At 70.6% G+C, this 55,220-nt stretch carries 55 protein-coding genes and 1 riboswitch (1 of these 56 running past the window's edge); of the genes, 30 read left to right on the top strand and 25 right to left on the bottom strand.

Features of this window, described 5'->3' with window-relative positions:
• The 4 genes in view from EV193_RS01455 to EV193_RS34670 are tightly spaced (at most 24 nt apart) and all read right to left on the bottom strand, a layout consistent with a single transcriptional unit that may run on beyond the window.
• Window positions 1-325, bottom strand: the start of a protein-coding gene (locus EV193_RS01455) for a radical SAM protein (protein WP_130342106.1). The gene continues 599 nt to the left of window position 1, outside the view; only the first 325 of its 924 coding nucleotides appear in the window; its start codon is at window positions 323-325; its stop codon lies off the left edge, out of view.
• 24 nt (window positions 326-349) lie between these two features.
• Window positions 350-838, bottom strand: a complete 489-nt coding sequence (locus EV193_RS01450; RefSeq protein WP_130342105.1) for a hypothetical protein — start codon at window positions 836-838, stop codon at window positions 350-352.
• On the bottom strand, window positions 831-1,427 hold the full coding sequence (locus EV193_RS01445; protein WP_165401170.1) for a nucleoside/nucleotide kinase family protein: 597 nt from the start codon (window positions 1,425-1,427) through the stop codon (window positions 831-833). Before EV193_RS01445 ends, EV193_RS01450 begins: the two co-directional genes overlap by 8 nt.
• Window positions 1,424-1,645, bottom strand: coding sequence for an AAA family ATPase (locus EV193_RS34670; RefSeq protein ID WP_165401169.1), 222 nt, complete (start codon window positions 1,643-1,645; stop codon window positions 1,424-1,426). The genes EV193_RS01445 and EV193_RS34670 overlap by 4 nt, the downstream gene beginning before the upstream one ends.
• Window positions 1,646-2,025: 380 nt before the next feature.
• Here EV193_RS34670 and EV193_RS01435 point away from each other — a divergent pair, with 380 nt between their 5' ends.
• The 4 genes from EV193_RS01435 to EV193_RS01420 are packed head-to-tail and all read left to right on the top strand — an operon-like array spanning window position 2,026 to window position 7,602.
• Complete coding sequence (locus EV193_RS01435; protein ID WP_130342103.1) at window positions 2,026-2,997, top strand: GlxA family transcriptional regulator; 972 nt, start codon at window positions 2,026-2,028, stop codon at window positions 2,995-2,997.
• A 2-nt stretch (window positions 2,998-2,999) separates the two neighbouring features.
• On the top strand, window positions 3,000-3,632 hold the full coding sequence (locus EV193_RS01430; protein ID WP_130342102.1) for a DJ-1/PfpI family protein: 633 nt from the start codon (window positions 3,000-3,002) through the stop codon (window positions 3,630-3,632).
• A gap of 41 nt (window positions 3,633-3,673) precedes the next feature.
• Window positions 3,674-5,077: a 3' terminal RNA ribose 2'-O-methyltransferase Hen1 gene (locus EV193_RS01425; protein ID WP_130342101.1), complete on the top strand. Its 1,404-nt coding sequence runs from the start codon at window positions 3,674-3,676 to the stop codon at window positions 5,075-5,077.
• 2 nt (window positions 5,078-5,079) lie between these two features.
• Complete coding sequence (locus EV193_RS01420) at window positions 5,080-7,602, top strand: polynucleotide kinase-phosphatase (protein ID WP_130342100.1); 2,523 nt, start codon at window positions 5,080-5,082, stop codon at window positions 7,600-7,602.
• Here EV193_RS01420 and pdxR read toward each other — a convergent pair.
• Window positions 7,592-8,992 (bottom strand): MocR-like pyridoxine biosynthesis transcription factor PdxR, encoded by a 1,401-nt coding sequence (gene pdxR / locus EV193_RS01415; protein ID WP_130342099.1) that lies wholly within the window; start codon window positions 8,990-8,992, stop codon window positions 7,592-7,594. The two genes, EV193_RS01420 and pdxR, sit on opposite strands and share 11 nt — an antisense overlap.
• Before the next feature lie 46 nt (window positions 8,993-9,038).
• Here pdxR and EV193_RS01410 point away from each other — a divergent pair, with 46 nt between their 5' ends.
• A complete protein-coding gene (locus EV193_RS01410) occupies window positions 9,039-9,980 on the top strand; it encodes a DMT family transporter (protein ID WP_130342098.1) in 942 nt (313 codons plus the stop codon).
• On the opposite strand, the gene EV193_RS01405 is transcribed toward EV193_RS01410, so the two are convergent.
• Window positions 9,944-11,086: an alkaline phosphatase PhoX gene (locus EV193_RS01405; protein WP_130342097.1), complete on the bottom strand. Its 1,143-nt coding sequence runs from the start codon at window positions 11,084-11,086 to the stop codon at window positions 9,944-9,946. The genes EV193_RS01410 and EV193_RS01405 overlap by 37 nt on opposite strands.
• Window positions 11,087-11,249: 163 nt before the next feature.
• On the opposite strand from EV193_RS01405, the gene EV193_RS01400 reads away from it, so the two are divergent.
• On the top strand, window positions 11,250-11,690 hold the full coding sequence (locus tag EV193_RS01400) for a hypothetical protein (RefSeq protein WP_130342096.1): 441 nt from the start codon (window positions 11,250-11,252) through the stop codon (window positions 11,688-11,690).
• Here the strand turns inward: EV193_RS01400 and EV193_RS01395 are convergent.
• Window positions 11,654-12,100 (bottom strand): hypothetical protein, encoded by a 447-nt coding sequence (locus EV193_RS01395; RefSeq protein ID WP_130342095.1) that lies wholly within the window; start codon window positions 12,098-12,100, stop codon window positions 11,654-11,656. The genes EV193_RS01400 and EV193_RS01395 overlap by 37 nt on opposite strands.
• Before the next feature lie 89 nt (window positions 12,101-12,189).
• Between EV193_RS01395 and EV193_RS01390 the strand changes: the two genes are divergently transcribed.
• On the top strand, window positions 12,190-12,732 hold the full coding sequence (locus EV193_RS01390; protein WP_207222450.1) for a GNAT family N-acetyltransferase: 543 nt from the start codon (window positions 12,190-12,192) through the stop codon (window positions 12,730-12,732).
• Here EV193_RS01390 and mgrA read toward each other — a convergent pair whose 3' ends face one another.
• The 5 genes from mgrA to ychF form a co-directional block, all read right to left on the bottom strand.
• On the bottom strand, window positions 12,733-13,767 hold the full coding sequence (gene mgrA, locus EV193_RS01385; RefSeq protein WP_130342094.1) for an L-glyceraldehyde 3-phosphate reductase: 1,035 nt from the start codon (window positions 13,765-13,767) through the stop codon (window positions 12,733-12,735).
• Window positions 13,764-14,342, bottom strand: a complete 579-nt coding sequence (locus EV193_RS01380) for a YdcF family protein (RefSeq protein WP_242613080.1) — start codon at window positions 14,340-14,342, stop codon at window positions 13,764-13,766. The genes mgrA and EV193_RS01380 overlap by 4 nt, the downstream gene beginning before the upstream one ends.
• Complete coding sequence (locus EV193_RS01375; RefSeq protein WP_130342093.1) at window positions 14,339-15,112, bottom strand: endonuclease/exonuclease/phosphatase family protein; 774 nt, start codon at window positions 15,110-15,112, stop codon at window positions 14,339-14,341. Before EV193_RS01375 ends, EV193_RS01380 begins: the two co-directional genes overlap by 4 nt.
• Window positions 15,113-15,192: 80 nt before the next feature.
• On the bottom strand, window positions 15,193-15,540 hold the full coding sequence (locus EV193_RS01370; RefSeq protein ID WP_165401168.1) for a hypothetical protein: 348 nt from the start codon (window positions 15,538-15,540) through the stop codon (window positions 15,193-15,195).
• Window positions 15,541-15,549: 9 nt separating this feature from the next.
• On the bottom strand, window positions 15,550-16,629 hold the full coding sequence (gene ychF / locus EV193_RS01365) for a redox-regulated ATPase YchF (protein ID WP_130342091.1): 1,080 nt from the start codon (window positions 16,627-16,629) through the stop codon (window positions 15,550-15,552).
• A 214-nt stretch (window positions 16,630-16,843) separates the two neighbouring features.
• On the opposite strand from ychF, the gene EV193_RS01360 reads away from it, so the two are divergent.
• From EV193_RS01360 to EV193_RS01345, 4 genes are all read left to right on the top strand, one after another.
• Window positions 16,844-20,080, top strand: a complete 3,237-nt coding sequence (locus EV193_RS01360; RefSeq protein ID WP_130342090.1) for a S8 family serine peptidase — start codon at window positions 16,844-16,846, stop codon at window positions 20,078-20,080.
• Window positions 20,081-20,422: 342 nt separating this feature from the next.
• Complete coding sequence (locus tag EV193_RS01355; RefSeq protein WP_130342835.1) at window positions 20,423-21,922, top strand: AlkA N-terminal domain-containing protein; 1,500 nt, start codon at window positions 20,423-20,425, stop codon at window positions 21,920-21,922.
• Window positions 21,919-22,419 carry a methylated-DNA--[protein]-cysteine S-methyltransferase gene (locus EV193_RS01350; protein ID WP_130342089.1) on the top strand — a complete coding sequence of 167 codons (501 nt, stop codon included), beginning with the start codon at window positions 21,919-21,921 and terminating at the stop codon, window positions 22,417-22,419. The genes EV193_RS01355 and EV193_RS01350 overlap by 4 nt, the downstream gene beginning before the upstream one ends.
• Window positions 22,420-22,450: 31 nt before the next feature.
• Window positions 22,451-22,948: a GNAT family N-acetyltransferase gene (locus EV193_RS01345; RefSeq protein ID WP_130342088.1), complete on the top strand. Its 498-nt coding sequence runs from the start codon at window positions 22,451-22,453 to the stop codon at window positions 22,946-22,948.
• Window positions 22,949-22,961: 13 nt separating this feature from the next.
• On the opposite strand, the gene EV193_RS01340 is transcribed toward EV193_RS01345, so the two are convergent.
• Complete coding sequence (locus EV193_RS01340) at window positions 22,962-25,946, bottom strand: AAA family ATPase (RefSeq protein ID WP_130342087.1); 2,985 nt, start codon at window positions 25,944-25,946, stop codon at window positions 22,962-22,964.
• Entirely contained in the window at window positions 25,946-27,088 is a 1,143-nt protein-coding gene (locus EV193_RS01335; RefSeq protein ID WP_130342086.1) for a metallophosphoesterase family protein, read from the bottom strand. Before EV193_RS01335 ends, EV193_RS01340 begins: the two co-directional genes overlap by 1 nt.
• Window positions 27,089-27,241: 153 nt before the next feature.
• Here EV193_RS01335 and rmuC point away from each other — a divergent pair, with 153 nt between their 5' ends.
• Window positions 27,242-28,183: a DNA recombination protein RmuC gene (rmuC, locus tag EV193_RS01330; protein WP_130342085.1), complete on the top strand. Its 942-nt coding sequence runs from the start codon at window positions 27,242-27,244 to the stop codon at window positions 28,181-28,183.
• A 137-nt stretch (window positions 28,184-28,320) separates the two neighbouring features.
• A complete protein-coding gene (locus EV193_RS01325; protein ID WP_130342084.1) occupies window positions 28,321-29,100 on the top strand; it encodes a DUF6542 domain-containing protein in 780 nt (259 codons plus the stop codon).
• Window positions 29,101-29,141: 41 nt separating this feature from the next.
• On the opposite strand, the gene EV193_RS01320 is transcribed toward EV193_RS01325, so the two are convergent.
• Window positions 29,142-30,152: a 4-hydroxy-3-methylbut-2-enyl diphosphate reductase gene (locus tag EV193_RS01320; RefSeq protein ID WP_130342083.1), complete on the bottom strand. Its 1,011-nt coding sequence runs from the start codon at window positions 30,150-30,152 to the stop codon at window positions 29,142-29,144.
• A 121-nt stretch (window positions 30,153-30,273) separates the two neighbouring features.
• On the opposite strand from EV193_RS01320, the gene EV193_RS01315 reads away from it, so the two are divergent.
• From EV193_RS01315 to EV193_RS01300, 4 genes are read left to right on the top strand one after another with little or no spacing between them, the layout of a single operon-like run.
• Entirely contained in the window at window positions 30,274-30,993 is a 720-nt protein-coding gene (locus tag EV193_RS01315; RefSeq protein ID WP_130342082.1) for a lipid droplet-associated protein, read from the top strand.
• On the top strand, window positions 30,990-32,309 hold the full coding sequence (gene xseA, locus EV193_RS01310) for an exodeoxyribonuclease VII large subunit (RefSeq protein ID WP_130342081.1): 1,320 nt from the start codon (window positions 30,990-30,992) through the stop codon (window positions 32,307-32,309). Before EV193_RS01315 ends, xseA begins: the two co-directional genes overlap by 4 nt.
• A gap of 16 nt (window positions 32,310-32,325) precedes the next feature.
• Complete coding sequence (locus tag EV193_RS01305) at window positions 32,326-32,715, top strand: sugar ABC transporter substrate-binding protein (protein WP_130342080.1); 390 nt, start codon at window positions 32,326-32,328, stop codon at window positions 32,713-32,715.
• The gene (locus EV193_RS01300) at window positions 32,712-32,963 is read left to right on the top strand and encodes an exodeoxyribonuclease VII small subunit (protein WP_130342079.1); all 252 of its coding nucleotides are present in this window, start codon (window positions 32,712-32,714) and stop codon (window positions 32,961-32,963) included. The genes EV193_RS01305 and EV193_RS01300 overlap by 4 nt, the downstream gene beginning before the upstream one ends.
• A 41-nt stretch (window positions 32,964-33,004) precedes the next feature.
• Here the strand turns inward: EV193_RS01300 and EV193_RS01295 are convergent, their stop codons facing one another.
• Window positions 33,005-33,628, bottom strand: coding sequence for a DUF4245 domain-containing protein (locus EV193_RS01295; protein WP_165401167.1), 624 nt, complete (start codon window positions 33,626-33,628; stop codon window positions 33,005-33,007).
• Window positions 33,629-33,766: 138 nt separating this feature from the next.
• On the opposite strand from EV193_RS01295, the gene glpX reads away from it, so the two are divergent.
• The 3 genes from glpX to EV193_RS01280 all read left to right on the top strand — a co-directional run bounded on the left by glpX (window position 33,767) and on the right by EV193_RS01280 (window position 36,611).
• Entirely contained in the window at window positions 33,767-34,855 is a 1,089-nt protein-coding gene (gene glpX, locus EV193_RS01290) for a class II fructose-bisphosphatase (RefSeq protein ID WP_130342077.1), read from the top strand.
• A gap of 154 nt (window positions 34,856-35,009) precedes the next feature.
• A complete protein-coding gene (locus tag EV193_RS01285) occupies window positions 35,010-35,795 on the top strand; it encodes a S1 family peptidase (protein WP_130342076.1) in 786 nt (261 codons plus the stop codon).
• Between the two features lie 201 nt (window positions 35,796-35,996).
• Complete coding sequence (locus tag EV193_RS01280; protein ID WP_130342075.1) at window positions 35,997-36,611, top strand: L,D-transpeptidase; 615 nt, start codon at window positions 35,997-35,999, stop codon at window positions 36,609-36,611.
• Window positions 36,612-36,613: 2 nt separating this feature from the next.
• Here the strand turns inward: EV193_RS01280 and EV193_RS01275 are convergent, their stop codons facing one another.
• On the bottom strand, window positions 36,614-38,050 hold the full coding sequence (locus EV193_RS01275) for an MFS transporter (RefSeq protein WP_130342074.1): 1,437 nt from the start codon (window positions 38,048-38,050) through the stop codon (window positions 36,614-36,616).
• Between the two features lie 102 nt (window positions 38,051-38,152).
• Between EV193_RS01275 and EV193_RS01270 the strand changes: the two genes are divergently transcribed.
• Entirely contained in the window at window positions 38,153-38,884 is a 732-nt protein-coding gene (locus EV193_RS01270) for a TetR/AcrR family transcriptional regulator (RefSeq protein WP_130342073.1), read from the top strand.
• Here the strand turns inward: EV193_RS01270 and EV193_RS01265 are convergent.
• Window positions 38,873-39,430, bottom strand: coding sequence for an NADPH-dependent FMN reductase (locus tag EV193_RS01265; protein WP_130342072.1), 558 nt, complete (start codon window positions 39,428-39,430; stop codon window positions 38,873-38,875). The two genes, EV193_RS01270 and EV193_RS01265, sit on opposite strands and share 12 nt — an antisense overlap.
• Before the next feature lie 96 nt (window positions 39,431-39,526).
• Here EV193_RS01265 and EV193_RS01260 point away from each other — a divergent pair, with 96 nt between their 5' ends.
• On the top strand, window positions 39,527-40,021 hold the full coding sequence (locus EV193_RS01260; RefSeq protein ID WP_130342071.1) for a MarR family winged helix-turn-helix transcriptional regulator: 495 nt from the start codon (window positions 39,527-39,529) through the stop codon (window positions 40,019-40,021).
• On the opposite strand, the gene EV193_RS01255 is transcribed toward EV193_RS01260, so the two are convergent.
• Entirely contained in the window at window positions 39,975-40,967 is a 993-nt protein-coding gene (locus tag EV193_RS01255; RefSeq protein ID WP_130342070.1) for an NAD(P)/FAD-dependent oxidoreductase, read from the bottom strand. The genes EV193_RS01260 and EV193_RS01255 overlap by 47 nt on opposite strands.
• 110 nt (window positions 40,968-41,077) lie before the next feature.
• Here EV193_RS01255 and EV193_RS01250 point away from each other — a divergent pair, with 110 nt between their 5' ends.
• The gene (locus EV193_RS01250) at window positions 41,078-42,475 is read left to right on the top strand and encodes a class II fumarate hydratase (RefSeq protein ID WP_130342069.1); all 1,398 of its coding nucleotides are present in this window, start codon (window positions 41,078-41,080) and stop codon (window positions 42,473-42,475) included.
• A gap of 197 nt (window positions 42,476-42,672) precedes the next feature.
• On the opposite strand, the gene EV193_RS01245 is transcribed toward EV193_RS01250, so the two are convergent.
• Together EV193_RS01245 and EV193_RS01240 are read right to left on the bottom strand one after the other, a co-directional pair.
• Entirely contained in the window at window positions 42,673-43,308 is a 636-nt protein-coding gene (locus EV193_RS01245; RefSeq protein ID WP_130342068.1) for a VOC family protein, read from the bottom strand.
• Between the two features lie 76 nt (window positions 43,309-43,384).
• On the bottom strand, window positions 43,385-43,684 hold the full coding sequence (locus EV193_RS01240) for a 4a-hydroxytetrahydrobiopterin dehydratase (protein WP_130342067.1): 300 nt from the start codon (window positions 43,682-43,684) through the stop codon (window positions 43,385-43,387).
• Between the two features lie 49 nt (window positions 43,685-43,733).
• A riboswitch (TPP riboswitch) is annotated at window positions 43,734-43,847 on the top strand.
• 230 nt (window positions 43,848-44,077) lie between these two features.
• Here EV193_RS01240 and EV193_RS01235 point away from each other — a divergent pair.
• From EV193_RS01235 to EV193_RS01220, 4 genes are all read left to right on the top strand, one after another.
• The gene (locus tag EV193_RS01235; protein WP_130342066.1) at window positions 44,078-45,085 is read left to right on the top strand and encodes a thiamine ABC transporter substrate-binding protein; all 1,008 of its coding nucleotides are present in this window, start codon (window positions 44,078-44,080) and stop codon (window positions 45,083-45,085) included.
• Window positions 45,061-46,662, top strand: a complete 1,602-nt coding sequence (locus EV193_RS01230; protein ID WP_130342065.1) for an ABC transporter permease — start codon at window positions 45,061-45,063, stop codon at window positions 46,660-46,662. Before EV193_RS01235 ends, EV193_RS01230 begins: the two co-directional genes overlap by 25 nt.
• Window positions 46,662-47,687 (top strand): ABC transporter ATP-binding protein, encoded by a 1,026-nt coding sequence (locus EV193_RS01225; RefSeq protein WP_130342064.1) that lies wholly within the window; start codon window positions 46,662-46,664, stop codon window positions 47,685-47,687. The genes EV193_RS01230 and EV193_RS01225 overlap by 1 nt, the downstream gene beginning before the upstream one ends.
• A gap of 96 nt (window positions 47,688-47,783) precedes the next feature.
• Window positions 47,784-48,365: an ATP-dependent Clp protease proteolytic subunit gene (locus tag EV193_RS01220; protein ID WP_130342063.1), complete on the top strand. Its 582-nt coding sequence runs from the start codon at window positions 47,784-47,786 to the stop codon at window positions 48,363-48,365.
• Here EV193_RS01220 and EV193_RS01215 read toward each other — a convergent pair.
• The 3 genes from EV193_RS01215 to EV193_RS01205 are packed head-to-tail and all read right to left on the bottom strand — an operon-like array spanning window position 48,362 to window position 51,353.
• On the bottom strand, window positions 48,362-49,225 hold the full coding sequence (locus EV193_RS01215; RefSeq protein WP_130342062.1) for an ABC transporter permease subunit: 864 nt from the start codon (window positions 49,223-49,225) through the stop codon (window positions 48,362-48,364). The genes EV193_RS01220 and EV193_RS01215 overlap by 4 nt on opposite strands.
• Complete coding sequence (locus EV193_RS01210; RefSeq protein WP_130342061.1) at window positions 49,222-50,265, bottom strand: ABC transporter ATP-binding protein; 1,044 nt, start codon at window positions 50,263-50,265, stop codon at window positions 49,222-49,224. The genes EV193_RS01215 and EV193_RS01210 overlap by 4 nt, the downstream gene beginning before the upstream one ends.
• 2 nt (window positions 50,266-50,267) lie before the next feature.
• On the bottom strand, window positions 50,268-51,353 hold the full coding sequence (locus EV193_RS01205) for a LolA family protein (protein ID WP_130342060.1): 1,086 nt from the start codon (window positions 51,351-51,353) through the stop codon (window positions 50,268-50,270).
• Window positions 51,354-51,490: 137 nt separating this feature from the next.
• On the opposite strand from EV193_RS01205, the gene EV193_RS01200 reads away from it, so the two are divergent.
• From EV193_RS01200 to EV193_RS01190, 3 genes are read left to right on the top strand one after another with little or no spacing between them, the layout of a single operon-like run.
• Entirely contained in the window at window positions 51,491-52,231 is a 741-nt protein-coding gene (locus tag EV193_RS01200) for a response regulator transcription factor (protein WP_130342059.1), read from the top strand.
• Window positions 52,232-52,236: 5 nt separating this feature from the next.
• The gene (locus EV193_RS01195) at window positions 52,237-53,565 is read left to right on the top strand and encodes a sensor histidine kinase (protein ID WP_130342058.1); all 1,329 of its coding nucleotides are present in this window, start codon (window positions 52,237-52,239) and stop codon (window positions 53,563-53,565) included.
• 24 nt (window positions 53,566-53,589) lie between these two features.
• Window positions 53,590-53,982: a (deoxy)nucleoside triphosphate pyrophosphohydrolase gene (locus EV193_RS01190; protein ID WP_130342057.1), complete on the top strand. Its 393-nt coding sequence runs from the start codon at window positions 53,590-53,592 to the stop codon at window positions 53,980-53,982.
• A 194-nt stretch (window positions 53,983-54,176) separates the two neighbouring features.
• Here EV193_RS01190 and trpS read toward each other — a convergent pair whose 3' ends face one another.
• A complete protein-coding gene (gene trpS / locus EV193_RS01185; protein WP_130342056.1) occupies window positions 54,177-55,139 on the bottom strand; it encodes a tryptophan--tRNA ligase in 963 nt (320 codons plus the stop codon).
• Window positions 55,140-55,220: the final 81 nt, after the last annotated feature.

Raw genomic sequence — 55,220 nt, 5'->3', positions numbered from 1 at the left:
TGGTGGACAGGACGATGCGCTCAAACTTGCCCTGGGCGTGCTCAACGACCTTCCAGAAGTGCTTGTAGGCCATCGGTTCGCCGCCAGAAAAGATGATGCGCCGCATACCGCTTAGCTTGTCGACCATCTCGAGCAGCTCTTCCAGGCTGCGTGACCGGATGCCTGGCGGCTCCGAGCAGTACACGCACTTGAAGTTGCAGTTACGGGTCAACTGAAACGTCAGGCTCAGCGGAATCTCCATCCGACTGACGAGCTCGTCCGTGGTGATGTCGTCCGTGGTGAAAATCTGCCGGTCGTCATCGAACCGCACAACATCGGTCAGCATGGCCGTCCTCCCAGTGTGTCGTGGTCAAACTCCTAGGTACGTCAGCAGGGCCGGGCAGATTTGTTCGGCGTGGGAGGGTGCAGCCGTCTCCCACTCTCCGTACACGACAGCCAGCAGGAAGACGGCCACTTCCGCCTTGTGCCTGCCGACTTGCCGGAAGCTGGTCATGCGGGCGGTGAGATCGGTTGTGCTGCCGGCAGTGCGCCACAAGGAGCGGGCATCACCGTGGTACTCCTGGCATACCTGATCGGCGGCGGCTTTGATGGCGCGAGCCATCGCCCCGGCAAAGGGATGGATGGCCGGCGCACGCCGCAACGCCGCCTCGATGTCCTCGACTGACCGCTGCTGCAAGACATACGGGTGCAGATCCAGGCGAGTTGCCAACCTGGCCACACCGCGCCAGGCGAGTTCGCCGGAAATCGTCTGATTCAAGATGGTGCCGATCAAGAAGAGGAACGCGCCCTGTTTGGTGGTCGCGTCCGGCAATTTGCCATCCGGCATCCAGTCAGGCATACGACGCCTTCCTGGTGCGAATCTCGCCGACGAGGCGGTTGACAATGAGGTGACAGTCATTCATTGACTCATTGTAGCCAATGATGATCTCTCCGGAAACTGGGCGGCAGGCGTTGGCGTAGGCCGTATACGCGAGAATTTCGTCTTCAACGGTAATCGCTGTCGACAGCCGCGTTGAATGCCCCTGCTTGGCACGCCTGTCCCTCAACGTGTCGGGTGCGCACTGCAGGATCAGGAGCACGTCCGGGGAGCGGAACGAGGCGTTGAGGCCAGCGACCACGGTCGGGCTGACGCCGTCCAAGCAGTGGAAAACGTACGACGACAGGATGTACCGGTCAGTCACCACCACCTGGCCGCGCTCCAATGCCGGCGTGATGACTTCCGCCAGATGGCGACCGCGGTCGTCGGCAATGAGGGCGGCGAGCTCAGCACCGACGCAGCGCTGTTCGTTGCCGAGGTCAAACTGCCCGGTCGGCTCCTTGGTGAACAGCCAGTCGCCGGTGTCGGGCGACATTGCCTGGATCTGGTCGATCAAAGTCGTCTTGCCAACCGACTTCGGTCCCTCGATGGCCACCAGCAGTCCGGTCACAGCGCACCCATCTTCCGTAGGTGGGTTGCCACACGGGCAAGCCTGTCTTCTTGGTCGTGCGGAAGCACCCACGCAGTGCTTAGGTCGTTCTGCCTGTCGTTGAGGGCAAACGGGCAGGTTCGGGCCGGCTCCTCAACGATGCGCGGGTCGGACGTGGCTGAGGCCAAGTTGTTGATCAGAGTGGTCTTGCCGGTTGAGTGGGTACCGGTGATGAGCACCTTCGAGCATTGACGCTCGGCGACTATCCGCTCCGTTTTGACCGCCTCCCCAGGCTAAATGCGGCCACAACAACTAGATCAAAGGTAGAGCACCTGTCGCCGAATTGCTCGGGTCCAACAGGGTGACGCGGGTCCGCCGTTAGCATTGACAGTCACGCACAGACGGTGACCGTAATTCGTTTGGCAGCTGACAGATCCGATCGAACAACGTGCTGCTGCTTCGCAAGCCTCTGTTGATCACTCGCTGCACGAAATCCCCAAAACCGCCAGTATCGTCCGGGGCCTGCCGGCCAGTCACGCCGAACCCTGGCGCACCGCATGTCCTGATCCGCAATAGACGTGTCGTTGACGCCATCGCCGCCTCGCCGCACGATCGTGAGGTGACACACGAGGTCGTGGCCGTCGTCTTCGACGGGTTCGAACTGCTGGACCTGGCCGGCCCGAGCCAGGTCTTCTCCACCGCCGCGCGCCTGCTCGGCGGCGCCGAGCCCGCCTATCGGGTGCGCCTGGCGGCTGTCCGACCCGGCCGGGTGCGTGCGGCGGACGGCATCGCCGTGCACGCCGAGATCGGTTTGTGCGCGAGCGCCGACACGCTCCTCGTGGTCGGCGGGATCGTGCTGGCCAGTGCGCTCGATCCCGCGCTCGTCGACGGCGTGCGCAAACTAACGCAAGCTTGCGATCGTGTCGCGAGCGTGTGCAGTGGCGCGTACGTTCTCGCCGAGGCCGGCTTGCTTGACGGGCGCGCCGCAACCACCCACTGGGCGGCGGCAGAGGACCTCGCGCGTCGATATCCCGCCGTCGAGGTGCACCCGGACCGCATCCACGTGCGTGACGGTCCACTGTGGACATCGGCCGGCGTGAGCGCGGGCACCGATCTCGCGCTGGCCATGGTCGCCGCCGACCACGGCGCGGATCTCGCCCGCGAGGTGGCCCGCTGGTTGGTCGTGTACCTGCACCGGCCGGGCGGGCAGAGCCAGTTCAGCGCGCCGCTGGCCGGCACACCCGGTCGCGGTGACACGTTCGCCGAACTGCGCGCCTGGATCGAGGAACACCCGGGTGCCGACCTCAGCCTCGCCGCACTCGCCGACCGGGCCGGCACCAGCGTGCGGCACTTCTCCCGGCGGTTCGCCGGCGAGGTGGGGGAGAGCCCCGGCCGGTACGTCGAGCGGGTGCGGATGGACGCGGCGCGCCGCCTGCTGGAGACCACCGACCACACGCTCGACCACGTCGCGCGGCTCACCGGGCTCGGTGCACCGGAGACGCTCTACCGCGTGTTCCACCGCAACCTCGGCGTCTCGCCGGGGTCCTACCGCCGCAGATTCGCAAGCGCCGCAACGATTTCAGGGGAGTAGACATGACCACTGTCGCGATCGCGCTGTACGACGGGTTCGACGTGCTGGACGCCACCGGGCCCTACGACGTGCTCGGCTCCGTGCCGGGTGTGGACGTCACGTTCGTCGCCAGGCAGGCCGGTCCGGTGCACGACGGGCGTAAGCAGTGCGCGCTCGTGGCCGAGGCGTCCTTCGCCGAACTGTCCACTGTGGACGTCGTCGTGGTACCCGGCACGATCCGCAAGGCGCCGCCCGAGGAAGTGCTGCTGGACTGGGTGCGCACGGCGCACCGCACCACCACGTGGACCACTTCGGTATGCAGCGGCGCGCTGATCCTCGGCGCCGCCGGCCTGCTGGAAGGCCGCCGCGCGACGACGCACTGGACCGCGATCGACCGTCTCGCCGAGTACGGCGCCACGCCCGAACCGGACAGCCGCTACGTCGTGGACGGCAAGATCGTCACCAGCGCGGGCGTGTCCGCGGGCATCGACATGGCGCTGCACCTCGTCGCCAGGATGCACGGAACCGAGATGGCACAAGCGGTTCAGCTCGGCCTGGAGTACGCGCCGCGCCCGCCGTTCGACGCCGGCACCCCGGCCACCGCGCCTGCCGAGATCACCCAACTCGTCCGGTCGGCGATCGACGCGGCCGGGTAATTCGGCCACACCGGCGCGCCGAATCGTGGACACTCGGCAGCGTGCTGTTGACGTTGACCACCACCCACCAGCCGGCGACCGATCTCGGGTACCTGCTGCACAAGCATCCGGACCGGGCGCAGGCGTTCGAGATCGCCGCCGGGACCGCGCACGTGTTCTACCCGGCGGCGACCGACGACGAGTGCACCGCCGCCCTGCTGATCGATATCGACCCGATCGCGCTGGTGCGCGGCAAGGGCCGGGACAGAGGGTTCGCGCTCGCGCAGTACGTGAACGACCGGCCGTACGCGGCGGGCTCGATGCTGGCCGTGGCGCTGGGCAAGGTTTTCCGGACCGCGATGGGCGGCCGGTGCAAGGAGCGGCCGGAACTGGTGGACACGGTACTGCCGCTACGGGTCGACATCCCCGCGCTGCCCTGCCGTGGTGGAACACGCGTTCTGGAACGGCTGTTCGGTCCGCTCGGCTGGCGGATCGACGCGTCGCCGGTTCCGCTGGATCCGGCGTTCCCGGAGTGGGGTGACTCGCGCTATGTGACCGTCCGCCTGTCCACCACCGCGCGCCTGGCCGAGGCGCTGCGCCAGTTGTACGTGCTGCTGCCCGTGCTGGACGGCGTCAAGCACTACTGGATCAGCGAGGACGAGATCGACAAGCTGTTGCGCGCGGGAGAGGGCTGGCTGTCCGAGCACCCCGAGCGGGAGCTGATCACCACGCGATATCTCAAGCACCGCAAGGGTTTCGTGCACTCCGCGCTCGCCAGGCTGGCCGACGCGGACGGCGTGGACGCCGAGGAGTTGGACAACGCGCTGGACGAGCCGGCGGTGGCGCCCGAGCGGCAGGAGCCGCTGACCGCGCTGCGCCGGCGGGCCGTCGTGTCGGCGCTCCGCGAGGCGGGTGCCGCCCGAGTGCTCGACCTCGGCTGTGGTGGCGGCGCGCTGCTCGCCGACCTGCTCGCCGAGCCGTCGTTCACCGAGATCCTCGGCGTGGACGTGTCCGCGCGGGCCCTGGAGGTGGCCGAGCGGTCGCTGCACCTCGACCGCCTGTCGGACCGGGTGCGCGAGCGGATCACGCTGCGCCAGTCCGCGCTGACCTACGCCGATCCGAGCCTCGCCGGCTTCGACGCGGCGGTGCTCATGGAGGTGATCGAGCACGTCGACGAGAGCCGGCTGGGTGCGCTGGAGCACTCGGTGTTCGCCGTCGCCCGGCCCGCCACCGTGCTGGTGACCACGCCCAACTCGGAGTACAACGTGCGGTTCGAGTCGCTGCCGGCCGGACACTTCCGGCACTCCGACCACCGCTTCGAGTGGACCCGCGCCCAGTTCCACGAGTGGGCGGAAACCGTTGCGGCACAACACGACTACGCCGTGCGCTACACCGGCGTCGGGCCGGACGACGCCGAGGTCGGCACGCCCACCCAGATGGCCGTCTTCACCAGGAAGGAGAGCTGACCATGGCCGAACTGACCATTCCGGACATGTCGTTGGTCGTGCTGGTCGGCGTCTCCGGCTCGGGGAAATCGACGTTCGCGCGCGCCCATTTCGCGCCGACCCAGGTGATGTCCAGCGACTTCTTCCGAGGGCTGGTCGCCGACGACGAGAACGACCAGTCGGCCAGCACCGACGCGTTCGACGCGCTGGGCTATGTCGCCGGCAAGCGCCTGGCCGCCGGCCGGATCACCGTGATCGACGCGACAAACGTGCAGCAGAGCGCTCGGGCGACCTGGGTGAAACTCGCCAAGGAGCACAACGTGCTGCCGGTGGCGATCGTGCTGGACCTGCCGCAGTCGGTGTGCGTGGCCCGCAACGACGAGCGGCCGGATCGCGACTTCGGCGCGCACGTCGTCAAGCGGCAGCACGACGATCTGCGCCGGTCGGTGAAGTCGTTGTCTCGCGAGGGTTTCCGGCGCGTGCATGTCCTTCGTGGACAGTCCGAAGTGGACTCCGCGACGATCGCGATCGAGCCGCTGCTCAACGACCGGCGCACCGAGACCGGCCCGTTCGACGTGATCGGCGACGTGCACGGCTGCCGCGCCGAACTGGAGGAGCTGCTCGGCACGCTCGGATACGCGATCACCCGCGACGCCGACGGACACGCTGCCGGTGCGTCCCACCCGGACGGCCGGCGCGCGGTGTTCGTCGGCGACCTGGTGGACCGTGGCCCGGACACTCCTGGCGTGCTGCGGCTGGCCATGGGCATGGTCGAGTCTGGCGACGCGCTGGCCGTGTGCGGCAACCACGAGCAGAAACTGGTGCGCGCGCTGCGCGGCCGGAACGTGCGGATGTCGCACGGGATCGCCGAGTCGCTCGAGCAGCTTTCCACGCAGCCGCAAGGGTTTCGCGCGCGGGCCGAGGAGTTCTGCGACGGACTCGTGGCGCACTACGTGCTGGACGGCGGCAACCTCGTGGTCGCGCACGCCGGGCTGCCCGAGGCGTACCACGGGCGCGCGTCCGGCCGGGTGCGCAGTTTCGCGCTGTACGGCGACACCACCGGCGAGACCGACGAGTACGGCCTGCCGGTGCGCTACCCGTGGGCCAACGAGTACCGCGGTCGTGCGACCGTCCTCTATGGACACACGCCGACGCTGGACGCCGAGTGGATCAACAACACGATGTGCCTGGACACCGGCGTGGTGTTCGGTGGCAAGCTGACCGCGCTGCGCTACCCCGAGCGTGAGGTCGTTTCCGTTGCGGCGCACCAAGTCTGGTACGAGCCGGTGAAGCCGCTCGTGCCCGAGGTCGTCGAGACCAGGCCGGACGGTGTGCTCACGCTGGACGACGTCGCCGGCCGTCGGGTCGTGGAGACCCGCTGCCACGGCCGGATCAGCGTGCGGCCCGAGCAGGCCGCCGCCGCGCTGGAGGTGATGAGCCGGTTCGCGGTCGATCCGCGCTGGCTGCCGTACCTGCCGCCGACGATGGCGCCGGTCGCGACATCATCGCGGGACGGCGTGCTGGAGCACCCGGAGGAGGCGTTCGCCGGCTACCTCGCCGACGGCGTGCGGACCGTGGTGTGCGAGGAGAAGCACATGGGCTCCCGCGCGATCGTGTTGGCGTGCAAGGATTCCGCGCGGTTCGGGATCGAGGGCGCCGGGGCGGTGTACACCAGGACCGGCCGGCCGTTCCTCACGCCAGAGCTGACCGAGGAGCTGCTCGCCCGGGTATGCGCGGCCGTGGACAAAGCCGGGCTGTGGAACGAGCTGGATACCGACTGGCTGCTGCTGGACGCCGAGCTGATGCCGTGGAGCGCCAAGGCCGGCGCGCTGATCCGCGACCAGTACGCCTCGGTTGGCGCGGCCGCGACGGCGGCACTCCCGGCGGCCACGCGAACGCTGGAGGCGGCTCAGGCGCGCGGGGTGGACGTCGCGGATCTGTTGTCCCGCACGGCATCCCGGGCCGCCAACGCGGAGGCGTTCCGCGCGGCGTACCGGCCGTACTGCTGGCCGGTCGACGGGCTCGACGGCGTGCGGATCGCGCCGTTCCAGCTCCTGGCTGCTGCTGATCGGGTGTATCACGAGCGCCCGCACTCGTGGCACCTCGCGCTGGCCGACCGGCTGTGCGCCGCCGATCCGGTGTTCGCGCCGACGCGGCACCTGGTCGTGGACACCGGCGATCCCGAGTCGGTGGCCGCCGGGGTGTCCTGGTGGACCGAGCTGACCGCGGGCGGTGGCGAGGGCATGGTCGTCAAACCGGAGGCGAACCTGGTGCGCGGCGAGCGCGGGCTCGTCCAGCCGGGCGTGAAGGTGCGCGGGCGCGAGTACCTGCGGATCATCTACGGTCCGGACTACACCGAGCCGGCGCACCTGGACCGGCTGCGCAAGCGCGACCTCGGCCGCAAGCGATCGTTGGCCCTGCGGGAGTATGCCCTCGGCCTCGAAGCACTGGAGCGGCTCACCGCCGGCGAACCCCTCTGGCGCGTGCACGAATGCGTCTTCGCCGTCCTGGCAATGGAATCCGAACCCGTCGACCCTAGGTTGTGACAGCCGCGGCGATCTCGGTGACGGCGGCGCGCAGCCGGTCCGGCGGGTTCGCCGCGTAGCCGACCACGATCCCCGGGTACGGCGGCGCGCCGCCGGCCGAGAAGTCCGACAGCGCGCCGACGTTCACACCCCGATCGGCGATCCGTTGCCGCACAACGGTTTCGTCGACATCGTCGGGCATGCGCAACACCACGTGCAGCCCGGCCGCCACTCCGACCGGGTGCCAGCTCGGCAGGCGCAGCCGCACCGCGTCCAACAGCGCGTCCCGCCGTTCCCGGTACCGCAGCCGGGTGCGGCGCAGGTGCCGGTCGTACCCGCCGGAGCGCAGCAGGTGCGCGAACGCCGCCTGGTGCAGCGGCGAGCAGCCGAGGTCGGTCAGCCGCTTGCGCTCGACCACGGCGGCGCGCAGGTCCGGCGACAGCACCAGCCAGCCGAGCCGCAGCGCCGGCGCGAGCGTCTTGCTCACGCTGCCGACGTAGACCACCCGCGCCGGCCGCAACGACTGCATCGCGCGCAACGCCGGCCGGTCGTAGCGGTGCTCGGCGTCGTAGTCGTCCTCGACGATCAGCCGCTCGCCGTCGCGCGCCCAGGCGAGCAACTCGTGCCGCCGCTCCGGTTGCAACGCGGTGCCCAACGGGTACTGGTGCGCCGCCGTGACGATCACCGCCGCACACGCCGGATCGATGTCGGTCACCCGGATCCCGTCGCAATCCACCGGCACCGGGACCGGCCGCAAACCGTTGGCGCGCAACAGGTTCGCCTGCCCGGGATGGCCGGGGTCCTCCACGCCCACGGTCGGCGTGCCACGCTCGCGGAGCACGTCGCACAACAGTGTCAGTGCCTCGGCCGCGCCGTAGGTGATCACCACGTCGTCGGCGGTGGCGGTCACCGCGCGCACCCGGCCGAGGTAGCTCGCGATCTCGGTGCGCAGCGCCGCGAGGCCGGACGGGTCCGGGTAGCCGAGATCCTCGTCCGGCAGTTCGGCCAGCCCCGCCCGGCTCGCCGAGATCCACTCCGCGCGCGGGAACTCGGCCAGCGCCGGGATGCCGGGCCGCAGGTCGTACCGCCAGCGCGGCGGCGCGTCCGCCTCCGGGCTCGTCGGCCGCGCGGTGCACCCGAGCGGTTCGGACACGACGGTGCCCGAGCCGCGCTTGGCCGTCAGATACCCCTCCGCGACGAGCTGGGCGTACGCGGCGCTGACCGTCCCGCGTGCCACCCCGAGCTGTCCGGCCAGGTCACGGCTGGACGGCAGCCGGGTGCCCGGCGACAGCGTGCCGCCGCGCACCGCGTCTCGCAGCGCGGACTCCACCGCCCGGCCGCGCTTGCCGCGCGCCGTGTCACCGGCGGCGGGGAGCAGCGTCTCGCGCAAAGTGGTCCAATTGTCAGCCATTGAAGTGGAGCTTAAATACAAGCCACTTCGTTGTCACGCTCGTCCCATGGACACAACGCGAACGGCGATCGTCGCCGGTGCCGCGGCCACCGCCATCGTGGGTGCCTCGGTGCCGGTCACCGGCATGCTGGACGACTACCCGGTGCTCACCGGCCAGGCCGTGCGCTACGGCATCGGCGGGGTCGCGCTGCTCGCATGGGCGATGGTGCGCCGCCTGCCGCTGCCCCGGCCGTCGGCGCGCGACCTGCCGTGGCTGCTCGGCGTCGTCGTCACCGGCATGCTCGGGTTCAACGCCTGCCTGCTCGCAGCGCAGTCGCACGCCGACCCTGGATTCGTCGCCGCCGTACTCGGCCTGACCCCACTGTCGATCGCGTTGCTGGCGCCGCTGGCGACCCGGCAGAAGCCCGCGATGGCCGTGGTGCTCGGCGCGGGCGTGGTGGTCGTGGGAATCGTGGTGCTGTCCGGCGGCGGCGCGTGGCGCGGGCCCGGCCTGCTGCTCGCCGCGCTGGCCATGGCCGGCGAGGCGTCGTTCACGCTGCTCGCGGTGCGACCGGTGCGCCGGCTCGGCGGGTTCGCGGTGGCCACCTACGGCTGTTTGCTGGCCACCGTCCTCGGGTTCGCGACGGGTCTGGCCGTGGAGGGGCCCGAGTTGCGGATGCCCACCGCTGTCGAGGCGGGCGCGATCGTGCTGCTCGGCCTGCTCGTCACCGCGGTCGCGTTCGTGTGCTGGTACCGGGGTGTGGACGTGCTGGGCGCCGACCGCGCCGGGGTGCTGATCGGGCTGATGCCGGTGTCGGGCTTGATCGTGTCGGTGGCGCTCGGCGCGCAGGCGCTGACCGTCGCCGCCGTGATCGGCACCGTGCTCGTCGCGATCGGCTGCGCGGTCGGGCTGCGCTCCGGCAGCCGGCAGGAGCAGCCGGCTGCCGGAGAACCCTTGCGGGACAACGAGAATCAGGCGCGGAACGGCCCGGTGACCTCGAACGTGTAGCCGCCGGAACTGCTGCCCGACGTGCCGCGCTGCGAGGAGAAGTACAGCCGCTTGCCGTCCGGGCTGAACGCCGGCCCGGTGATCTCCGACTCGTCGTGCCCGTCCACCCGCACGAACGGCGCCACCACGCCGTCCGGCGTGATGAGGCAGATCTCCAGGTTGCCGCCGTCCTCGGCGACGAACAGATCGCCGCTGCCGGCGCGGGTCACGTTGTCCACGCCCTTGAGCGGGTCGGACTCGTCGTAGGTCAGGCTGATCGAGCTGTTCGCCGCGTCGTAGGCCCACACCCGGTTGTCGCCCTTGGTGGTGAACCAGCAGGTGTTCGCCGCGTAGTAGCAGCCCTCGCCGCCGTTGAACGGCTTGGAGCCGTCCACCTGATAGCGCGTCGCCTCACTGCCGGCCGACGGGTCGGGCACCTCTTTCCAGGTGACCGCGCCGCTGGTCTGGTCGGCCGCGCCGATCATGATCTCCAGCTTGCCGGCGCCCAGGTCCGGCCAGGCGCTCGGGGTGAACCGGTAGAAGCCGCCGTCCGGCACGTCCTCGGTCATGTAGACGGTCTTGCGGTCGGTGTCCACGGCGCACGCCTCGTGCTTGAACTTGCCCATCGCCGGCCGCACGATCGGCTCCTTCTTGCCCCACGGGTCGGTCTCGTACACCTCGCCCTTGTCCACCTCTTCGCAGGACAGCCAGGTGTTCCACGGTGTCGCGCCGCCCGCGCAGTTCACGTCGGTGCCCTCGAGTGTGCGGTAGGCGTCCACAATGGACCCGTCCGCGCCGAACCTCACCGCGCCCACGCCGCCGGTGCTCGACACCTCGCTGTTGGACACGTAGATCCACCCGTCGCCGTCGGCGAAACAGGCGCCGCCGTCCGGCGCGGGGTGCCAGGTGTAGGCGCTGTTGCCGACCTTCTCACCGGTCTTCGCGATGATCCGGCCGGTGAAGTCCTTCGGCAGCGCGAGCCCGTTGGCGTCCGGTGGCTGCAGTGGACCGTACGGTCCGTCGGCCGGCTTGGCCGACGCGGAGAAGGCGCTGAGCCACGACGCGCCACCGAACGCCGCGGCTGTCGATCCGACGACGGCTACTCGCAGGAAATTCCGACGTTCCACCACAGACTCCGTTCGCACCCGTGCGGCGGCAGGCCCACCGCATCGTGACGACGCTAGGACGCGCTGTCAGCAGCCGACACCTACTTTCGGCGGGTGGAGCTGACCGTCCGGTGACGTGCCGGTGACCGCTAACTTTCCGGCGTCGTAGACCGACGTCGTCGGTATGAAGGGTCGATTACTCGCTGCCGCCGCCGTGTTCGCGGTGTGCGGCTGCGGTTCCGCCGAGGCACCGGACAACCCGCGGGTGCCGACGTTCCCGTCCGACCCGCCGGCCGTGGGCGCTCCGGACGCGCTGCCGCAGGGGACCTACAGCTGGCCGGCGCCGACCGTGCGCAGCCAGCCCGTCACCACCAGGTCGACGCCCAAGCCGACCTCGACCCGGCCGGCGCCGAAGACCGGTGCGGAGTGCCGCGACGGCGACGAGCTGCGCTATCCGGTCTGCGCGGGTCACCGGGCCTGGGTGGACGGGCAGTTGGCCCTCGCCTGCCTCGGCAGCGGCGGCCTGTGGAACGCGGTTACCCGGGTGTGCACACCGCGTCCGGCCGTCACGACCAGGCCGGCGATCACTCAGACCACGGTGTCCGCAGTGTCCACAGTGGACTGATCACGGCTGCGCAGCAGGCTCACGCCGAGCGCGATCAGCCCGCAGGCCAGCGACAGTCCGCCGAGGAACAGCAGCACGACGAAGCCGTTCGGGCCGGTGCGCCCGTCACCGGCGGACGCGGCGAAGAACCCGGCCGGCATGAGGATCGCCGCGATCGGGACGCATCGCCGCGCGAGTGCGCCGGCAAGCCCGGACAGCCGGATCGCGTCCGCGTACAGCAGGGCGACCAGCGACAGGATCAGTAGCACGCCGGCGTGCGCGTGCCCGGCGCGGGCGAATCCGAGTTGGAAGTCGGTCAGCTGCACGCTGCCGCCGACCACCCGGACCAGGTAGACCCCGCCGGACTCCACGGCGACCAGCGCCAGTAACAGGATTCCCGCGAGGACGCGCGATTCACGTGACAGTTGCATGGTGCCTCCCAGATGTGGACTCAACCGTAACACCGTTACCAAACGAAATCGAGTCTCTGTCGCCGAGCTGGTGGATTACGGTTCCGGTCGTGTACCTGCGTACCGAGCGCCTCGTGCTCCGCCGACTGTCCACAGAGGACATCCCGCTGTTCGTCCTGCTGAACGACGACCCCGAGGTAATGCGTCACATCGACTGGCAGCCGCCGTCTGTGGACGAGGTCGCCGAAGAGGTCGCCGAGATCGTTGCCGCCTACGAGAAGTACCCGGATCACGGGCGCTTCGTCGCGGAGAGCCCCGACGGGGGGTTCCTCGGCTGGTTCGGGCTGCGTGTTACCGATGCCGGGCCGAGTGCGCCCGACCTCGGCTACCGGCTGCGGCGCTCGGACTGGGGACGAGGGCTGGCCACCGAGGGCAGCCGTGCGCTGATCGACCACGCCTTCACCAACCTGGCCGCCGATCGGGTGACCGCGGACGTGATGATGGTGAACACTCGCTCCCGCAACGTGTTGGAGCGCTGCGGAATGCGGCACACCCGCACGTTCCACGTGGACTTCGAGGACCCGCTGCCCGGCACCGAACACGGCGAGGGCTTCTACGAGATCACCCGCGCCGAGTGGCTCGCCCGCCGGTGATCAGCCCTCCGAGCTGCGCTGCCAGATGTTGATGCCGGCCTCGACCGCGTCCGCGTCGATCGCGGCCAGTTCGTCGGCGCTGAACGATAGGTTCCCGACCGCGGCCAGGTTGTCCTCGAGCTGCTTGACGCTGGACGCGCCGATCACCGTGCTGGTCACCCGGTCGTCGCGCAGCACCCACGCCAGCGCGAGCTGCGCGAGCGACTGACCGCGCTGCTTGGCGATCTCGTTGAGTGCGCGCACGTGCCGCAGCGTGTCCTCGTCGAGCATGTCCCGCGACAGCGACTTGCCCTGGGCGGCCCGCGAGTCGGCCGGGACGCCGTCCAGGTAACGGTCGGTGAGCATGCCCTGGGCGAGCGGAGAGAACGCGATCACCCCGACGCCGAGTTCGCCGGTGGCGTCCAGCAGATCCTCCTCGATCCACCGGTTCAGCATCGAGTACGACGGCTGGTGGATCAGCAGCGGCGTGCCGAGATCGCGCAGGATCGCCGCGGCCTCGCGGGTGCGCTCGGCCGAGTACGACGAGATGCCCGCGTATAGCGCCTTTCCGGATCGCACGGCGGTGTCCAGCGCGCCCATCGTCTCCTCGAGCGGCGTGTCCGGGTCGAACCGGTGCGAGTAGAAGATGTCGACGTAGTCGAGGCCGAGGCGGGCCAGCGACTGGTCGAGCGAGGCCAGCACGTACTTGCGCGAGCCGCCGCCCTGGCCGTACGGGCCCGGCCACATGTCGTAGCCCGCCTTGCTGGAGATGATCAGCTCGTCGCGGAACGGCGTGAAGTCGCGGGCCAGGTGCCCGCCGAAGTTGATCTCCGCGCTGCCGTACGGCGGGCCGTAGTTGTTCGCCAGATCGAAGTGCGTGACACCCAGGTCGAACGCGCGTCGCAGGATCGCGGTCTGTGTCTCCAGCGGCTTGTCGTCGCCGAAGTTGTGCCACAAGCCCAGCGAGATCGCCGGCAGCAGCAACCCGCTGCGGCCGCACCTGCGGTAGGTCATCCGGTCGTCGTATCGGCCCGCGTCGGCCACGTAGTCACTCACTGCTCCGAGTCTGCCATCGTTCGCCGAGCCCGCCAGCCCGTCCAGAGCCCGTACGCGGCGAACACCGGCTTCAACGCGGCCCACTCGCCCGCTCGGTAGTCGTCCGCGCGCACCAGCCGGCGGGCCAGATCGGGCCGCTGCCGGCGCAGGTAGAGGCGGGCCTTCTGCGCGTGCAGCGAATTCGAGACGATCTTGATGCGGCCGGCGTCCTCGATCAGCGGCACCGCGTTCTGGATGTTCTGCCACGTGCTGTGGGATTCCTCCTCCAGCACGATCGGTCCGGTGTGGCCGAGTTCGTCGACGGCGTACCGCGCCATCAGCACCGCCTCGGGCACCTCCGCGCCGACGCTTCCGCCGCAGAACACGATGCGCGCCCCCGGCCCGGCGGACCGCAGACCCGCGCGCACTCGCCACCGGTTCACCGCGTTCGCACGCCGGCCACCGTTGCGAAACCCAAGCACGACAACGACTTCCGGCCCGGGAGCGGCGGACCCGAGCAGCCGCCGCGAGGCCCGCCAGTGCACGACCTCGCCCCACACGATCAACGCCGCCGCGACGGCGAGCACCCGCCTCACGACGCGGCGCTGAGCCTGAACGTGAACCAGCCGTGCCCGACCGGCGCGTCGTGCCGGCTCACCGACTCGAACCGGGCACCCCGGCCTTCCTTCGTCATGGCGTGGTCCACCTTGCCACCCTCGGACACCGCGAACCCGGGGAAGTGGTGGCGGCACTCGCTCGCCAGCGCGTTGAAGTCCCCGGCGGCGACCACCGGCGGGTTGGGATGGTTGGCCGCGTAGGCCTGCACGGCCTGCTTGGACTCCAGCCACGCCGCGCGGTTCTTGCCGTCGACCATGCCGCCGCCGTCCGGGCCGCCCGGCGGGAAGTGCACGCCGACCACGAGCCACCGCTCGCCGGACACGGTCAGGTCCACCGCGGGATAGCGTCGCGGTTCACGCTCTTTCGACGGGTTCGGCCACCACCACGGCTCGCTCATCTTCAGCAGCACGCGGTCGTTCAGCGTCACGTCTTTCCTGATCAGCAGCGCGATGCCGGGCGCTTCCGCACCCTGTTCGCGGCCGTACTGGCGCAGGATGTAGCCCTGCCGCTCGGCGACGGCGGTCAGGTGCTCGCGGGCGTGGTACGCCTCCGAGATCACCATGATGTGCGGCTTCTGGGTCTCCAGAATCGGACCGACCGGCGGCGTCCGGGTGCTGCCGACGTTCGCGATGGACACCTTCAGGTTCTCGCGTTCGGCGGCGGCAGAGGTCGAGGTCAGTACGGCGATTCCGGCCACCATCAACAACGCGAGCAGGCCGGCGACGAGCGCCTTGGACCGTGCGGCCATCAGTGATCTTCCAGCGGCAGGGGACGTTGGGCACCGACAACCTAGTGGGCCTCGCTCACAGGACGCTCACACGCCGGCGATCACTCAGACTCGTTGCCGGACGGAGTGCCAGCGGGGGGCGTCTTCTTGCTCGTGAACAGGTTCTCGTACTTGAGCAGGCCGATGCCGAAACCCAGCACCGAGATCCCGAAGAAGCACATCAGGAAGCCACCGAGCTGTGCCTCGGCGTCAGAATCCATGCGACTGGACCCCGAGGAACCGACGCGGGCACCGGATGGATCGGCGATCGCCTGGATCCCGACGACCAACAGGCCTATCCCGATCAGGATCAGGACGCCGCCGCCGATGAAGCGCCCGCGCGTACGGCGAGGCGGGGCGGCGTCCTGGACGGGCTCGGAGGTCTCGGAGGTCTCGGAGGTCTCGCTCACAGCAGACACTCACACATTGAATCGGAACTCGACCACGTCGCCGTCGGCCATCACGTAGTCCTTGCCCTCCATGCGAACCTTGCCGGCCGACCGGGCCGCCGCCATCGAGCCGGCCGCCACCAGGTCGTCGTAGGAGACCACCTCGGCCTTGATGAACCCGCGCTCGAAGTCGGTGTGGATCACCCCGGCGGCCTGCGGCGCGGTGGCACCCTGCGGAATCGTCCACGCGCGCGCCTCCTTCGGGCCCGCGGTCAGGTAGGTCTGCAGCCCGAGCGTGTGGAACCCGGCGCGGGCCAGCGAGTACAGGCCCGGCTCGGCCTGCCCGATCGACTCGAGCAGCTCGACGGTGGACTCCTCGTCCAGCTCCAGCAGCTCGGCCTCCACCTTCGCGTCCAGGAACACCGCGTCCGCCGGCTCGACCAGCTTCGCCAGTGACGCGCGCTTCGCCTCGTCGGTCAGCACCGACTCGTCGGCGTTGAACACGTACAGGAAAGGCTTGGCGGTCAACAGGTTCAGCTCGCGCAGCAGTGACGTGTCCACTTCGGACTGTGCGGAGAAGATCGTGCGTCCACCGTCCAAAATGGATCGCGCCTGCACGGCGGCCTCGTGCGCCGGGCGCGCGTCCTTGCGGGTGCGCGCCTCCTTGTCCAACCGGGGGAGCGCCTTGTCCAGCGTCTGCAGGTCGGCCAGGATCAGCTCGGTGTTGATCGTCTCGAGGTCGTCCTCCGGGCCGCTCTGACCCTCGACGTGCAGCACGTCCGGATCGTCGAACGCGCGCACCACCTGGCAGATCGCGTTCGCCTCGCGAATGTTCGCCAGGAACTGGTTGCCCAGCCCCGCGCCCTCCGACGCGCCCTTCACGATGCCCGCGATGTCCACAAAGGACACGACCGCCGGCACGGTGCGCTCTGAGGAGAAGACCTCCGCCAGCTTGTCCAGCCGGGGATCGGGCAGCGGCACCACACCGACGTTCGGCTCGATCGTCGCGAACGGGTAGTTCGCGGCGAGCACGGTGTTGTTGGTCAGCGCGTTGAACAAGGTCGACTTGCCGACGTTGGGCAGACCGACGATGCCGAGGGTGAGACTCACGACGAGCGAGTCTAGTTAACGGCTTTCCCGGCTCGTCCGAGCCGCCACCATCACGGGGATATCGACACTGTGTAACGGGCCGGCTCTAGTTCCGGATTAGCCCGGTTGGACGCTAGTCAGCCCTACGAGAGTCAACAAAACTCCGTGCACGCTCGGCGCCGGCTTCACCCACACGGTGCACGGGCGTCTCTCCCTGCTGAGGAAGGACCGTGGGATGACCCAACGTCAAAGACGCCGTAGTCGAGTAGCACTCGGTACGGCGTTCGTCACCGCGATCGCGGGCGCGACTCTGGCGATCGCGCCGGCCGTCGCGGCCGCCGACCCGATTCCGGGCGGCGGCACCGATCGCGGCATCGGCAAGCACGACGAGGATCTGCTCGAGAAGGCCGAACGGCGTGGTGAACGCACGGTCACCGTGCTCGTCGCCGGCAAGGGCGCCCGTGCGGTCCAGGACCTGATCAAGACCGGGGCCAAGATCCAGTACCGCGAGGACGCGATCGGCTATGTGCGCGCCGAGGTCCCGGTGAACCAGGTGAAGGGCCTGGCCAAGCTTCCCGGCATCGAAGCCGTCGACGTGGACGACACGATCCCGCTGGACGACCCGCGCCCCCAGGGCATCCAGGACCCGACCCCGCAGCCGCCGCCCGGCGCGGACACCCCGAGGGTCAACCCGTACATGCCGACCGGTGACATCGGTTCGGCGCAGTTCGTGGAGCGGCACCCGACCTGGGACGGCCGCGGCGTGACGGTCGGTGTCGTGGACACCGGCATCGACCTCGACCACCCGGCGCTGACCACGACCACCACCGGCGAGCGCAAGGTCGTCGACTGGGTCACCTACACCGACGGCCGGTTCACCGGCGGCGAGAACAACGACGACGACCCGACCTGGCTGAACATGGCGCAGGTGGCCGGTCCGAGCTTCGCCTCGGGCGGAAACGCCTACACCGCACCGGTTTCCGGGCCGCTGCGCTTCGCCGTGTTCGACGAGCGGCACCCGTTCCTCGGCGGCGAGCTCGGCAACGACGTCAACCGCGACGGGAACCCGGCCGGCAGCAACGGCAAGTTCGGCGTGCTGTGGGACGAGGTCACCAACCTCGTGTACGTGGACGTCAACCAGAACAAGGACTTCCGCGACGACAAGCCGATGACCGACTACAAGGTCCGGCAGGACGTCAACGAGTTCGGCAAGGACAACGCGTCCACGCCGGTCCGCGAGTCGATGAAGTTCGTCGTGCAGACCGACGGCACGAACAAGGTCGTGAACATCGGCATCGTGTCCGGTGCGCACGGCACGCACGTGGCCGGCATCATCGCGGCGAACAAGATGTTCGACGGCGCGATGACCGGTGCCGCACCCGGCGCGAAGCTGGTCTCCATCCGCGCGTGCCTGTTCGTCTCGGGCTGCACGAACCACGCGCTGATCGAGGGCATGATCTACGCGGCGAGGGACGCCAAGGTCAACGTGATCAACATGTCGATCGGCGGGCTGCCGCCGCTCAACGACGGCAACAACGCGCGCGCCGCGCTGTACAACCGGCTGATCGACGTCTACGACGTGCAGATGTTCATCTCCGCCGGCAACTCCGGCGCGGGTGCGAACACCGTCGGTGACCCGTCGGTGGCCGACAACGTGGTCAGCGTCGGCTCGTACATCTCCAAGCAGACCTGGCAGCGCAACTACGGCTCGGACTCCACCGAGCAGGACAACCTGCACGGCTTCTCCTCGCGCGGCCCGCGTGAGGACGGCGGGTTCAAGCCGACACTGGTGGCTCCCGGCTCGGCGATCTCGCCGGTGCCGACCTGGCAGCAGGGGCAGCCGGTGCCCGGCACGTACTCGCTGCCGCCGGGGTACGCGCAGTTCAACGGCACCTCGATGGCCTCGCCGCAGGCCGCGGGTGCGGGCGCGCTGCTGGTGAGCGCCGCGCGTCAGACGAACACGCAGCACTTCCCGGAGCAGATCCGCACGGCGTTCAGTTCGTCTACGCGGTTCATCGGACGGTACGGCGCCTACGAGCAGGGCAACGGCCTGATGGACGTGAACAAGGCGTGGAACCTGTTGCGCGCCAACATAAACACGCCGGTGATCACGTCGTCGGTGCCGGTGAACACGGCGCTGTCGGACTTCCTCGCGACCAAGGACGTCGGGGTCGGCATCTACGACCGTGAGGGTGTCAAGGCGGGCGACCGGTTCGTGCGCGAGTACACGTTCACCCGGCACACCGGGCCGGACCACCCGCTCACGTTCCGGGTCAACTGGGTCGGCAACGACGGCACGTTCAGCTCCGCGCCGACCGTGCAATTGCGCAAGGGCTACGCCACGAAGTTCGCCGTCACGGTGAACCCGCGCACGGCGGGCATTCACTCGGCGGTGCTCAACCTGGACAGTCCGACCACGACCGGCGTCGAGTACCAGACGCTGAACACCGTGGTCGCGGCCGAGCAGTTCGGGCCGGAGAACGGGTTCGTGGTGCGCAAGGGTGGCGAGATCGGTCGCAACCAGACGACCAGCCTGTTCGTGAACGTTCCGGCGAACACGCCGGCGCTGAAGGTCGATCTGCAGGGCGGCGGCACCGCGCCGGGCGCTGGGCAGATCCGGTTCGTGCGGTTCCACCCGTACGGCGTCGGCACGGACAACAACTCCAGCCTGCAGTGCTACAACCCGCCGGTGGTGCCGGGTGGCGGCTGCGGGACGGGTGATCCGACCAGTCGCACGGTCAACAACCCGACGCCGGGCGTGTGGGAGATCGTGGTGGAGGCGCGGCGCACGTCCGACTCGGGCAGCGCGCCGTATGTGTTGTCGGCCGCGGTGCTCGGCGCGTCGGTCACCCCGAGCCCGGACACGATCCCGTCGGCGCAGGCCGGGCAGCCGATTCAGCGGCAGTACACGCTGAAGAACCTGTTCGGGCCATTCGTCGGCCGTGGCGCGGGCTCGCAGTTGGGCAGCGCGCTGATCAGCACTCCGTCGATCGCGAACGGGGCGCGGCAGGAGTACCCGCTGACCGTGACGCCGGGGTCGACGTCGCTGCGGGCGAAGATCGGCGGCACGTCCGACGTGGGGGCCGACCTGGACCTGACCGTGCTCGACTGCACGGCGGGGCCGTGTGTCACCGCCGGCACGAGTGCAGACGGTGATTCCGAGGAAGAGGTGCGGATCGCGAACCCGGCGGCTGGTGCGTGGCGGATCGTGGTCGACGGCTACTCGGTGCCGGCGGGGACGACGACGTACAGCTACCTGGACGTGTTCACGAACCCGGCGTTCGGCTCGGTGGCGATCACCGACGCGAACGCGCAGCGGGCGACGGGTGCGGAGTGGTCGGTGCCGGGCACGGTGACGGCGTCCACGGCGCCGGCTCAGGGGCGTGTGCTGGCCGGACAGGTGGAGGTCCGCACGGACGCGAACGTGGTCGTGGGCACTGGTGACGTGATCGTGCAATCCGTTACGCCGTAAGGAAAACTGGCACGATGCGGGGGCGCTCCCAGTGGGCGTCCCCGCATCGTCGTTCTACCGGCGACCACGCGTACACGAACACACGAAGGCGCGCCCCCGCTACGATTCGCGGGTTCACATGGGACAAAGGCTGATCCTTCTGGGCTGCCCCGGGGGCCACCACACCTCCTCCCCATGCCTCGACCCTATCCGCGAAATCGGGGTGTCGTAAGGCGTCGCGCGTCATCTGTGGATAACCCGGGGCATGTGGACAACTCGAGCGACCGGGCCGCCGCTAGCGGAAATCGGACGCGGATTGTGGTGTCCGATTCCCGCGAGCCGGAGTGGGTTTCCGGTGGCACGATGGGTTTCGTGCTCATCGACGAAGACCTCAAGTATCGAGCCGCGGTGTCCCGCGATGCCCGGTTCGACGGCCAGTTCATCCTGGCCGTGCGGACGACCGGGATCTACTGCCGGCCGTCCTGCCCGGCGATCAAGCCGAAGCGCCGCAACGTGGAATTCTATCCGACCGCTGCCGCCGCGCAGCACGCCGGCTACCGCGCGTGCCGCCGCTGCCTGCCGGACGCCGTGCCGGGCTCGCCGGAGTGGAACGTGCGTGCCGACCTCGCCGGTCGCGCGATGCGGCTGATCTCCGACGGAGTCGTGGAGCGCGAGGGCGTCGGCGGGCTGGCGCGGCGGGTCGGGTACTCCGAGCGCCAACTGTCCCGCGTGCTCACCGCGGAACTCGGCGCCGGCCCGCTGGCGCTCGCCCGGGCGCATCGGGCGCACTCGGCGCGGCTGCTGATCGAGACGACCGCGCTGTCGTTCGCCGATGCCGCGTTCGCGGCCGGATTCGCCAGCGTGCGCCAGTTCAACGACACGATCCGCGCCGTGTTCGCGGCGTCGCCGACCGACCTGCGGATGGCTGCCAAGCGGCGGGCGCTGTCAGGCCCGCCGGCGCCGGGTCGGGTAGTGCTGCGGCTGCCGTTCCGTTCGCCGTTCGACGCGGCCGGCGTGCTCGGATTCCTCGGTACCCGGATGATCCCCGGCGTGGAGTCCATTGTGGACGGTGAGTACGCGCGCACGCTGCGGCTGCCGCACGGAGCGGCCACCGCGCGATTGCGCCCGGGGGACGAGTACGTGGAGTGCGCGCTGAGGCTGACCGACATGCGTGACCTCGGCAGCGCGGTGACCCGGCTTCGGCGGCTGCTCGATCTGGACGCCGATCCGGTCGCGGTGGACGAGGTGCTCGGCGCCGACCCGGTGCTGGCGCCCTCGGTGGCGGCGGTTCCCGGGATCCGGGTTCCGGGCAGCGTCGACGCCGGCGAGTTGATCGTGCGCGCGCTGCTCGGCCAGCAGGTGTCGGTCGCCGCCGCGCGCACCGCCGCCGCCACGTTGAGCACCTCGCTCGGTGAGCCGCTGTCCACACCGGACGGTGACCTGACGACGCTGTTCCCGACGCCCGCGGCTATCGCGGAGCGAGGGTTCGACGTGCTGACCGGCCCGCGCCGGCGGATCACGACGATCGTGTCGGTGTGCTCGGCGCTGGCGGACGGCTCGCTGGAGGTGCACGTCGGCATGGAGCCGGGTGAGCTCCGTGCGCGGCTGGAGGAATTCCCCGGCGTCGGGCCGTGGACCTCCGGGTACGTCGCGATGCGGGTACTCGGCGCACCCGACGTACTGCTCACCCAGGACCTCGCGCTGCGCAACGGAGCGGGCGCGCTCGGGCTGGAGTCCACTGTGGACTCCTTGGAATCGCGTGGCGCCGCGTGGCAACCGTGGCGGTCCTACGCGGGCATGCACTTGTGGCGCTTCGCCGGAGTCCGGCGCGCCGACAACGAAGAGAACAGGAGCACGACATGACCGAGGCATATTCGTCCACTGTGGACACCCCGATCGGACCGTTCACCGCGGTCGCCGACGCGGAAGGCGTGGTACTCGCCTCCGGCTGGACGTCCACTGTGGACGATCTGCTGCCGGTGGTCTCGCCAAGCGTGCGGCCGTCCCAAGTGATGCCGCGACCCGACCTGGGTGTGGTCACCAAGGCGGTGCAGGCCTACCACGACGGCGACCTGGCGGTGATCGACGACATCCCGGTGCGCCAGGCGTCAGGCGAGTTCCTGGAGCACGCGTGGGACGTGCTGCGGACCGTGCGAGCCGGCGAGCCGATCACCTACACCGAGTACGCCGAGTTGGCCGGTCGGCCAGCGGCGATCCGGGCGGCCGCGTCGGCGTGCGCGCGCAACGCGGCAGCGCTCTTCGTGCCGTGCCACCGGATCGTCCGGGTTGGCGGGGCGCTCGGCGGGTTCCGCTGGGGCCTTCCGGTCAAGCGCTGGCTGCTCGATCACGAGGCACCCTGAAATCGGTTGCCTGCCTGGTGAGAATGGCCTCATGACCGTCACCGTTCTCGGCAGTTGGACCGTGACCTCCACGTCGATCGACCACCCGGACGCGGTAGCCGTGCTGCGCGCGTACATGGCCGATGTGATCGGGAGCTACGGTCTCGCGGAGCCGACCGACGAGGTGGTCGACGCGCACATGGCGGAGGACACCAGCGACGACCTCGCGCCGCCGACTGGGCTGCTCGTGGTGGCGCGCCACGACGGAAAGGTCGCCGGGTGCGGGGGCCTGCGGTTCGTCAGCTCGGAGATCGCCGAGGTGAAGCGGATGTTCGTACGGTCGAGCCATCGACGGCTGGGTGGTGGCTCGGCCGTGCTGATCGCACTGGAACGGCACGCTCGGGCTTGCGGGATCAGTCGGTTGCGGCTGGACACCCGGCACGATCTGGTGGCCTCGCACGCCCTCTATCGCTGTCACGGGTTCGCCGAGGTGCCGGCGTTCAGCTCCGGTCCGTACACCGAACGCTGGTTCGGCAAGGAGTTGAACTGAACTCGGTGTACGGCTACGCCGCCTCGGTGATCGCCGAGGTCAGTTCGAGCGTCGAGCCCGAGCGCGACTTGTGCACTCGCAGCTGGACCGGGATGCGCTGACGCAGTTCCTCCACGTGGGACACCAGGCCCACGGTTCGCCCGCCGGCCCGCAGTTCGTCGAGCGTGTCCATCACGACGTCCAGCGTGTCGGCGTCCAACATGCCGAACCCCTCGTCCACGAACAGCGTGTCGAGCAACGCGCCGCCCGTCTCGGCCGCCACCACGTCGGCGAGCCCGAGCGCCAGCGACAGTGACGCGAGGAACGACTCACCGCCAGACAGCGTCTTCGCGGGCCGGACCGTGCCGGAGTAGTCGTCGAGCACGTCGATGCCGAGCCCACCTCGGGTGCCGCGTGCTCCCGCGGCGTCGGAGTGCACGAACGAATAGCGGTCCTGGCTCATCCGGCGCAGCCGCGAGGTCGCCGCGACGACGACCTCCTCCAGCCGCGCCGCCAGCACGTAGGAGCGCAACGACATGCGCCTGGAGTTCTGACCGCGACCGTTCACCACGTCGGTGAGCGCGGCCAGTTCAGCGAATGCGTCCTCGATCGGAGCGAGCTCGTCCCAGGCGCGGCGCAGCCGTTCGGCGAGCGCCTCGACCCGTGCCGCCGACTCCCGGAGTGCGTGCAGTTCGTTCGCCGCCCGCTCGGCTTCGCGGCTTCGGCTGTCCACTGTGGACTCGAGCGTGGTGAGATCGACCTCGGTATCGGCGTGGATGCCGAACAGTTCAGGATCGGCGAGGATCGTGTGCGCGGTGCCACGCTCGGTCTCCAGCTCGGCGATCCGCTGGTCGAGCTCGGCGATCTGCTCGTCGGTCCTGGCCGCGGTGACGGCCTTCTTGGCGCTGGTGAACCCAGCGTCGCTCGCCGCCGTGGCCAGCTCCGCTCGTTGCTCGTCGGCCCGGCGCTGATGGTCCGCGAGCCCATGGGTGAGCGTGGCCAGGTCGGCCAGCTTGTCGGCCAGGTCGACCAGGTGCGCCCGCCGCGCGAGCACGTCGGGGTGATCGCCGCGGGCCTCGTCGAGGCGGGCCGCGCGGGCGGCCATCGTGTTGACCACGGTGCCGTGCTCGGCCCGCAACGTGGCCAGCTCCGCCTCGATATCCGTGCGCTCCTGTGTCAGCCGTTCCGCCTGGCGTTCGGCGTCGGCGAGCTCGGCGCGGCAGCGCTCCGCCCGCTCGGCCTCGACCTCCGCGGCGTGTCGCTCCTGGTCGGCCGCGGCCAGCAGGTCGGGCAGCTTGTCGATCTCGTGGCCGTCCAGCAGGCGCAGTAGGCCGTCGACCGTGCCGCGTGCGCGCTGCGCGGCCTGCTCGGCGGCGATGCGGTGCTCTTGTGCCGCGCTCTCCTTGTGCTGCAACAGTTTCTCGTGCTCAGCGGTGACGTTGTCGTCGGTGGACTCCGCCGGAGCCGGGTGCTCGGCAGAGCCGCACACCGGGCACGTCTGCCCGTCGGCGAGCTGGCTGGCCAGCTCGGCGGCCATGCCGTCCAGGCGCAGCCGGCGCACCTCCAGCAGGCGTTCCCGTGCCTGCTGGTGTGTGTCCACCGCATCGCGGAGTTGGTCCTCGGCGGTGACCAATGCGGCGCGCGCGTCCGGCAGTTCGCCGGCCGCCCTGTGTAGACGCGTCAGGTCGTCGCGAGCCGCGGTGAGGCCGTCGAGCCGGGCCGCCGCCGTGCTGGACGACTCCACCGCCGTGCGGAGTGCGGTCAACCGGTCCGGCAACGCTTCGAGCTTGTCGGCGGCCGTACTCGCCCGTCCCTCGGCCCGCGTGATCATCGCGGACAGCCGCTCGATCCGCTCGTGATCTCGGCGCTGCTGCTCCGCGTCCGCCGCCAACTGGGCGAGACCGCCGGCCTCTTCGCGCAACCCTTCCGCGTGCGTGCGGAGGGCCGCCACCTCGGTGTCGTCGGGTCCGCCGAGAGTCGCGACCGCACGGCGCGCCCCGTCGCGGCGCTTCGTCAACTCGCGGCACTCGTCGTCCAGGCGCTCCAGCGCGCGGTAGGCGGTGATCAACGGCGCCGCCCGGCGCGCCGCGTCCCGCTCGCGAAGCCACGCCTTCCGTTCCGGTTCAAGGGATTCGCATCGTTCGAGCATTGCCTGTGCCGCCCGGACCCGGCGCACCCGGTCGGCCAGTGCTCGTGTCTCGGCCAACTCGGCGACCGCCGCGTCGCGGGCCGCCGCGGTGGCCACCGACCGCTGGCCGGCCTCACCGGCGTTCTCGTCGAGCTGCTTGATCAGCGAGCTGAGCCATTCCTTGTCGGCGGCGTCGTGATCCTCCGGAGGCTCCTCGTCCGCCGCCTGCGCCACCCGCGCGACGAGCTCCCGAACGCGGTGCTTGCCCGCCTCGACCACCCGGCCGCGTTTCTGGCGCCGCTCTCGGAACCAGTGCTCGACGTCGGCGAACCGCTCGGTGCCGAATAGCCGCTCCAGCAGCTTCTCCCGTTCGGCCGTGTCCGCGCGGAGGAAGCGCGCGAACTCGCCCTGCGGCAGCAGAACGACCTGGAAGAACTGCTCCTTGTTCATGCCGAGCAAGCGCTGCACGGTCAGCCCGACCTCGTCGACCCGGGTGATCCCGTCCGGTGGCTGTCCACTTGGGACGGACCCGATCCAGGTGAGCGAGGCCTTGGTCGGCTGCTTCGTCGTGCCGTTGCCGCGCCGTTTGAGCCGCAGGTACTCGGGACGCCGCATCACCCGCAGCCGCTGCCCCTGCACGGTCAGCTCGAGCACGACCTCGGTCGGGGTGTCCGGGTCGGCGTAGTCGCAGCGCAGCCGTTTCGCCTCGTCGCGCACACCGGGGACCGCGCCGAACAACGCGAACGCCACCGCGTCGAGCAGGCTCGTCTTGCCGGCGCCGGTATCGCCGTGCAGCAGGAACAGCCCGTCCGCGCCGACGTCATCGAAGTCGACCACCTCGCGGTGGGCGTACGGGCCGAAGGCGGTGAGCTCGAGGCGGTGCAGGCGCATCAGCCCTCCTCCCTGCCCACGGCGACGAGCGCCTCGTCGAGCAGCCTCCGCTCCCGCTTGGAGGGCGCCTCACCCCGGCAGTCAGCCACGAAGTCGTGCGCCATCTCCTGGTCGGAGCGCCCGCGTACGGCCTCGGTGTATTTCAGCCGCGGCGCCGTGGACTCCGGCGACCACACCAGGTGGACCGCGTGCGGGAAGCGCTCCTGCAACCGGCGCAGGGGATCGGTCGGCCGAACCGGGTCGGTCAACTCGACGGACAGGTAGTGGTCGACGAGACGCTCGTGTTCGCCGTCGAGCAGCAGATCGTCGAGCCGGCCGCGCAGGGTGGCCAGGCGACGCGGCACCGGCAGTTCGTGCCGCTCGACGGCGCCCAGCCCGTCGGCGTCCAGATCGACCAGCCACACCGACTTGTGGTGGTTCACCTCGGAGAACGAGTACGCCAGCGGGCTGCCCGAATAGCGGACGTGCTCGGCGAGGCGCTGCGGCCCGTGCAGGTGACCCAGCGCCACATAGTCGACCCCGTCGAACACCGACAGCGGTACGTGCTCGACGCCGCCGACCGCGATCGTGCGCTCGGAGTCGCACGCGGCGCCGCCGGTCACGAACGCGTGCGCGAGCACGACCGACCTGGTTCCACCCGCGCGCTCGGCGAGATCAGCGCGCACCCGCCGCATCGCCTCGGTGAGTACGCCGGCGTGCCCCTTCGCGTCCGGTACGGCCAGGGCGTGCCGCGCCGGCTCCGGTTCGAGATACGGAATCCCGTACAGGGCGACGGGTCCGTGCTCGTCGTGGAGCACCACGGGCCGGTCCAACTCCGCGGTGCGAGTGCGGAGGTGGAGCCCGCCAGCGGCCGCGAAGTCACTGAACGCGCCGAGGCGCGCGGCCGAGTCGTGGTTGCCCGGGGTGATCACGATCTCCGCGCCGGCCGCTCTGATCCGCGCGAGCACGCGCGTGCACACCTGGACCGCCTCGGCCGCCGGCACCGCGCGGTCGTAGATGTCGCCGGCCACCACGACGGTGTCCACGCCCGCGTCGGCGACGAGATCGGCGAGCCCGCCCAGCACCGACTCCTGCTCGGCGAGCAGGTCGCGGCCGTGGAACGTCCGTCCCACGTGCCAGTCGGATGTGTGCAGCAATCGCATGCCGCCAAGTTACGGCCGAATGGCGATGAATCGTGGGAGGCACGCCGTGGTTCACTCGAACGTGTGTTCGACAGTGATTTCTGTCGGTGCGGCGGGTAATGATCGATAGCGAGCCCGGCGGACGCCGGGTGGTGAGGTCGGGAGGAGGTCCGTGTGAGCGTCGTGGTCGGTACCGCCGGGGTCGTCGTGGCAGTGCTTCTCGCGTTGGCGATCGCCCTGGTGTGGCGGCTGTATCGGGACAGCGTGCGCCGGGCGGACGCGGCGATGGAGCTGGTGCGCGCGGAGCGTTCGCGAGTGGACGCGCAGCAGCAGGCGCTGCGTCGCTACGAGGTCGCGTTCGCGTCCATCAGCGGCCGCGGTGAGCTGGGCGAGCAGGTGTTGGTGGAGACCGCGCGGGCGCTGGGCCTCCGCGAGGGGCCGCACTATCTGCTGCAGGCGGACCTGGCCGGGGGAGGCGCCGCGCGGCCGGACATGGTGCTGCTGGTCGGTGACGGTCGCAGAGTCCCGGTCGACGCGAAGATGAGCATGGTCTGCTGGACGGAAGCGGTCGAGACCGACGATGAGGACGAGCGGCTGGACGCGCTGCGGGTGCACGTCCGCAACATTCGCTCCAGGGCGGCCGAGCTCGCGGGCAAGGGCTATGAGCGGTGGGCGGATGCCATCTACGGGACGATCATGTTCGTGCCGTCGGACGCGGCCGTGGTCGCCGCGATGGACACCGATCCCGACCTGTTGCGGTGGCTGCTCGACCGTCGGGTTTTCCTCTGCGGGCCAACGGGTTTCGGTGTCATCGCCGCGGCGGCGCTATTCGCGGCGACCGAGCGCGCGCTCGCCGAGGACGTCGAGTCGGTGCGTGCACAGGCGGCCGCGGCGCACCGCTGTGCGGGCAACGCGGTCGACGCGGTGAACCTCTCCGGCACCCACCTGCAGCGGTTCCTGTCCGCCCGCAGGCGCGAGATCGAGGCGCTCGAGCGGTTCCGGGCCTCGGTCGCCCCGCTGACCGAGGCGTCCGGCAGTCCGAGCCAACTCGCCTCGATTCGGCGCGCCGACGACCCGACGGTGAACGGTCACGGGCAGGAGGTGGTCGTCGAGTAGCTGCCACCACAACTCCACAGTGACGGGCAACGGGCCACATGACAGCCGGCGTGCGACAGGTCACAGCACCGGCCGGACGAACCCCTGGTTTGGTGAACGGCGGCAACGGCGCGGCGGCGACGGGCTAACGTGTTGGAGTGACCGCGACCCGCGATCGCCAGAGCGATCCTGACACCGAGCACGCACCAGCAACCGCGTGGGACGAGCGCCCGATCTTCGGGACGTTCCGCGGGCTGACCTGGTGGGCCGCCGTGCTGCTCGCGCTCGGCGTCACCGCCGCCGCTGCCGCCATCGACATGGTGCGGCAAAACAAGCTGAGCCCGGTCTTCCAGGGTGCCTACTTCGTCGGCTGCGTCGCGGCCGTGTGCTGGGTCCGGCGGCGAAGCCTGTTCGGGCCGATGGTGCAGCCGCCGCTGATCCTGGCGTTGACCGTGCCGACGGTGGTCTACCTGGCCTCGGGCGCACCCATCGGGAACAGCCTGTTCTCGAAGGTGCTCACGCTGGGGACGCCGCTGATCAACGGCTTCCCGACCATGGCGATCACCACCGGCGCGACGATCCTGATCGGCGTCCTCCGCCTGTATCTGCAGCGTGACCCGGCCGTGGTGGCCCGCAACCGGGCGGCCGAGGAGCGGACCCGCAAGGTGGCCACGCGACCGGACGAGGACGGCGACCGTCCACCTCGGCAGCGGGGTGGTGGCGGGCGTCCACCGCAGGGCGAACCTCGTTCGGGCGGTCCGCGGGGGCGTGGCGCGCCCGACCGGGACGAGCGCGGCGGTCCGGCCAACCCGCCGCGGCGTGGCGGTGCCGGTGGCCAAGCCGGTGGTCGGCCTGCTCGTGACGACCAGGGCCCGGCCGGACGTGGTCGCGGGCGGCAGTCTCCGCCGCGCCGGCCCCGTGGCGGCGAGTACCGCTGATCGCGCGGCGCTGGATCAGGATCGTGTGATCGTTCGCGTGATCAGGAGCCGGTCTTGGGCAGGTCGCGGCGAAGCTCCCTCGGCAGGGCGAAGGCGATCTTCTCGTTGGCCGTGGTGACCTCCTGCACCTCGGCCCAGCCTCGCTCGGCAAGCCACGCGAGCACGTCCATGACCAGGATGTCGGGCACGGAGGCGCCGCTGGTGACACCCACGGTCACCACGTCGGTCAGCCACTCCTCGTCGATCTCCTTGGCGAAGTCGATCAGGTGGGAGGCCTTCGAGCCGGCCTGCAGCGCCACCTCGACCAGCCGCTTGGAGTTCGACGAGTTCTGCGAGCCGACGACCAGGACCAGATCACACTCGGCGGCCATCGCCTTCACGGCCACCTGGCGGTTCTGCGTCGCGTAGCAGATGTCGTCGCTGGGCGGGCTCTGCAACGCGGGGAAGCGCTCGCGGAGCTGGTCGACCCGATCCATGGTCTCGTCGACCGAGAGGGTCGTCTGGGACAGCCAGATGACCTTGGACGGGTCGCGGACGGACACCTTGTCGACGTCCTCGGGGCCGTCGACCAGCTGGATGTGCTCGGGAGCCTCGCCGGCGGTGCCCTCGACCTCCTCGTGGCCCTCGTGGCCGATCAGCAGGATGTCGTAGTCCTCCCGCGCGAAGCGCTTGGCCTCCTGGTGGACCTTGGTCACCAGCGGGCAGGTGGCGTCGATCGTGCGCAGGTTCCGTTCGGAGGCCTGCTCGTGCACGGCCGGCGAGACGCCGTGCGCGGAGAAGACCACCAGCGCGCCCTCCGGCACCTCGTCCGCCTCGTCGACGAAGATCGCGCCGCGCTCGCGCAGCGAGTCGACCACGTGCCGGTTGTGCACGATCTCCTTGCGCACGTACACCGGTGGGCCGTAGGTCTCCAGGGCTTTCTCCACGGTCACCACCGCGCGGTCCACGCCGGCGCAGTAGCCGCGGGGCTTGGCGAGCAGCACCCGCTTGCCGTTGGTGGCGTCCACCTGGTCGACGGTCGGCTGGTCGGCGGCCGGAGTCGAAGCACTCATGGCTCCAGGGTACGGGCGTCGGGCGTTCGCACCCGACCACGAGTGGCCAGCAGCACGATTGGCGGTGATAGATCCGTCAACCCGGCTGTGCAGACGGCGGCGCCTCAAGGAGACTGAGCACATGAAGCCACTGCCCCTGCCTCTGCGAGTCGCCGCGGGTTTGGCGGCCACCGCGGTCGAGCAAGCCAAGGACCTGCCGACCAAGATCGCCGGTTTCCCGGTGACGGTCGCGAGTCAGGCTCTGCAGATGTCCATGCGCGTCCAGCAGCACGTGACCGAGCTGGCGATCAAGGGTGACGAGACGCTCTCCGGCCTGCGCCCGGTCGAGGAGAACCCGTCGTGGGCGACCTTCGACGAGGACCTCGACGACGCCGAGTACGACGTCAGCCGTTCGGGCACGGTCAACGGCTCCCGGCCGAGTCGCTTCTCCCAGACGTCCGAGCCGGAGAGCTGGGAGCACTCGGCGGGCAACGGCTCCAGCGAGCCGGACCCGTGGGCACTCGAGGAGCGGGCACTCGTCGAGGAGACCGCCGCGGCGGACATCGAGGCCGACGACAGGGCCGAGATCGAGGACGCGGCCGCGACTGTCAGCGACGGGGTCGACTTCGGTGATGGCGAGCCAGCGGTGGACGGTGGACGCGACGGGGACGGTGGACGTGCCGCGCCCGAGTGGCTGGCCAACTACGACGAGCTGTCGCTGCCGCAGCTGCGCGCCCGGCTGCGCACGTTCACCCCCGAGCAGCTCGAGGAGCTGCTCGACCACGAGCGGTCCAACGCCGACCGTCCGTCCTTCGTCGGGATGCTGACCCGCCGCATCGCCACGGTCCGCGACCAGGCATGACGGGAGGTACGACAGGCCCTCCGCCGACCAGCGAGGAGGAGCCGTGGCCGGTCCGCACCGTGGCCAGGAAGATCGCCGACTGGATCAGCCGCCTCGGCACGGTGTGGGTCGAGGGACAGGTCACGCAGCTCAGCGTGCGCCCCGGCACGCAGACCGCGTTCATCACGCTGCGCGATCCCGCCGCCGACGTGTCGGTCACGGTGACGTGCCCCAGCACGCTCATCCGGAACCAGCCGACACCACTGACAGACGGCATGCGGATCGTCGTGCACGCCCGGCCGACCTTCTTCCTCAACCGGGGGACGCTCAGCCTGCGTGCCGACGAGATCCGCGCCGTCGGCATCGGCGAGCTGCTCGCGCGGATCGAGCGACTGCGCCGGTTGCTGGCCGCCGAGGGCATGTTCGACCCGGCGCGCAAGCGCAGGCCGCCGTTCCTCCCGCGCACCGTCGGGCTGATCACCGGCCGGGCGTCGGCGGCCGAGCGCGACGTGCTCGCCAACGCGCGGGCACGCTGGCCGGCCGTGCGGTTCCGCGTGGAGAACGTCGCGACGCAGGGCGGCCTCGCCGTGCAGCAGATGATCGAGGCGCTGTCCGCCCTTGACCGGGACGCCGAGGTGGACGTGATCGTCATCGCGCGCGGCGGCGGCAGCGTCGAGGACCTGCTCCCGTTCTCCGACGAGGCGCTGTGCCGGGCCGTCTCGAGCTGCCGCACGCCCGTGGTGAGCGCGATCGGCCACGAGCCGGACAGCCCGCTGCTCGACCACGTCGCCGACGTCCGCTGCTCCACACCGACCGACGCCGGCAAGCGGGTGGTGCCCGACGTCGGCGAGGAGGCTCGCCGGGTGACGCAGCTGCGTGACCGCGCGCGGCGGGCGCTGCACGGCTGGGTCGATCGGGAGCGCAGGCTGCTCGACTCGCTGCGCAGCCGGCCCGTACTGGCAGATCCACTCCGACCATTGGACCGGCACGCGGAGGCGGTGCGCCTACTGGTCGAGCGGGCGCGCCGAGCGGTACTCACCGACCTGTCCGGCAGGCACACCGCGTTGCATTCGACGAAAGCCCGCTTGACGACGCTCGGACCAGCCGCCACGCTGACCCGCGGATACGCGGTTGTCCAGCTGCTCGACCTCGGCGACCATGACGGCGACGGCTCCCACGGTGACGCGCCGTCGGTGCTGCGCTCGGTCGACCAGGTCACCGACGGCACCCGGTTGAGGGTCCGGCTCGTCGACGGTGCGCTGCACGCCGTGGTGTCCGGCGATCCCGAGCGTGCGGCACCGGTGAGCGGAGGTAGCGGCGGTGAGGCTGGGGTATGAACCGAAATTTCTTCCGTTGACCCTGTCCGTGACGGCGGACGAGGCCACTCGAGCGGCCGGCCGGCAGCCGGCCTCCGCCGTCTTACGCAGCGCCGAGGCAGCCAACTCCGCCGCAGCCGATTGCTGGACCGCACTGCTCGCCGGCTGTGACTCGGTCAGCCGCCACGCACTGCTGGCCCGGCTGCGCGAGCTGTCCGAGGCCACCTCGATCTACGCCGGCCGGGACTGGTGGTTCGGCGAGGGTGCCCGCCACCGGCGCCGGGTCGCGCGCACCCAGGCGCGCATCGAGGAGGCGGTCGCCGACCGCGACGGCGCGGACTTCGCCGAGGCGTTCGTAGGCTATGACCAGGCCGTGGCGACGGCCGTGGTGTGTGTACCGAAGACGGTTGGGAGCCGCACGACGTGAGCAGTGACGGGACAGGACGGGACACCGTCGCACCCGACGAGTTGGACTACGAGCAGGCTCGCGACGAGTTGGCCGAGGTGGTCGCCGCGCTGGAGGCCGGTGGCCTGTCCCTGGAGAAGTCGCTCGCGCTGTGGGAGCGGGGCGAGACCCTGGCCAGGGTGTGCGACCGGCACCTCGCCGGCGCGCGCGAGCGGGTCGAGACCGCGCTGGCCTCGGTCGAGAAGGAGAACGGCTCCGCCACGGCGTGACGCCGCCGGCAAGTCAGTCGCCGAGGTCAGTCGCCGTCGAGTCAGCCGCGAGGGATCGGCGCGGCGGCGAGGAACGCGGTGGCGACCGTGCGGAAGTCCTCCTCGGCCGCGTTCCCGGTGATCAGCACCGTGACGCCGTCCACAGGAACAACCCAGGCCACCTCGTCCCTGCGCGCTGGGTACACCGTCCACCGGGTGCCGGACACCGTGACCTCGCCTTTCGGTGCTGGCCGGTTCTCCTCCCGGTCCGTCTCGGCCTTCAGCAGCTCCGGCACGGTCGCCGGTGACTGGGTCAGCCGCAGGTAGGTACCCCGGTCGGTGATCAGCCCGGCCCGGACCGCCACCTGGTCCGCCGCCGCCGAGCCGACGTTGACCGCGTTGGACCGCCACGACGGCGGGAACACCGGCTGGCGCACCGGGAAGGTCACCCGTGCCGCCGCGCCGCGCAGTTCCTTCGCCACGTCCACCGACGGCGCGTTGCTTTGCTCCACGGTCGGCCCGCCGGGGCTGAACGAGCAGCCGCGCCCGAATCCGAGGATCGCCGCGATCATGACCAGCAGCACGGCCACCGCGAAGATCATGTCGCGCACCGACGCCCGCGCACGAGGCGACGCCGCCCGTGCCGAACCCGGGTCCTCCCGGGGCTTGTCCGACTCCTCCGCCACACCGCCATCGTCCCAGCAGCCACTCGCCGCCCGGACGCTCGGGGCGCGGTAACACGGCATTCCTCCCTCGCGGTAACCATCTGGGAGGATCGCCCGAGCGGGTTGTGACGGCCCGCGGCCGTCGAATCGGGAGGCAGAATGACCACCTCGAACCCCGCAACCAGCACCGACCGCGTGAAGCAGGAACACGGACGCCGTCCAGAGGCGCCCGACCGCAACCTCGCGCTCGAACTGGTGCGGGTCACCGAGGCGGCCGCGATGGCGGCGGGCCGGTGGGTCGGCCGCGGCGACAAGAACGGCGGCGATCAGGCCGCGGTGGACGCCATGCGCAAGCTCGTCGGCACGGTCTCCATGCACGGCGTCGTGGTGATCGGCGAGGGCGAGAAGGACGAGGCGCCGATGCTCTACAACGGCGAGGAGGTCGGCAACGGCGACGGCCCCGACTGCGACGTCGCCGTGGACCCGATCGACGGAACCACGCTGATGAGCAAGGGCATGCCGAACGCGATCGCCGTGCTCGCGGTGGCCGAGCGCGGCGCCATGTTCGACCCGTCGGCGGTGTTCTACATGGAGAAGATCGCGGTCGGGCCCGAGGCGGCCGACGTGATCGACCTGACCGCGCCGGTGGCGGAGAACATCCGCAGGGTGGCCAAGGCCAAGCACTCCGACGTGTCCGACGTCACGGTGTGCATTCTGGACCGCCCGCGCCACGACAACCTGGTGCACGAGGTGCGCGAGGCCGGCGCCCGGATCCACTTCATCTCCGACGGCGACGTGGCCGGCGCGATCTCCGCCGCCCGCCCGGACACCGGCGTGGACATGCTGCTCGGCATCGGCGGCACGCCGGAGGGGATCATCTCGGCGTGCGCGATGAAGTGCATGGGCGGCGCGATCCAGGGCCGGCTGTGGCCCAAGGACGACGAGGAGCGGCAGAAGGCCATCGACGCCGGTCACGACCTCGACCGGGTGCTCGGTACGGACGACCTGGTCAGCGGGGACAACGTGTTCTTCTGCGCGACCGGTGTGACGGACGGTGACCTGCTGCGCGGGGTGCACTACCGCGCAGGCGGCGCCACCACGCAGTCGATTGTGATGCGCTCCAAGTCCGGCACGGTGCGCCTGATCGACGGCTATCACCGGCTCACCAAGCTGCGGCAGTACTCCTCGGTGGACTTCGACCGGAGCACGGCAGCCGCCGGGGAGGACATGCTGCCGCCCCTTCCGTGAGGTGGCCCACCTGGACGAGTGAATGCACAGGCGCCCAGCGTCACCCCTTCGATCGACTGTGCCCCTTCCTACTTTTGAGGGTGTCACTGGAAAGGTGACGCTGGTTACCTTCCGTGCATCCCAAGACCCGTGGGACTCGGAAGGGAGCCAGAACATGAGGGCACGTTCACTGGTCGCCGGCGCTGTCGCCATCGCGGCCGTCGCGGCGGCCGGACTCGCCGCGCTGCCGGCGTCCGCCGACCAGTCGGGACCGGTCAAGCCGCTGATCGTCGGTGGCAAGCCGTCGCCCGAGCCGTACTCGTTCATGGTGTCGCTGCAGAACAACGGCAGGCACTTCTGCGGTGGCTCGTTGATCAGCCCGGAGTGGGTGATCACCGCCGCGCACTGTGTCGAGGGCGCGAGCAAGATCCAGCTGCGCATCGGCAGCCTGCAGCACGCCAGCGGTGGCGAGGAGGCCGAGTCCGCGGAGATCATTCCGCACCCGGACTACAACGGCAGCAGCCCTGGCGGCGACATCGCACTGGTGAAGCTGGCCGCGGCGGCCAAGTCCGCGCCGGTCGCCATGGCCGGCAAGGCCGACCCCGGCACGCAGTCGCGCATCATCGGCTGGGGCCAGACCACCCCGGAGCCGGGCGGCTCCGCGCCGGACGACCTGCAGGAGCTCGACACCCAGGTGCTCGACGCCAACAAGTGCACCGGTATCGACGGCAGCGTCGAGCTGTGCACCGACAACCCGAACGGTGACTCGGGCGCGTGCTACGGCGACTCCGGCGGCCCGCAGGTCGCCAAGGAGGGCGAGGGCTGGACGCTGATCGGTGCCACCAGCCGCAGCGGCAACGGCGACTCCACCTGCGCCACCGGACCGTCGATCTACACCAGCGTTCCGGCGTACGCCGACTGGATCAAGCAGAACACCGGCGGCAGCGTCACCGTGCGCTGACCCCGCTCGAACCGGCGAAAGCCCGGCCCCGCGACAGCGGAGCCGGGCTTTTTCCTGTTCTTGAACAACTCGATCGGATGACGAGAGCAACCTTTCCGGGTGACGTGGCGTCTCTAGTGGACAGTTGGGGAGTGTTTTCGCACGTCTCCATGGGGATGTCAGTCACGGGCCGGGGACGGCCGGAGCCGGCGAGGAGCCGACATGCGGTTCAACAAGCTGATCGTGGGTGCGACCGTCGCGGTGGCCGCACTGCTGTCCGCGTGCGGGTCGGGGGCGTCGGCGGACGGCTCCACCAGTTCGACCACGGCCCCGACGTCGTCGGCGGCCTCGGAGACGACCACCCAGCCGCCGTCGACCAGCACGGCCGCGCCGACCACGTCCAGCGCCAAGCCGACGACGACCACCTCGAAGTCGACTCCGAAGTCCACCACCTCGAAGCCCAGCACGCCCAAGCCCGGCCCGGCGGAGGGCGCGCCCTGCACCGCCGACGCCAGCGCCTGCATCGACCTGTCCGCGAACCGCGCGTGGCTGCTGACCGACGGCAAGGTCACCTACGGCCCGGTGCCGATCACGCATGGCCGCCCCGGCTGGCGCACCCCGCCCGGCACGTTCCGGGTGCAGTGGAAGAACATCGACCACAAGAGCCGGGAGTTCGACAACGCCCCGATGCCGTACTCGGTGTTCTTCAACGGCGGCATCGCCTTCCACGCGGGCAGCCTGCGTCAGCTGTCGCACGGGTGCATCCACCTGTCGACGGCCGCCGCCAAGGCCTTCTTCGTCCTGCCGGTCGGCGCCGTCGTCCAGGTGGTTCCCTGACCTCAGTCTTCCGGGCGAGCCCGCATCGGCAGTAGGAACGTCAGCGCGAAGCTCGCCGCGAGCAGGGCGAGCGACACCCACACAGCCGCGTTGATCGCGGAGGCGAAGCCGCTGGTCAGCGAGCTGAAGAAGACCGTGCCAAGGGTGGCGACGCCCAGCGCGCCGCCGAGCTGCTGCACCGCGGTGAGCGTGCCGGCGGCCGAGCCGGTCTCGTGTTCTTCGACGCCGGCGAGCACGATGTCGAAGAACGGCGCCATCGCCATACCCAGGCCGATCCCGACGATCGCGGTGGCCGGGGCCATCGTCCACACGGTGACGTCCGGCCCGTCGACCACGAGCATGAACACGGCGAAGCCCGCCGCGGTGATCGCCGTGCCGATGTGGATCAGCGTGCGGCCGAGCTTCTGGCTCAGCCCGGCGCCGGCGATGCCGAAGCCGACGATCATGCCGAGGGCCTGCGGCACGCTGGCGAGCCCGGCCTTGAGCGGCGGGTAGTTCAACCCGAGCTGGACGAACAGCGTGAACACCAGTCCGAAGCCGACCAGCGCGGAGAAGAACGCGAGCCCGGCGACCAGTCCGCCGGTGAACGCGCGCTTGCCGAACAGGCTCGGCATGACCAGGGTGGCGACGCCGCGCCGGTCGCGCCGCGACTCGTACCACCCGAAGAAGGCGAACACGGCGAGTGAGGCGGCCATGCCGACGAACGTCCACGCCGGCCAGCCGTGCTCGCGGCCCTGGACCAGCGGGTAGATCATCAGGATCGTGCCGAGCGTGGCCAGCAGCGCGCCGGCCAGGTCCAGCCGGGTCGTGGTGGACCGCTTCGACGCGGGGAACAGCCGCGCGGCGCCGAGCATCGTCAGCAGTCCGACCGGGATGTTGATCACGAAGATCATCCGCCAGCCGATGCCGAAGAAGTTCGCGTCCACGAGCCAGCCGGCGAGGATCGGGCCGCCGACCGCGGCCAGGCCCATGATCGGGCCGAACGCGCCGAACGCCGCGCCCAGCTCCTTGGGCGGGAAGATCTCCTTGATCACGCCAAGCCCCTGGGGCAGCATCACCGCGCCGAGCAGGCCCTGCAGCAGGCGCGCGCCGATCAGCATCTCGGGCGACTGCGCGACCGCGCACAGCAGTGACGCGACCGTGAACCCGGCGGCGCCGATCATGAACATCCGCTTGCGCCCGAACATGTCGCCGAGCCGGCCGCCCACGATCAGGCCGCTGGCCATCGCGATCGTGTAGCCGGCGCCGAGCCACTGCACGAGGCTCTCGCCGCCGCCGATCCCGGCCCTGATCGAAGGCCCGGCGATCGTGGTGATCAGCGCGTCCAGCAGGTCCATGATCTCGGCGGCCAGCACGACGAACAGCGCGAGCCAGCGCCATCGGTGGAGTGGGGGAGCAGCTCGCTCGGCCGCGTGTTCCCCGGTCAGTGCCTGTGACATGCGAAGTCTCCTCGAAGCGAACAGTGTTCGTTGACGAACGATGTTCTACTAACGAACAGTGTTCGTGTCAAGTACGATGTTCGCGAACCGGAGAGGTGATCGATGGGTAGGGACACCGAGGCCGTGCCGACGCCGCCGTGGCACAAGACGAAGCCGGCGACGCGTCCGCGCCGGCACCTGGACCAGGACCAGATCGTGGCCGCGACGCTGAAGGTGCTGGACGCCGAAGGGCTCGACGCGGTGAGCATGCGGCGCGTGGCGGCCGAGTTGGACACCGGTCCGGCCAGCCTCTACGCGCACGTCGCCAACAAGAACGAACTGCTGGACCTGGTCTACGACCGGGTGCTGGTCGACATCGAGGTGCCCGAGCCCGATCCGGCTCGCTGGGCCGATCAGTTCAAGGACGTGGTGCGCGCGTGCTGGCGGGCGACCGCCGCGCACAACGACATCGCGGCCGCGGCCCTGGCCAACATTCCGGTCGGGCCCAACAGCCTGCGCATCGCCGAGGGCATGCTGGCGATCCTGGTCCGCGGCGGCGGGCTCGCTCCCCGGGACGCCTCGTGGGCCATCGACCGGATCGCGCTGTACATCGCGGCCGACGCCTACGAGGGGTCTCTGCACCTGGCCAAGCAGCGGGCCAGCGGCAAGTCGGTCCAGGAGTACACCGACGAGTTCGTCGGGCAGCTTCGCGACTACTACGCGAGCCTGCCCGAGGACCGCTTCCCGCTCACGGTCGGCAGCGTCGGCCAGATGACCGCCGGCAGCAGCGACGAGCGATTCGAGTACGGGCTGGACCTGCTCGTCGACGGGCTCGCCGCACGATCAGACCCGTAGCGGAGCCAGCGCGCCGGCCAACTTGGCCAGCTCGTCGAGCATGGCGGTCGCGGCGTTCTCCATCTTTTCGTTGGGGCGCAACACTTCGCCGTCCATGTTCTGGAGCAGCGGGACGGTGACGGCGTCGGTCAGCGGCACCATCCGCAGCGTGGTGACCACCTGCTTGAGCATCTGCACGGCGCGAATTCCGGCGGATCCCATGCCGTAGCTGACGAACCCGACCGGCTTGTAGTGCCACTCGCGATACAGGAAGTCGATCGCGTTCTTCAGTGGCGCGGTGAAGCCGAAGTTGTACTCCGGCATGACGAACACGAACGCGTCCGCGGCGGACACCGTCGCGCTCCAGTCCTTCGTGTGCTGGTGGACGTAATCGCCGCTGGACGGGTGCTCGGGCTCGTCCAGGAACGGCAGGCCCACCTCGGCCAGGTCGATGACCTGCACGTCGAACCCGCCGTGGTCGGTCGCACGCTTGGCGAACCACTCCGCGACCGTCGGTCCGACCCGACCCGGGCGGGTGCTGGCGACGATGATCTGCAGGGTCGGCATGGCGAATCTCCTTGTGGGGCAACAACGACTGTTTGTTGACGTGTCATGTATACGACCAATGTAGATGACGTGTCAAGAAACGGGTAGTCTCGCCGCATGGCCGAACCCCGATGGCTCGACGAGGACGAGGCGCGCGCCTGGCGCGGGTACCGCCGGATGTTCCTGCTGCTCAACGCGCGGATCGCACGTGAGCTGGCCGAGGAGTGCGGCCTGTCCGAGCCGGATTACGACGTGCTGTCGATGCTGTCCGACAGCAAGGGGCGCAGCGAGCGGATCAAGGACCTCGCCGCCCGGATGCTCTGGTCACAGAGCCGGCTGTCACACCACATCACCCGCATGCAGCAGCGTGGCCTGGTCACCCGCGAGGAGGTCGCCGGCGACCGGCGCGGTGCCTCGGTCGTGCTGACCAAGACCGGCTTGAAGGCGATCCGCACGGCGGCTCCCAGTCACGTGGAATCCGTGCGCCGCAACATTATCGACCTGCTCACGCCCGAGCAGGTCACCGTGCTCGGCGACATCGCCGAGACGGTCGTCGAGCGGCTGGCTACAGATTCGACGAGTGACCGGGGAACAGGTGCGCGTCCGGGTTGAGCGCGACCGCGATGTTGTTCACCGCGGTGGCCGCCTCACCGAATCCGGTGGCGATCAGCTTGACCTTGCCCGGGTACTGGGCGACATCGCCGGCCGCGTAGATCCTGTCCCGCACGGTCTTCATGGTGGTGTCCACCGTGACCGCGCGGTGGTCCAGCTCCAGGCCCCACGACTCGATCGGACCGAGGTCGGCGGTGAACCCGAGTGCCGCCACCACGGTCTGCGCGGGCAGCACCATCGGCTCGTCCGCGCCGTCCCGCTTCACCGAGATCTCCACCTCGCGCAGGCCGTCCGCGTCCCCGCGCAGTTCGATCACCTGCGCGTCGGTGATGATCGGCACGCCGAGCTCCTCGACCTGCCGCACGGTCGCCGGCATCGCGCGGAACTTCGCCCGCCGGTGCACCAGCTTCACGCTGGCCGCGATCGGGTGCAACGCCAGCACCCAGTCGAACGCCGAGTCGCCGCCGCCGACCACCACGACGTCCTGGTCCTTGTGCACGGCCAGTTCCGGCACGAAGTGCACGACGCCACGGCCGAGCCAGCCGTCGCCGGCCGGCAGCGGGCGCGGGGTGAACTCGCCGATGCCCGCGGTGATCAGCACCGCGCCGGCGCGCACCACAGTCTCGTCGTGCAGCCTCGCCTCGAACCGTCCGTCCATTTCGGACAGTTCGTGCGCCTGCTTGCCGAGCAGGTACTGCGGCTTGAACTGGTCGGCCTGCTCGACCAGGGCCTTGATCAGGTCGCGGCCGAGCACGGCCGGGAACCCGGCCACGTCGAAGATCATCTTTTCCGGGTACATCGCGGTGACCTGGCCGCCCGCCTCGGGCAGCGAGTCCACGATCGCCACCTTCAGATCGCGGAACCCCGCGTAGTAGGCCGCGAACAGCCCGGTCGGGCCGGCTCCGACGATCAGCAGATCGACGTCGATCGGTGACGATGTGGCCATGGGTACCTGCCAAGTCCGTGTGGTGGGTCGGTCCGGGCACCCCCACACTAGCCATGTGGCGCTCGCCGCTACCTGGTGCCGCACCGGGCCGATGAGGCCAGACTGGTCGCATGGGCGATCAGGAGTACCGCATCGAGCACGACACCATGGGCGAGGTCCGGGTCCCGGCCGACGCCCTGTGGCGCGCGCAGACGCAGCGCGCGGTGGAGAACTTCCCGATCTCGGGCCGCGGCCTCGAGCGGTCGCAGATCCGCGCGCTCGGCCTGCTCAAGGGCGCCACGGCACGGGTGAACCAGCGCCTCGGCGTGTTGCGACCGGAGATCGCGACGGCGATCGCCGACGCCGCCGACGAGGTGGCCGACGGCCGGCACGACGCGCAGTTCCCGATCGACGTGTTCCAGACCGGCTCCGGCACGTCGTCCAACATGAACGCCAACGAGGTGATCGCCACCCTGGCGTCCCGCGCGCTCGGCGCCGACGTGCACCCGAACGACCACGTCAACGCGTCGCAGTCGTCCAACGACACGTTTCCGACCACGATCAGGGTGGCCGCCACCGAGGCCGTGGTGAACGACGTGTTGCCCGCGCTGCAACACCTGTACGAGACGCTGGTGCGCCGGTCGCAGGAGTGGGCCGACGTGGTGAAGTCGGGCCGCACGCACCTGATGGACGCCGTGCCGATCACCCTCGGCCAAGAGGCCGGCGCGTGGGCGGCGCAGGTGCGCAACGGCATGGACCGGCTGCGCGACACCGTGCCGCGCCTGGGTGAGCTGCCGATCGGCGGGACGGCGGTCGGGTCCGGGCTGAACGCGCCGGAGGGCTTCGGCGCGGCGGTGTCCGAGGAACTGGCGACGGCGACCGGCCTGCCGCTGACCGAGGCCGGCAACCACTTCGAGGCGCAGGCCACGCAGGACGGTGTGGTGGAGGCGTCCGGCCAGTTGCGCACGGTCGCGGTGTCCCTGTTCAAGATCGCCAACGACCTGCGGTGGATGGGCTCCGGCCCGCGCACCGGACTCGGCGAGGTCGCGCTGCCCGATCTACAGCCCGGCTCCTCGATCATGCCCGGCAAGGTCAACCCGGTGATCTCCGAGGCGACCATGATGGTGGTGGCCCAGGTGATCGGCAACGACGCGGCCGTGGCGTTCGCCGGCACCCAGGGCAACTTCCAGCTCAACGTGATGCTGCCGGTGATCGCGCGCAACGTGCTGGAGTCCGCCAGGCTCATCGCCGCCGTGGCGAAACTGTTGGCGGACAAGGTGATCGCCGGCATGGAGTCCAATGTGGACAGACTGCGGGAGTACGCCGAGTCGTCACCGTCGATTGTCACGCCGCTCAACCGCTACCTGGGTTACGAGGAGGCGGCCTCGATCGCCAAGCAGGCACTCGCCGAGCGCAGGACGATCCGCGACGTGGTGATCGAGCGGGGGCACGTCGAGGCCGGCAAGCTCACCCTGGAGCAGCTCGACACGGCGCTCGATGTGCTCGGCATGGCCCGCCCGCACGGCTAGAGCTTGTTCGGAGTTGCGTGGGTGGTCCGGTAGGGCACGCCCAGGCGGCGATCTACGGCGTTGGCGTCCGCTCGAGTATGCCCAATACGAGTCGCTCCCATCACACGACCCGATGTAGCTCAGCTCATCCACCTGGACGCGCCCGGTGGGTCACCCTGCGAGGACGGGATAGGTGACACGTTGCACCAGGATTGCAGTCAGAACGCGATGTGGTTCACCGACCACCAGTGCCCGTCGAGGTCGGTGAAGGCCCGCATGTAGAGGCCGCCGTTTTCCTGTGCGTCGCCGAGCGACCCTCCGCCGGCGGCCAGCGCCTTGGCCGCGATCTCGTCGACCTGCTCGCGACTCTCGGCGGCGAACCCGTTCATGACCTCGCGGGCGCTCGCCGGGTCGGGCACCGCGACGCCGGTGTAGGAAGTGAAGACCTCCCTGGCGTACAACATCAGCGACGAGCCGTCGTTGAGCACGATGTTGCACAGTTTCTCGTCGTCCACGTACGGGTTGACCGTGAAGCCGAGCGCGGTGAAGAACTCCTTGGACTTCGCGACGTCCGTGACGGGAAGGCCGATGATCGTCTGCATGGGGATCTCCTTGGGCCGGCCGGGGGTGGCCCCGGCTCCTGCGTTGACACCCACTACACGAAGGGCCACACGGCGGATCGACACATCCCCGGACGGAAGTTTTCGGCGACTTTCAGCGAACCCGGCCGACCACGTCGGCGTGCTCGACACCGCGGGGTTCGGGTCGTCCTGGTCGGACAGCACCACCACGGTCACCGCCAGCGGGGCCGCCGCGGCCACGAGCAGCCAGATGATCTTCCGCCGAGTCGTCATCCCGCTCCTCCTCGTCCGATCCGAACAGCGGTCGGACCACGGGGGAGCGCCGCGGGTTTCGCGGTCAAGACTTTGGTTAGCCGGCGCGCAGGGCGTCCACGATGCCGTCGATCTCCTCGGCCAGCGACACGTCCAAGTCGGTGAGACCGCCCTCGGAGTGCGTGCTGCACCGGAACGTGAGCGTGCGCCAGCGGATGTCGATGTCCGGGTGGTGGTTGTTGTTCTCGGCGATCTCGGCCACCCGGTTCACCACCTGGATGGCCTGCGGAAAGCTGTCCAGCTCGACCGTGCGGGTGATCGCGTCGCCGTCGCGCTCCCAGTCGGGCAGCGTGCCGAGGACATCGGTGATCGCGTCGTCGTTCAGTAGCTCAGGCATGGCTCCATGGTGGCGGTCTCGACGTCGGCGCGCACGTCCCGGCGTAGGGTGGCGCTGCCACGGGAGTCCGGTGTCGCGCCGGGCTGAGAGGAGGGCGCGCGCCCTCGACCGTCCGCACCTGATCCGGATCATGCCGGCGCAGGGAGGGCAACGGCCGTCGTACCCGCGCGTCCGCGACGCACGGGAGGCGCAGTGCGAGGTCGTGCTGGTGAGCCCTCGGTCGATGGGCTTCGCGATCGAGATGGTCATCTGGCAAGGCGGAGGGCAAGGCTCGTACTGGGCCGTACTCGCCTTGTCCGACAACGCAGCCAGGGGCCATCTCGGCGCGGAGACCGCGACCATGGGGCTCGCCAGCGCGGCCTACTACGCCGGTTGCTGGTTGCCGCGTTGGTCATGTCCACGGCCGCGTGTTCGCTGTCCGGCGGCGATCAGCCGGCCGCACCCGGCGAGCGGGTGGTCACGCTGGTCACGCACGACTCGTGGGCCGCGCGGCCGGAGTTGCTCGAGGAGTTCCGCCGCGAGTCCGGCATCAAGGTCGAGGTGCGCAAGAGCGGCGACGCGGGCGCGTTGACCAACCAGCTCGTGCTGAGCAAGGCGAACCCGATCGGCGATCTCGCCTACGGCGTGGACTCCACGTTCGCCTCCCGCGCGCTCGCCGAGAACGTGTTCGCCGAGTACAGGAGCCCGGAGGCGGACAAGGGCCCGCAGCGCTACGCGATCGACTCCTCGGCGCGCCTGACCGCGATCGACGTCGGCGACGTGTGCGTCAACACGCACCCGGAAACGTTGGCACAGAAGGGGATTCCGGAGCCGAAGAGCTTCGAGGACCTGGCCGATCCGAGGTACAAGGACCTGCTCGCGGTGGAGAGTCCGCTGACCTCCTCGCCGGGGCTGGCGTTCCTGCTCGGCACGATCGCGCACTTCGGCGAGCCGGGCTGGACCGACTACTGGCGGCGGTTGAAGGCCAACGGCGTGAAGGTCGTGCGCGGCTGGGAGGAGGCCTACGGACAGGAGTTCTCCGGCTCGTCCGGCAAGGGGCAGCGCCCGATCGTGGTGTCCTACGCGTCCTCGCCGGCCGCCGAGGTCGCGCCGGACGGCAAGCCGCGCACCAAGGCGCTGCTCGACACGTGCTTCCGGCAGGTCGAGTACGCCGGCGTGCTGGCCGGCGCCAAGCACGCCGACGACGCCAAGAAGGTGCTGGACTTCCTGGCCTCGCAACGGTTCCAGGCCGAGGTGGCGGACACCATGTACGTGTACCCGGCGCGTGACGGCGTGCCGCTGCCGCCCTCGTGGCAGACCGCGGCGCCGGCACCCGTCACGCCGCTTGCCATGCCGTCGGACCGCGTGCAGGCCAACCGGGAACGCTGGGTCGAGCAGTGGCGCGCGCTCGCGCAGGGTTGATCGCCACGGCGCTGATCCCGCTGGGGTTCCTGGCGGTCTTCTTCGTCTGGCCGGTCGCCGCGATCGTCCATCGTGGACTGTCCGCCGGCGGGGTCGCCGCGGTGCTCGGCCGCGCGGACACCTGGGAGCTGGTGGGGTTCACGCTCGGCCAGGCGGCGGCGTCCACGGCGGTCGCGTTGCTGGCCGGCATGCCCGTCGCGTTCGTGACCGCGCGCGTCCGGCTGCCGTGGATCGGCTTGCTGCGGGTGCTCGTGCTGGTGCCGTTCGTGCTGCCGACGATCGTGGTGGGGCTGGCCTTCCGCACGCTGATCCCGGACGGTGGGGTGGTGGCGATCGTGCTGGCCAACGCGTTCTTCAACGTGGCGGTGGTGGCGCGCACGGTCGGCGGGCTGTGGACGCACCTGGACCGGCGCGCGGAGGACGCGGCCCGCTCGCTCGGCGCGTCCCGGCTGACCGCGTTCCGCACGGTGACCCTGCCCGCGCTGGCACCGGCGGTCGGATCGGCCGCGGCGGTCGTGTTCCTGTTCAGTGCCACCAGTTTCGGGGTGGTGCTGGTGCTGGGTGCGGCCGAGTACCGCACCCTGGAGACCGAGATCTACCTGCGCACGGTGGAGCTGTTCGACCTCCCCGGCGCGGCCGCGCTGTCCCTGCTGCAGATCGTCGCGGTGCTCGCCGCGCTGGTGGCCGGCGCGGTGGCCCGGCGGCGCCGCGAGTCCGCGCTTCGGTTGCGCGCCAAGGAGGAGACGGCCCGCCGGCCGGTCGGTCCTGAGTGGACGGTCGTGGCGCTGGCGCTGGCGATCGTCGGGCTGCTGATGACGCCGATCGTCGCGATGGTGCTGCGCTCACTGTCCACATCGGACGGTTGGGGGCTGGCCGGGTATCGCGCGCTGGCCGGCACCGGCGACCGGGGCGTGCTCGCCGTGTCCGGAGTGGACGCGGCGCTGAACTCGCTGCGCACGGCCACCGACGCCACCGCGCTGGCACTCGTGCTCGGGCTCACCGCGTCGGTCGTGCTGGTCAGCCTGCGCCGCGGCCGCCATCGCGCCGCCCTGGTGGAGGCGGTGGACACCGCGCTGATGCTGCCGCTCGGCGTGTCCGCCGTGACCGTCGGCTTCGGCTATCTGATCACGCTGGACGCGCTGCCCGGCGACCTGCGCACCTCGCCGCTGCTGGTGCCGCTGGCGCAGGCGCTGGTGATCACGCCGCTGATCATCCGGATCATGGTGCCGGTGCTGTCCTCGATCGACACGAGGTTGCGGCAGGCGGCGGCGACCCTGGGTGCCGGCCCGGTGCGGGTGTGGCGGGAGGTGGACCTGCCACTGGCCGCGCGCTCGCTGCTCAGCGCGGCCGCGTTCGGCTACGTCGTGGCGCTCGGCGAGTTCGGCGCGACCAGCTTCCTGGCCCGCCCGGACGCGCCGACGCTGCCCGTCGCGATCGGCGCGTTGATCTCCAGGCCGGGTGAGTTGAACAACCAGATGGCCTACGCGGCGTGCACGCTGCTGATGGTGGTCACGGTGGCCGTGGTGCTCCTGGTCGAGCGGCTGCGGGCTCCGGCCGCGAACCTAGGAGAGTTCTGATGTCCTTGCGTGCCAAGGGAATGACGGTCGCCTTCGGCAAGCTGACCGCGGTGTCTACTGTGGACCTGGAGATCGCCGACGGCGAGGTGGTGGCGCTGCTCGGGCCGTCCGGGTGCGGCAAGTCGACGCTGTTGCGGGCGCTGGCCGGGCTGGAGCCGACGGCGGTCGGCACGGTCGAGTGGGACGAGCAGGACCTGGCCGGCGTGCCGGTGCACCGGCGCGGGTTCGGGCTGGTTTTCCAGGACGGGCAACTGTTCCCGCACCGGGATGTGGCCGGCAACGTCGCGTTCGGGCTGCGCATGCTGCGGGTGCCGGACGGCGAACGGCAGGCGCGGGTGGCCGAGCTGCTGTCGCTGGTCGGGTTGGACGGCTACCAGCGGCGGCGGGTCACCGAGCTGTCCGGCGGTGAGCAGCAGCGGGTGGCGCTGGCTCGCGCGCTGGCGCCGCGGCCGAGGCTGCTGTTGCTCGACGAGCCACTGTCCGCTTTGGACAGAGCGCTGCGCGAGCAGTTGGCGCTGGACCTGGCGCGGGTGCTCGCCGAGGCCGGCACGACCGCGCTGGTGGTGACGCACGACCACGACGAGGCGTTCACCCTGGCCGACCGAGTCGCGGTGATGCGGGCGGGGTCGATCGTGCAGACCGGCCGTCCGGAACAGGTGTGGCGCTGCCCGGCCGACGAACAGACGGCGGCGTTCCTCGGCGCGCGTACCGTGCTGGACGCGACCGTCGCCGACGGGCGTGCGGCCACCCCGCTCGGCGTGGTCGGACTACCCTGGGCGCCGGCCGGGCGGGTGCGGATCGCGTTGCGCCCCAACGCTTTGCGCGCCGACCCCGATGGTTCGGTGGATGCCGAGGTACTCGGCCGGGTGCACCGCCGTGACCATGTCCGGCTGGTCGTCCGACCGTCCACTGTGGACATCGGCGAGGTGGACGCGGTGGCCCCGGTCGGTGCCGCGCCGCAGGTGGGGGAGCGCGTGCGGCTGGCGCTGGATCCGGACGGGGTGGCCGTTCTGCCGTCGGCGTAATCCACCAGGAGTGAACGTGCGTGCGGTGGCGCGCACCGCGGCCATAGCGTGGATCTCGTCAGCGAAACAGCGAACGACGAACCCGTTGGAGTTGCCATGACCGCGAGCCCCATCACCTCAAACAGCAGCCTCGACGACTCGGTGTTCGAACGCCTGCTGCGGGAGCGGATCGTGTTCCTCGGGTCCGAGGTGGACGACGCGGTGGCGAACCGGATCACCGCGCAGTTGCTGCTGTTGGCGGCCGAGGACGCCGAGTCCGACATCACCTTCTACATCAACTCACCGGGCGGCTCGGTGACCGCCGGCATGGCGATCTACGACACCATGCAGCTGATCGAGCCGGAGGTGGCGACCTGGGCGGTCGGGTTCGCCGCGTCGATGGGGCAGTTCCTGCTGTCCTCCGGCGCGCCGGGCAAGCGGTACGCGCTGCCCAACGCGCAGGTCCTGATGCACCAGCCGCACGGCGGGGTGTCCGGCACCGCGTCCGACATCGCGATCCGCGCGAGTGCGGTGGTGGCCATGAAGAACCGGGTCGCCGAGCTCACCGCCGAGCAGACCGGCCAGCCGCTGGAGCGGATCATCGCCGACGGCGACCGGGACCGCTGGTTCACCGCCGACGAAGCCCATGCCTACGGCTTCGTCGACCACGTGGTGGAGCGTGCAACCCGGGCGGCTTAACCGTCCTTTGTGGACATCCGGGCGAGCGCGAGGGAGTACCCGATGGCGATGTAGCAACCGGCGCGGATCAGCCCCTCACCCATGCCGCCCCACGAGATCGGGTCGCGCAGCAGGTCCGGCAGCGACTCCCAGCTGTCGGACAGCAGCACCGGGTGCAGCCAGTCCAGCGCCGAGATCGTGCCGAGGATGCCGAACACGATCAGGCCGCCCATCACGGCCGCCATGACCACCATGGGGTGCTCGGTCGTGGTCGACACGGCCAGCGCCACCGCGGCGACGGCCAGCATCTGCACGGTCACCCACACCACGGCGAACCCGATCCGGCCGACCGCGTCGCCGAAGGACAACGTCGTGCCGGACAGCGTGATCATGGTGTTCGTGCCGTTGATCAGCAGCCCGGTGATCAACCCGATCACGGCCATCAGCACGGTGGTCGCCAGGGTGACGGCCGCGACGCCGAAAGCCTTGACCCCCAACAGTCTTGTGCGTGACACCGGCGCCAGCATCAGCCCGCGCAGGGTTCCGTTGGCCGCCTCGCCGGCGATCGCGTCCGCCGCCGACATCGAGGACACCAGCGGCAGCAGGAACACCATCATCATGCCCAGCGAGACGATCGGGAGCGCCAGCGCGTTGTTGATCGCCATCGACACCATCGGCGACTCGCCCTGCTCGTTGACGCCCCCCTCGGCGAACAGGGTGCCGACGCCGATCGCGATCGGGGTGATCGCCAGCAGGGCGATCGCGATGATCGTGCGCGGCCGGCGGAACACCCAGCGCAGCTCGGAGCGCAGCACGCGACCCAGCGGTGCGCGGCGTGGCGCGGGCGCGGTCCCTGGCGCGGTCACTGTCGCGGCGGTCATCGGGCTTCCCCTTCGTGCGGTGTGTCCACCAGATCGTCCACTTCGGACAGTGCGCCGGGTTCCGCGCCGTCCGGCTCGGCGTCGGTCAGGCGAGCGAACAGCTCCTCCAGCCCGGTGCGCTGGCGGCGTGCCTCGTGCACGCCGACGCCGGCTCGCACCAGGGTCTCCACGACGACCGGCGCGGTCGTGGTGGTGAGGTCGACCAGGATGCCCTCCGGCATGGCGCGCGCCGGAATCCTGTTGTCCCGCAAGGAGTCCACGGCCAGCGTGGTGTCCGGAGTGGACACCAGCAGGCCGGCGTTACCGGTCTCCAGCAGCTCGGCAAGCTCGCCCTGGGCGACCGCGGTGCCGTTGTGCAGCACGGCGACGTGCGTGCAGGTCGCCTCCACCTCGGCGAGCAGGTGCGAGGACACGATCACGGTCGTGCCGGAGTCTTGCAGGCCGGCGATCACGTTGCGCACCTCGCGGGTGCCGGCCGGGTCGAGCCCGTTGGTCGGCTCGTCCAGCACCACGATCCGGCGCGGCACCAGCAGCGCCGCGGCCAGCCCCAGCCGCTGCTTCATGCCGAGCGAGTACCCCCGGTAGCGGCGGTTCGCCGCACTCGCGAGCCCCACTCGCTCCAGTGCCTCGTCGATCGCGGTGGCGATCCGGCCGCTGGGCAGCGTCGGCTCCAGCGCGGCCAGTCGACGCAGGTTCTCCCGCCCGGACAGGAACGGGTGGAAGCCCGGTCCCTCGACCAGCGCGCCGACCTCGGGCAGCACGTCCGGCGCGGCGTTCGGCATCTGCTTGCCGAGCAGATGCACCTCACCGGCCGTCGGGCGGACCAGCCCGAGCAGCATGCGGATCGTGGTGGTCTTGCCTGAACCGTTCGGACCGAGCATGCCCAGCACGGCGCCCTCCGGCACGTCGAGGTCGAGATGATCGACCGCGACGGTGTTGCCGTAGGTCTTGCGCAGGCCGCGGGTTCGCGCGGCGAGCGCAGAGCCCGGGGCGGGCGCGGCGTCGGCCGCACCCACCCCGTGCTCCGTGCTGATGGACACGGTCACTTGACCTGTCCGAGTGCTTCGGTGAGCACCTGCTCAGGCACCGCACCGATGGCCACCCGGCCGTCGTTGGTCACCAGGAGGTTGCCCACCTTGGTGCCGATCAGCCAGCCGTCCCCGTAGCTGCCCTTGACCTGCTTGCCGAACTGGCGCAGCAGTGCCATCGGGTCGACCTTGGCGCCCTTGGCCTGGCCCTGCTTGGTCGCCTCGGCGATCAGCTCGGCCGGAATCCTGGCCACCAGGGAGGTGTCCCACCCCTTGCCGACGACCTGAGGGTTCGCCTTGGCGATCAGGTCCTCGATCTTCTTGGGGTCCTTGGGTGCCTTACCCGCGTCGCGCTCGGTCACCGTCGTGCCCGGCGGGGGCGTGAAGGTGAAGTGTGCCGGGTCCTGCGCCCCGAAGGTCACCTCGGAGAACCCGACCCGCAGCGCCGGCTTGGCCTGCCCGTTGGCGAGCACGTCCAGCCGCAGCGGGATCCGCTTCTCCGCGTCGATCGACACCCGGATCTCGCGCAGCAGCGTGCGCTCGGTCGGCTTCGGAGTCAGCACCAGCTCGTAGGCGGCACGGTCGGCGACCTCGGCGGTGCCGTCCACGCTGACTGTGCTGTCTTCCCGCATCGCGCCGACGAGCTCCTTGGCGAACGCGGTCGGGTCGTTGATCTTCTCCTGGCCCGGCACCGTCGGGTGCGTCACGTCCTTGTGGTCGCGCGCCCCCTTGGTCACCGACTTGTCGGCCGAGTTCCAGGTCCACATCGTCGTGCCGTCGTTGACGATGGTGCGCTCGGTGTTGCCGCTGGGCACCGACACCTTGAACTTGCCGGCGCCGTCGCTCCACACCCGCACCGGGGTGTCGCTCTTGCCCGGCAGCATCGGGACCGGCAGGCCCAGGTCGTTGTCCACCTGGACAGCCCCGGCCAGCGCGGGGACGTCGGACTTCATGACCGACTCGACCAGCGCCTCGGCGCTCGTCGGCGGCAGTGTCGGAGGCGCGCCGGCACCAGCCGGCGTGGCCAGGACGACGAGTCCCGCCACGCCGGTCACCGTGCCGACGGCCGCCGCGGCGAGCGCCGTCTTTCGTCTGTTCATTTCGACTCTCCCAGTCACCTGTGCGATGTTCCCGCACCACAGAGGCTGCACCCCGGTCACTGAGATGAAGCTGAGAGCGGGCCCGGGGAGCTGAGAAACGACTGAGAGCGCGTACGCGGGTGCGGCTGTCGCGGTGCATGCTGTGCCGTGTGAAGCCTCGGGTACTTGTGGTCGACGACGAGTTGGGTGTTCGGCGGGCGTTGCAGCGTGGGCTGTCCGCCGAGGACATGGACGTGGTGGTCGCGGCGGACGGGCCGAGCGCCCTGGAAGTCGCGCGCACGGGCGCGTTCGACGTGATCCTGTTGGACATCATGCTGCCCGGGCTGTCCGGGTATCGCGTGCTGCAGCGGCTGCGCGCGGAGGGCGTGCGCACCCCGGTGCTGCTGGTGTCGGCCAAGGACGGCGAGATCGACCAGGCCGACGGGCTCGATCTCGGTGCGGACGGCTATCTGGTCAAGCCGTTCTCCTTCGTCGTGCTGGTCGCCCAGGTGCGCGCGCTGCTGCGGCGTGGAGTGGTCGCGGCGCAACAGCTCTGCGTCGGCGAGCTGCTGGTGGACCGTTCGTCGCGGCAGGTGCGGATCGCCGGTGAGCTGGTGGCGCTGTCGCCGCGCGAGTTCGCCGTGCTGGACGTGCTTGCCTCGCGCGCCGGCTCGGTGGTCACCAAGGACGAACTGCTGCGCGAGGTGTGGGGCGACGAACAGGCCGCCACCCGCAACGCCGTCGAGGTGTACATCGGGTACCTGCGCCGCAAGCTCGACGCCGCCGGCGCCTCCTCGCTGCTGCGCACGGTGCGCGGGCACGGGTACGTGGTGTCCAGCGCTGATGTGGACGCGGCGATCGAGTCGGGTGCGCGCACGGGGGTCGGCGGCGCGCGGTGACGTCGATGGTGCGCCGGCGGTGGTTGCGCCGCACTCTGCGGTTTCGGATCACCGCGGTGGCCACCGCCGCCACGTGCGTCTTCCTGCTCGCGCTCAGCGGGTTGGCCAGCACGCTGATCGGCCCGATCCTGGTGGACTCGGCTGACACGTCGTTGCAGCCGGTGCTCGCGACATCGGTCGAACAGGTGCGATCGGGTCGGCCGGCGCTGACGGCGGCCCCCGAGATCCAGACCCGGGTCACCGACACGGCCGGCACGCCGGTCGACGGTGGGCCGCCGCTTTCCCTGTCGCCACAGGACATTCGCACGTTGAAGTCGGGCACACCGGTGCTGCGCGAGACCGGCCCGGTGCCGAGTAGGTGGATCGGCACGGTGGCCACCGCGCCGGACGGGGCACAGCGGCTGGTCGCGGTCGGCACCGGTCTGGCGGGCTACGCCGACACGCAGCGGATCGGGTTCCAATGGTTGCTGCTGGGCGCGGTGCTCGGCGCGGCGGTGGCCGGCATCGCCACCTGGTTCGCGGTGAGGTCGTCGCTGCGACCGGTGGAGCGAATGCGGATGGCGGCCGCGCGCCTCGAGGCCGGTCGCCGGCTGCCGGTGCCGGACGCGGCGGACGAACTGCGGTCGCTGGCCGGTGCGTTGAACGCGTTGCTGGCGCGGCGGGACGAGGCCAGCGAGCGGCTGCGCCGGTTCACCGGTGACGCGGCGCACGAGTTGCGCTCGCCGGTCGCGTCGATCCGGGTGCAGGCCGAGGTGGCGGTGGCCAACCCGGATCCGGAGCTGTCGCACGAGGTGCTCGAAGAGGTGGTGCGCGAGTCCGTGCGACTGTCCACATTGGTCGATGGACTGCTCACGCTGGCCCGCTCGGATGCCGGCGAGGTGCCGCCGGCCGAGCCGGTCGACCTGGTCGGGGCGGCGCGGATGGCGCTGGACCGGTTGCACGCGCCGGAGTTGAGCCTGACCGTGCACGCGCCGGGCGGGATGTGCTGGGTGTCGGCCGCGCCGACCGAGGTGGACCTGGTGCTGGACAACCTGTTGCGCAACGCCGCCCGGCACGCGCGCGCGACGATCGTGGTGTCGGTGCTGCCGGCCGGGTCGGCGGTGCGGCTGGTGGTGGACGACGACGGGCACGGCGTCGCCGAGGAGCACCGCGCGAAGGTGTTCGACCGGTTCTACCGCGTGCAGGACGATCGCGCGCGCTCCACCGGCGGCGCGGGTCTGGGGCTGGCGCTGGTGGCGGAGTTGGTGCGGCGGCGGGGCGGGACGGTCCGGGTGGGGGAGTCGCCCGAGGGTGGCGCGCGCTTCCAGGTGCGGTGGCGGGCGGTGAAGGGCTGACCCGGATGCGGCACGATCACCCGGATGAGAGTCGTGGTCGGTGCGGCGGTCCTGCGGGACGGCACGGTGTTGGCGCAGCAGCGGGCATACCCGGCGAAGCACGCCGGGCTGTGGGAGCTGCCCGGTGGGCGGGTGGAGCCCGGCGAGTCCGATGTGGACGCGGTGCGCCGGGAGTGCCTCGAGGAGCTGGGCGTGCGGGTGACCGCCGGCGAGCGGGTGGGACGAGAGGTGTCGCTGGCCGTCGACCTCGTGCTGCGCATCTACCTGGCGACCCTCGACGATCCGGACGCCGTGCCGCACCCGCACGATCACCAGGCCCTGCGCTGGCTCACCGCCGCCGAGTTGTCCACAGTGGACTGGTTGCCCGCGGACCGTGAACTGCTCCCCGCCCTGCGCGCGGCACTCCAGCGCGCCTGACCGTCCACAAAGGACCCCACACCCCGGTTGATCTTGCACTACGTACTGGACGCAGCCCCCACCCGCACCGGGGCACCCCACCAGACCATGGTACCGGCGGGGGTGGTCGGGCGGGGGCGCGGTGATCAACTTGTGGATAACCCGAGGGCTGTGGACAACCGGCGTGACCTGGGGTGGGGCCGCGGTGCGCGGGTTCAGCCGAGGCCGGCCAGGCGCAGCGCGGAGGCGAGCCGGTGGGCGCCTCGTTCCCGCGCGCGGACGGCGCCGGCGGCGCGGATCTTGTCCAACTCGGCCGGGTCGTCGAGCAGTTCGAGGGTGCGCGAGCGGACCGGTCGCAGCTCCTCGATCACCGCCTCCGCGACGGCGTCCTTCAGCGCCGCGTAGCCGTCCAACCCGGCCGCCGCGTCGCGCGGACCGTCACCCGTGCACGCCGCCAGGATCTCCAGCAGGTTGGCCACCGCCGGCTGCTCGGCCGGGCGGTACTCCACCCGCGCGTGGTTGTCCGTGACGGCTCGTTTCACCTTGCGCGACAACAGATCCGGCTCGTCGAGCACATGCAGTACGCCGATCGAGTCCCGCGCCGACTTCGCCATCTTGCGGCTCGGGTCGGACAGGTCGGCCACCCGCGCGGCCACCGGCGGCATGATCGCCTTCGGCATCACGAACACCTCGCCGTACGTGCCGTTGAACCGCCGCGCGAGGGTGCGCGCCAGCTCCACGTGTTGCGCCTGGTCGTCGCCGACCGGCACCTCGGTCGCGCCCGGCAGCAGGATGTCCGCGGCCATCAGCGTCGGGTAGGTGAGCAACCCGAGCCGCACCGACGCTCCGGTGCTCTTCTCCTTGAACTGCGTCATCCGCGCCGCCTCGCCGTAGGTGGTGACGCACTGCAGCACCCAGGTCAGCGAGGTCAGCTCCGGCGTGAGATCGGACTGCACGAACACCCGGTCGGCCGGCACGCCGGTGGCGATCAGCACGGCCAACTGCTCGCGGGTCAGCGCGCGCAGCAACTCGGGCCGGTACGGCGTGGTCATCGCGTGCAGGTCGCTGACGAAGTACAGGTCGCCGTCGGCGTCCTCGCGCGCCCACCGGCGTACGGCGCCGAGATAGTTGCCGAGATGGACATGGCCGGACGGGGTGATGCCGGACAGGCGGGTCACGGGGGCTCCTCGTGGTCGGGTGCCGCCGCCGAGCGAGCCCGTCGCACACGAAGGCCGCCCGAACGGGCGGCCTGGAAGGTC

Source organism: Herbihabitans rhizosphaerae (assembly GCF_004216555.1).
GTDB classification, from domain to species: Bacteria; Actinomycetota; Actinomycetes; order Mycobacteriales; family Pseudonocardiaceae; genus Herbihabitans; species Herbihabitans rhizosphaerae.
This window is presented reverse-complemented; position numbering and strand designations above follow the sequence as displayed.

Excerpts from the sequence above, each read along its gene's own strand:
- EV193_RS01430 (WP_130342102.1), top strand. The coding sequence starts at position 3,000 with ATGACCACTGTCGCGATCGCGCTGTACGACGGGTTCGACGTGCTGGAC.
- pdxR (WP_130342099.1), bottom strand. The coding sequence starts at position 8,992 with ATGGCTGACAATTGGACCACTTTGCGCGAGACGCTGCTCCCCGCCGCC.
- EV193_RS01315 (WP_130342082.1), top strand. The coding sequence starts at position 30,274 with ATGAAGCCACTGCCCCTGCCTCTGCGAGTCGCCGCGGGTTTGGCGGCC.
- EV193_RS01350 (WP_130342089.1), top strand. The coding sequence starts at position 21,919 with ATGACCGAGGCATATTCGTCCACTGTGGACACCCCGATCGGACCGTTC.
- EV193_RS01195 (WP_130342058.1), top strand. The coding sequence starts at position 52,237 with ATGGTGCGCCGGCGGTGGTTGCGCCGCACTCTGCGGTTTCGGATCACC.
- EV193_RS01355 (WP_130342835.1), top strand. The coding sequence starts at position 20,423 with ATGGGTTTCGTGCTCATCGACGAAGACCTCAAGTATCGAGCCGCGGTG.
- EV193_RS01265 (WP_130342072.1), bottom strand. The coding sequence starts at position 39,430 with ATGCCGACCCTGCAGATCATCGTCGCCAGCACCCGCCCGGGTCGGGTC.
- EV193_RS01395 (WP_130342095.1), bottom strand. The coding sequence starts at position 12,100 with ATGCAACTGTCACGTGAATCGCGCGTCCTCGCGGGAATCCTGTTACTG.
- EV193_RS01360 (WP_130342090.1), top strand. The coding sequence starts at position 16,844 with ATGACCCAACGTCAAAGACGCCGTAGTCGAGTAGCACTCGGTACGGCG.
- xseA (WP_130342081.1), top strand. The coding sequence starts at position 30,990 with ATGACGGGAGGTACGACAGGCCCTCCGCCGACCAGCGAGGAGGAGCCG.
- EV193_RS01410 (WP_130342098.1), top strand. The coding sequence starts at position 9,039 with ATGGACACAACGCGAACGGCGATCGTCGCCGGTGCCGCGGCCACCGCC.
- EV193_RS01420 (WP_130342100.1), top strand. The coding sequence starts at position 5,080 with ATGGCCGAACTGACCATTCCGGACATGTCGTTGGTCGTGCTGGTCGGC.
- EV193_RS01200 (WP_130342059.1), top strand. The coding sequence starts at position 51,491 with ATGCTGTGCCGTGTGAAGCCTCGGGTACTTGTGGTCGACGACGAGTTG.
- EV193_RS01285 (WP_130342076.1), top strand. The coding sequence starts at position 35,010 with ATGAGGGCACGTTCACTGGTCGCCGGCGCTGTCGCCATCGCGGCCGTC.
- EV193_RS01275 (WP_130342074.1), bottom strand. The coding sequence starts at position 38,050 with ATGTCACAGGCACTGACCGGGGAACACGCGGCCGAGCGAGCTGCTCCC.
- EV193_RS01375 (WP_130342093.1), bottom strand. The coding sequence starts at position 15,112 with ATGGCCGCACGGTCCAAGGCGCTCGTCGCCGGCCTGCTCGCGTTGTTG.
- EV193_RS01450 (WP_130342105.1), bottom strand. The coding sequence starts at position 838 with ATGCCTGACTGGATGCCGGATGGCAAATTGCCGGACGCGACCACCAAA.
- EV193_RS01270 (WP_130342073.1), top strand. The coding sequence starts at position 38,153 with ATGGGTAGGGACACCGAGGCCGTGCCGACGCCGCCGTGGCACAAGACG.
- EV193_RS01400 (WP_130342096.1), top strand. The coding sequence starts at position 11,250 with ATGAAGGGTCGATTACTCGCTGCCGCCGCCGTGTTCGCGGTGTGCGGC.
- glpX (WP_130342077.1), top strand. The coding sequence starts at position 33,767 with ATGACCACCTCGAACCCCGCAACCAGCACCGACCGCGTGAAGCAGGAA.
- EV193_RS01190 (WP_130342057.1), top strand. The coding sequence starts at position 53,590 with ATGAGAGTCGTGGTCGGTGCGGCGGTCCTGCGGGACGGCACGGTGTTG.
- EV193_RS01280 (WP_130342075.1), top strand. The coding sequence starts at position 35,997 with ATGCGGTTCAACAAGCTGATCGTGGGTGCGACCGTCGCGGTGGCCGCA.
- EV193_RS01235 (WP_130342066.1), top strand. The coding sequence starts at position 44,078 with ATGTCCACGGCCGCGTGTTCGCTGTCCGGCGGCGATCAGCCGGCCGCA.
- EV193_RS01245 (WP_130342068.1), bottom strand. The coding sequence starts at position 43,308 with ATGACGACTCGGCGGAAGATCATCTGGCTGCTCGTGGCCGCGGCGGCC.
- EV193_RS01250 (WP_130342069.1), top strand. The coding sequence starts at position 41,078 with ATGGGCGATCAGGAGTACCGCATCGAGCACGACACCATGGGCGAGGTC.
- EV193_RS01340 (WP_130342087.1), bottom strand. The coding sequence starts at position 25,946 with ATGCGCCTGCACCGCCTCGAGCTCACCGCCTTCGGCCCGTACGCCCAC.
- EV193_RS01220 (WP_130342063.1), top strand. The coding sequence starts at position 47,784 with ATGACCGCGAGCCCCATCACCTCAAACAGCAGCCTCGACGACTCGGTG.
- EV193_RS01215 (WP_130342062.1), bottom strand. The coding sequence starts at position 49,225 with ATGACCGCCGCGACAGTGACCGCGCCAGGGACCGCGCCCGCGCCACGC.
- EV193_RS01255 (WP_130342070.1), bottom strand. The coding sequence starts at position 40,967 with ATGGCCACATCGTCACCGATCGACGTCGATCTGCTGATCGTCGGAGCC.
- EV193_RS01240 (WP_130342067.1), bottom strand. The coding sequence starts at position 43,684 with ATGCCTGAGCTACTGAACGACGACGCGATCACCGATGTCCTCGGCACG.
- EV193_RS01260 (WP_130342071.1), top strand. The coding sequence starts at position 39,527 with ATGGCCGAACCCCGATGGCTCGACGAGGACGAGGCGCGCGCCTGGCGC.
- EV193_RS01320 (WP_130342083.1), bottom strand. The coding sequence starts at position 30,152 with ATGAGTGCTTCGACTCCGGCCGCCGACCAGCCGACCGTCGACCAGGTG.
- EV193_RS01335 (WP_130342086.1), bottom strand. The coding sequence starts at position 27,088 with ATGCGATTGCTGCACACATCCGACTGGCACGTGGGACGGACGTTCCAC.
- EV193_RS01205 (WP_130342060.1), bottom strand. The coding sequence starts at position 51,353 with ATGAACAGACGAAAGACGGCGCTCGCCGCGGCGGCCGTCGGCACGGTG.
- EV193_RS01225 (WP_130342064.1), top strand. The coding sequence starts at position 46,662 with ATGTCCTTGCGTGCCAAGGGAATGACGGTCGCCTTCGGCAAGCTGACC.
- EV193_RS01345 (WP_130342088.1), top strand. The coding sequence starts at position 22,451 with ATGACCGTCACCGTTCTCGGCAGTTGGACCGTGACCTCCACGTCGATC.